The sequence below is a fragment of the Nonomuraea sp. NPDC001684 genome (assembly GCF_053596515.1).
The window spans coordinates 1-48323 of record NZ_JBSFGJ010000009.1 but is presented as its reverse complement, the minus strand read 5'-3'; the positions used below and the strand labels follow the sequence as shown (position 1 = coordinate 48323).

The window sequence follows — 48323 nt, the reverse complement described above, 5'->3', positions numbered from 1 at the left end:
TGGCCGGGGAGTACGCGCAGGCGGCCGACCTGAGCGAGCGGGCGCTGGCCCTGTACGAACAGCTCGGCAACCGGCTCGGGCAAGCCAACGCCCTCTGGGGCCTGGGGCGGGTCCGGCTCCTGGCCGGGGAGTACGCGCAGGCGGCCGACCTGAGCGAGCGGGCGCTGGCCCTGTACGAACAGCTCGGCAACCGGCTCGGGCAAGCCAACGCCCTCCAGGTCCTGGGGCAGGTCCGGCTCCTGGCCGGGGAGTACGCGCAGGCGGCCAACCTGGCCGAGCGGGCGCTGGCCCTGTACGAACAGCTCGGCAACCGACTCGGGCAAGCCAACGCAGTACAGCTGTTGGGCTGCGTGCACACGCGAACCGGAGAGCATCTGACGGCCGCCGATCTACTGGCGCGGGCGCTGAGCTTGTTCCGGCAGGTAGGCGACCGGCTAGGGGAGGCCGAAACGCTCAACTACACCGGCGACCTGCTGGCGGTCTCTGCTGGGCCGGAGCAGGCAGCCAGGGTGTACCGGCAGGCGCTGGACCTGGCCCAGCAGGTCAACAGCCCGTTGGATGAGGCGCACGCGTTGGAAGGCATCGCCCGCTGCGCGGCCGCAAACGGAAACCGGGACGCCGCAGTGGCCGGGCTGCGCCAGGCGGTGGCGCTCTACCAGCGGCTCGGCGTGCCCGAGGCCACCACGGCCGCCGAGTACCTGGCCGCCCTGGAATCCGGTGGCGACATGCCACCTGCCTTGTGAGCCCAGAACAGCCGCATGACGAGCGTGAGTCAGCCGATCAGTGGGTGGATGCTCAATTAGCTTGGCCGCGCACTGACCTGACCCGCTCGAACAACCCGGCCTGCTGACGGCGGCGCTTGTCACGCGGCGCAACGGCCTGCACGAGGTTGCGAACAACGAGCCCGGGTCGAACTGCCCATCAGGCCTGAGACGCCTTCCGCTCACATCTGGTGAAACTGCAGCCCCTCCACGCTTACCAGTGCAGGCACCCGACCGGGCATGGGCGCCTCTCATGCCCGGCCATCGGCGGGGCCCATCACGGGACAGTCCTGCCTTCGCCGCAGAGGAGCAGCCGCCGAGCGCGGCGGCACGCCAATCAGGCGGCGTCCCGTCGGCGCGAGGCCGCCGCGCACCGGCCGCACCGGACCAAGCCGTGCGGGGCACAAGAGCGACCCCTCCACCCCGGGAAACGATTACATTAATCTCGGTCGGGTGGGTGGCCATGGCCCGTCTTCTTGGCATGAGGACGGCAGCGGCAAGCGCTGGTCGTAGATGGACACCGAGGGCAGCGGTCGGGGATTGGGCGACAGCTGCGCCATGCGCCGCTCGCCAGGAAGGATACCTTCGCGTGATCGTCGCGTTCAAGCTCAACCGGAGTGGCCGGCTGGGTGGTGGTGTCCGCTTCTTCGGCCTGGGGGCCTCCAGCACGACGGTATCTGCAGTCAGCGCCCCGGTCGCTAGGACTGGGGCCAGACCAGCTACAACGTGCTCGTCGGCCAGGCGGCGCGACAGCAGCAGCGCCTCGATCAGTACACGGGTGCGTCATGGTAGCCACCGGCCTTGCAGGCGGCCCGTCTGAGATGAGCTGGCCCGGCCAGCACCTTGCGGTCGTTGCCCTCTTGCGCAGAGTTTGTCATATAAAAGTGTCTTTACTTTTATATGGAACTTATGCGAAGATCGCTCCGTTTTGCATCCTTCTGTTCGAAAGGTCGGAGTGAGCACATCACGACTAGCGTTCGGTTTAAGCCGCCGGACGCGCCGCCGGGCTGCCCTGATCAGTGCACCCGCGCTTTTCCTCTCCCTGCTTGGCGTGCCAGCCATGGCCGAGGAGTTCACCGCACCTACCACGCCCCCCACACCGACTCCCGCAGTGACAGACCCCATGGACGCTGCGCTCCTCCAAGCCCAAAAGGTCAATAACCGGGTCGAGATCGAATCACTGCGTTCGGAAAGCGCCACCTACTATGCCAATCCCGACGGTGCGACCGTCACTGCCGAGTTGTCCAGCACGGTGGTCCGGGTCAAGAAAGGGGGTGTCTGGCAACCGTTTGACCCCACCTTGGTCGAGGAAGGCGGCGTCCTGCGCCCGAAGGCTGTCAAGGGTGATCTGACGTTGTCGCTCGGCGGCGACACAGCGGCAGTGACCTATACCGCAGACACCGGTAAGGGAACCATCTCCGCCCCATCCCCCCTGCCTAAACCGGTGTTCAAAGGCAACATCGCCACCTACCCTCAGGCATACGGGCCCGGCATCGACCTAGTCATCACAGTCACGCCGAGCGGGTTCCGGCATGAAATCGTGCTTCGGCAGCGGCCTGCGAAGGGGCTGAAGCTGCGCATCCCCCTCAAGCTTCCCAAGGGGTTCGCCCTGGGCGAGGGCAGCGATAAGACCCTCGGCGTTCTGGACAGCAAGGGCAGAGAGATCGCCGACATGGCCGCCACTCCCATGCTGGACGCGACCGAGGTGCAAGCACCCGCCACCGGGCGGATGAGTACGGCCAAAGCCAGCGTGGACCGCGATGGCGCGCTGGTGCTCGCCCCCGACACCGCCTTTCTGGCTGATCCCTCCGTCACCTACCCAGTCACACTTGCGGCTCCACTGGAGGACTGGACGGGGACCGGCATCGCCGGGGACACCTTTGTCAGCCACAGCTATCCCAGCAGCCTCAACAACAAGGGGCTCAACCGCATCATCGTCGGCCGATCCAATAGCGGCACCGTGACCTGGAACGGCTACATCCGCTTCAACATCAAAGGAACGCCCCTGGAAGGGGGCACCGTCGACAACGCAGACCTGAGGCTCTACAACTACGACACCAATGACTGCAGCGACACCGCCACGGCTGGTATCACCGCCCGCCGCGTCACGAGTTCCTGGGACATCAACACGATGACCTGGTCCAACCAGCCCTCGGTGACTGTGAGCGGGCAGATCGGCAATAAGGGCGCCTACGGTGTCGACTGCCCTGAAGGCGAGGGCGAGCTCTACTACTCAATCGAGCAGATCACCCAGGCATGGATGGACGGCGCCGCCGACTACGGCGTTCAATTGTCCTCCTCAAGTGAGAGCGTCCCCACCAACTGGCGCTGGTACCGCTCGGATGAGTACGGAGGTTACGACACCTGGCCCTTTACTCCTCGCGGCCCCGTCCTCATCGTCAAATACCAACCGCTGAAGCTGTACACAGGCATGAAGACCCTTACACAAACCCGGGATCCTTCTGCTGCGGAATTTGCTGCGCTTCCTGACGCCTCGGGGAACGCGACTCCGTCGATTCCGAGCACGCCGACGACCGAGGAGGGCGAAGAAGCAGACCAGCAGTCTCCGTGGACCGTTCCGGTCGACCTTGCGGACATCTCCCCCCCGGCTGATGCGACTGCGGAAGAGATCGAGGCTGTTAAAAACAATAGAGGGTTGATGCCGGGGTTGCCCGACGGCTGGACTCCCCCCACCAAGTCGGACAACACGCCACCTGTCATCACAACGACCAGTCCAGCCAGCAACGCTAAAGACGTGCCATCTGACATCTCCGTCGCCATCTCTTTCAGTGAACCCGTGTCCGGCGCACAGGTAACACTCAAGGACTCCACAGGCCTGGAGATACCCGGCTCAACGGCGACGGCGAACAACAGCACATGGACATTCAAGCCAGGCAATGCGCTTTCCCGCGGACTTACCTACACCGTCGATGTGTCCAGCGCCGCCGACGCCGCCGGCAATATCATGGCGCCGTATTCCTGGTCGTTCGCAACTGAAGGTGACACGACGCCACCTTCAGTCGTGGAAACCACGCCGGCTGTCGATGCCACCGATGTGCCACTCGCGAGTACGATCATCGCCACGTTCAGCGAACCCACCTCCGATGTGCTGATCACACTCAAGGACTCGGGAGGTACTTCAGTACCGGGTGACGTCACCGTCGATGTTTCCGGCAAGATTTGGACCTTCGCGCCAGCTACGCGACTCATGCCCCAGACGGTCTACAACGTCGAGACACGCAACGGTAAAGACAGCTTGGGCAACGTTATGACCCCACATGTGTGGTCGTTCGTCACCAAGCAGTTGGACACCACGGTGCCGAGTGTCATCGACACCACGCCCGCTAAGGACGCGGTCGAGGCGGAACTCGGAGGTCCCATCAGGGCGACTTTTAGTGAACCAACTGTGGACGGGCAAGTGACCGTCAGGGACGCCGCTGGCACCATGCTTGAGGGCACGGTGGAACGCGAATCTGCGACGGTGATCAGCTTCCTGCCTACCTCCCCTCTTGAAGGCGAGAGCACGTACACGTCCGAGGTGAGCAACGCCCAGGACGAGGCCGGTAACGTCATGTCGCCATTCAGATGGTCCTTCACTACGAAGACCACCCCACCCGATCCCAACGGCCCGGTGGCACTCTACGAGTACGCGAAGCCAGCCAAGGATGACGAGGGATTGGTCACCTCTTCCCTTACACCGACATTCGGCGCGCGGGTGTATGCCCCCGACGGCTCATTAACGATGGCGCTGACAGTGCAGGTGGAGCATGACCCGCAGGCTTCCGACCAAGGCAACGGCCTGATCTGGTCCGGCACCAGCCCCATCGTCGCAAGCCAGGAGTACGCCTACGTCGACGTGCCTGGCGGCAAGCTCAACGATGGCTGGAAGCTACGCTGGCGAGTCCGCGCAACCTCCAACGGCGTCAACGGTGCCTGGAACGAATGGCACCAGCTTGTTGTAGATGCAGACAAGCCGGAAGTGCTCTACGAGCGGGTGAGCCCGACCAGTGACGAAGAGAATATGGTGACCTCGTCGCTCACGCCGACGTTCGGCGCGATGATGTACCACTCCGACGGTCAGCCATCGATCGCGATGACGGTGGAGGTGGAGCATGACCCGCAGGCTTCCGACCAAGGCAGCGGCCTGATCTGGTCCGGCACCAGCCCCATCGTCGCAAGCCAGGAGTACGCCTACATCGACGTGCCTGGCGGCAAGCTCAACGACGGCTGGAAGCTACGCTGGCGAGCCCGCGCAACCTCCAACGGCGTCAACGGCATGTGGACCGACTGGCATCAGCTCACCGTCGACGCTGCCAAGCCTGAAGTGCTCTATGAGTACGCCAGCCCGACCAGTGACGAAGATCGTGTAGTGGCCTCGTCGCTCACGCCGACGTTCGGCGCGATGATGTACCACCCCTACGGTCAGCCATCGATCGCGATGACGGTGGAGGTGGAGCACGACCCGCAGGCTTCCGACCAAGGCAACGGCCTGATCTGGTCCGGCACCAGCCCCATCGTCGCAAATCAGGAGTACGCCTACATCGACGTGCCTGACGGCAAGCTCAACGACGGCTGGAAGCTACGCTGGCGAGCCCGCGCAACCTCCAACGGCGTCAACGGCATGTGGACCGACTGGCATCAGCTCACCGTCGACGCTGCCAAGCCTGAAGTGCTCTATGAGTACGCCAGCCCGACCAGTGACGAAGATCGTGTAGTGGCCTCGTCGCTCACGCCGACGTTCGGCGCGATGATGTACCACCCCTACGGTCAGCCATCGATCGCGATGACGGTGGAGGTGGAGCACGACCCGCAGGCTTCCGACCAAGGCAACGGCCTGATCTGGTCCGGCACCAGCCCCATCGTCGCAAATCAGGAGTACGCCTACATCGACGTGCCTGACGGCAAGCTCAACGACGGCTGGAAGCTACGCTGGCGAGCCCGCGCAACCTCCAACGGCGTCAACGGTATGTGGACCGACTGGCACCCGCTGGAGGTGTCCCTACTTGTCGCTCGAACATCCACGAGCGTTACCACGAGCGCGGCTGCTGGTGCTGCATGGACTCCGGAACGCATCAGCGTGGATGAGTGCCAAGACGACAACAAGCCATGGCTGTGGATAGACCGAAGGAATGTCAGAAAGAACCGGCCAGGCGGCTGGCTGAAAAACCGCTTCTCATGGTGCTTCTGGGGATACACCTTCTCATACACTTATACCATCGATAAGAATACTGGCCAGAAGGTGTATAACGAGAAGAAGGGATACAGAGTCACTGTTATTGCTGAGACTTTGAATACCTCGCGCGACTTCGTCGTCAAGGTAGGACTGGACGATTTTCACACGCTTATGGCCCCTCGCGTAGGGCCGGAACGGATTACTCGCGACGACCTCTATGCCGTGGCGGTGACATCCTCCGGCAACGGCACTAGCTGTCAGCCGAACTCGCCCACCCCAGGCCTTGAAAAGTACTCGTCCGCCATGCACTGGTGGGAAGACGCCGGAGGGAATCAACACACCTTCCATCTCACTTCCCCCACCAGCTTCGCATCTGACAAGCAGGCCATACACAACTGTCGCGTGAGCATAAATGTTCAATGGGAGTTTTCGGCAGACAGATGGAACGATGATCTCGGGCCAGAAGTGCGCTGCGACACCTCTCCGGCGATCAGTCAATTCGGCGCTAAAAAGGGAGGGTGCGTTTTTCGGGGCATCACATCCTCGCTGATGGTAGGCAAGGGCGACGGCTGGGACGATGTCTATGAGCATCTCAAGCTAGCAAAGGATGATCCGGATTCCACGGTTCCCACTTGGCAGAACACCGACAAGGACATCCCGGGATTCTCTGAACGGACTGCTCTTAAGCGGGGCGGCTACCTGGGTATCGAGGACTACAACAGGGATGCAGCGGTCGCCGAATGCGAACGGAAATGGGGGAAAAAATATGGGGACCGATTTGACCTAGCCGCGCCTTGGGGTACCAGGCCGGGGCCAGGTGGGAGCTGTGACGAATACCCTTTCAACGATACCTACCAAGGGGTCCGCTACACCCGGGACAAGGGGTCAAAGGATTATTCAGTAGCCGTACTCAACCTGAGACAAAACACCAACTTCGGAAGCGCCCAGAGCGTCTGGTATAGCAAAGATCGCGTGATCGACGGAGACAGATTCTTCATCAGATTCAAGTAAACAGTGATGCTCTGGCGCTTTCCGTCTGCGGGGCGCCAGAGCATCCAGCCACGATTGAGGTTCACATGGTCGAGATTGCACCTAGCTGGACGGCGGCTCTCAAGTACTACGAGGAGCTCTTGGCGCGTCATCTCGGCGTGGCAAGGCAGCAGTCATGGACCATTGTCCTGCCGGCCAAAGTTACGTCGCAGCAAGCCGTCGCCGAAATCGTCAGCGATGGCCGCCCCTTCAGAGTCGAACGCGGACATATTGGCGAGTACATGGACTACCATGTGGCCGATATTGTCATTGAAAACTTCGGGAAAGCGCTAGTTCTTTACGAGACAGGGTCCCAGCTCGCCTATGAACGGGTGACAGAAAAGCTGAGTACCCTGGGTGATGTATACGCCATCTACTGGGACACGCACGCTAACAACAGCCTTCGCCTTGCCCGGGCGGGCGAGATCCTCTTGGATCTTGACATTCTTGAACGCCAAACGTGGCCTTCGGAGAGCGTCAATATCCTGAAAGAGCTACGAATCTTCGATGCGACGGATAATGTACGGGCAGCTGCCATGGCCGTGCTGGATACCCGGTCAGGCTTCCGGCTCACCGATGAATGGCTGGAAACAACTCACGATTCCGCCATCTTCCAATGGCACCCATAACCAGGGGCTCTGACGTGTGAAAGCGGGCCTGACCACTATTTGTGACCAGCCCTCCAAGTTCGGTCCTGATTGCCTTAACTGTAAAGAACAGCACGCGACCGACTGGAGGACCTGGTCGCCGGCAGCAGCTGGGCCGCCAGCGCCGGTTCACCAAGGTGGCCGCCACGACGTGGCCTGCGGTGCTCGACCACGTGGACAGCCCGCAGGAGCTGGTGCATGCCGCCGATAAGGCGATGTTCCTGCTGTTGTACGGCTGCGCGGAGAAGCTGCTGCGCCGCGCTCTGGCCGCCGACCCTCATGCCGCTGACGGTCGGGCATCACAGGTGCTGAGTGAGCTGCTGGCCCGACAAGGCCGGATCAAGGCCCTGCGTGCCCTGGCCGACAGCGGAGACATCGTCGCCGCCGACAGCCTGATGCTGCTGCTGGTCAACCGCGGCCGCGCCGACGAGGCCATGGCACTGTGCCTGCGCGCGGGCAGAGCCAGGCTTGCCCATCCCTGGGTCGTCGCCAATCTGCTGGTCGAGCAGGGTCGAGAGGAGGACGCGCTGTCCTTCTGGCGTGCCCTCGCCGACAATGGGGACCCCGAAGCCGCTAATTCGCTGGCTGCGCTGCTGGCCGATCTGGGCCGACTTGATGACCTGCGCGCCCTGGCCGATGACGGTAACGACCTAGCTGCCCACCGGCTCACCGAACTCCTGGTCGAGCAAGGCCGGATCGAGGCCCTGCGCGCCCTGGCCGACGACGGCTTCCCCTACGCCGCCGACCAGTTGGCCAGCCTGCTGGTCAAACGAGGGGCGCCAGACCAGGCGATCGCTGCCCTGCGCGCCATCCCCGCGGTGGGGCGCCATCCCATCGTCGCCACCAGGCTGGGCGAGCTGCTGCTCGAGCAGGGCGAAGTGGACCAGGCCATCGCCGCCTTGCGCGGCCTTGCGCACACGGGTGATCCTTCTGTCGTCCGCCGGCTTCTCGAACTACGGGTGAAGCACGCCCCGTTGCGGGAACTGAAGGCCCTCGCCGAAACCGGCCGCGGCATGATCGGTGAACTGATCAACCTGCTCGCTCGGTGTGGCCGCGTCGACGACCTGCGCGTCCTGGCCGAGAAGGGGCATCCTCATGCCGCGCAACGGCTGGCTGAATGGCTGGCCGAGCAGGGCCGAACGGAGGAAGCCATTGCCCTCTTGACTCCTGTGGCCACCGAGGACCGGCCGAACGCCGTGGCATGGCTGGCCCGGCTTCTTGCCGAGCAAGGCCGCATCGGCGAGCTGTGCGACCTGGTCGAATCCGGTCACTTCACCGCGGGCTACCAGCTGGCCGAGCTAGGCCGCATCAACGAGCTCCGCGACTTGGCCGCCAGAGGCAACCACGTCGCGGCCGCCCTCCCGACCGACCTGTTCGGTCGGGAAGGCCGCATCGACGAGCTGCGCGAGCTTGCCGAGCAGGGCTACTACCCTGCCGCCCGGTGCCTCACCGAGCTGCTGGCCGAGCAAGGCCGTATCGCCGAGGTGCGCGAGCTCGGCATGGCGGGCCACGCCGACGCCATCCTCTGGTTGGCCAAGGCGGGCCGGACAGAAGATCTGTACCTGCTCGCCGGGGCGGGCGAGGACGGCGCCATCGGGCCGCTCGCCGCCCTGCTGGCCGGGCAGGGCCGGACACAGGAATTGCGTACTCTGATCGAAGCTGGCCACTACGAGGCTGCTCAGGAGCTGGCCGCGCTGCTGGCTGAGCAGGAGCAGGCCGACGAGCTGCGCGCCCTGGTCGACATCGGCGCGCCCTCCGCTGCCACTCGTCTGCTGAACCTGCTCATCAGGCAGGGGCGAGAGGACCAAGCAGACATGATCGATCGTTTCGGACTGCCGCTCCCAGATGACGCGTAACGGGCTGGCCTTGTACGACGGCACGCGTGTGGTGCTGCGGCAGCGCGGACAGGTCACCCGTCAGCTGCCGACCGAGCAGGTGTTCCCACGGGAACCGTTGCCCGGTGGGAGGCAGCAAGCGTCCGAAGGGGGCCAGAGCACTGGCATGGAGCCTCGCTCAAGCCGCCGGAGCTGCAGGCGCCCCCGAACGCGCTTACCGCCGAACTGCTCGCCGCCCGTAGGCATGTCCCCGCCGAGGTTGACCGGACGGTGCTCGGCACCGCCAACACCCGTCTTCGCAGCGCGTGGACGCCCTGACCGATGCCACTACCTCGGCGACGTAGTGCGCGAGCGCCGCTGCGAGGCGACCGCGCCAAGACCGCGCCGACGACTGCAGGGCCGACCACCGGTGCTGTTCCGATTCGCTGGCTACAGCAAGGCGGGGGCGGGTAGATTGAACGACATGGAAGCCGAACGTGAGATCTGCGAGACCGAGGAGAACCAGGTCTACAGCGATGAGCAGCGCGCCGCCACGCTGGCCACGCTCCGCGACATCATGGGCAGCCCGCCCCCGGCCGACATGCTTGCACTTCACGAGCGGCGCGACGAGGAATTCGCCGCGCGCCGCGCCGCGCACGCCGCCTGACGTGCTCGGCCGCGTCCTGGACTCCAGCGCGCTCACGGCCTGGGGCCTGCGTTCCAGCGCGTACGTGGACGCCGTCGTCTGGTCCCGCGCAGAGCACCAGGGCTACGTGGTGCCGCTCATCACGACCTCCGCTGCGCTCACCGCGGCGATCGCCCAGCTTCCCGACAAAGCCGTCCCGGTGCTGGACGCGCTCGTCGGCATGGACATCACCATCGTGGAGTCCCTCACCGCCGGCAGCGCTCCAGCCGTGGCCGAGATTCTGCGCACCGTCGCACCGTACGCGGCCGCGCAGGCGGTGACGGCCGCGTCCGTGGCCTACGCGGCACGTCGGCGCGCACTGCCCATCGTGACAGCCGACCCGGTCCCGCTCCGAGCGCTGTGGCCGGCAGCGGAGATCGATCTGATTCCTTAGCCTGCGTGTAGAGCGAGCCTCTTCCAACGGCGACAGCACACAGGCAGACCAGCACGACCCGCGACCAGCTCGACGCCGACGGCCTGCCGAGCTGGTGCACCGAAGGATCATCTCGCGCGGCAGCCTGCCCCCAAAGACGCGAAGGCGCCGGCAAGGAGCCACGTCAGCGCCGAGCATGAGGGCATGATGGACGAGTACCGGCTGGTCCTCCTGGCGATCGAGTTCGGGGACGGCACTGCTACCGCGATCTCGGCGAGCCTCCCGGTGGTCCCCCGTGGCTGAGCGCCCGGTCCGGCTGATCATCGCCGACGACCACCCAATCGTCCGCGGCGGCATCCGCGGCATGCTCGCCACCGACCCCAGCTTCGAGGTGTGCTCGGCGAGGCAGGCGACGGCGCGCAGGCCGTCGAACTGGCCCGGGCTTTGGAACCTGATGTGATCTTCATGGATCTGCGCATGCCGAGAATGGACGGTGTCATCGCCATCAGGAAGCTGGTCGAGCTGGATCTGGCCGCTCGTGTGCTGGTCCTGACGACCTACGGCACCGACCGCGACGTCATCCCCGCCATCGGGGCTGGCACCACCGGCTACGTCCTTAAGGACACCGCCCCCGACGATCTCGTCCGTGCCGTCCGTACCGCGGGCGCGCGGTGGGGCCGTGCTGTCGCCCTCGGTGGCCACCCGCCTCCTCGGCCAGGTCCGTACCCCCCGCCGACCCGCTGAGCGCCCGCGAGCTGGAGACCCTCCGGTTTATCGCCGACGGTCACACCAACCCGGGAGGCCGCCGCCCACCTGTTCATCAGCCAGGCGACGGTCAAGAGCCACGTGCGGCACATCTTCGCCAAGCTCGGCGTCAACGACCGAGCCGCCGCCGTCGCCACCGCCTTCCGCTGCTGTCTGCTCACCACCGACGACAGCCGCTGATGACGATGACAGGCCTGGTCGCCGCGCTCACTTGAGCGCGTTCTCTGCTGCAAGGTGGAGGCCTTGCAGGTGACAGTGCCGAGCGCTGCCGTGCCGTGGGGGTCATTGCGGCACGGCAGCGGGGTCACACGAGCAGGCCTCCTCCACCACACCGGTTTGAAGGACGGAGAGTTCGAGTCGCAATTCCCGTCGCTCTGATGCGAATGGTGAAGGGCACTGGCACTCGTTGCGCTTTCTACGGCTGAATGTAGCCCGTGGCCGTGATCAGTGAACCATCGTTCCCGTTCCGAAGCTCGACGCGGCACGAGCCTTGGTTCCCGACTTGGAACACGTAGCTCTTGACCTCGTTCACCGCGGCGGTGAAGGCACCTTCGTCGCCGAACCAGCGGCCCGCCGAGCAGTACAGGTGGAAGTCGTAGCGGCCCGATCCGGGCGCGGTCCTGTAAAGCTGAGCCCGATAGTTGGGCGACCAGCCGCTCCAGACGATGCTGGCGCAGAGAGTGCCCTCCGAGAAGCTCACACACGAGTCAGTGGCGGCGTTCGCGGGAGACGCGCCCACGGTGATCCCTCCGGCGATGGCCAAGGCGGCAAAGCCGGCCGCGAGCGTGCGTCGGGTGATTCCCATCGTTGCTCCTTCTCCTGGGTTGACGATCGTGACGGGCTCGGACCCGTCCTTCCGGATTTCTGACAAGCTGTCTCTCGTTGGGGGCGCCTGAGGGCATCGTCAGCACCCGTAGCCCCGGATTCCAGGCTGCTGTGCCGGTGAACAAGCTCCCCGGCAGACATCGCCCTGCTCATCTCTGCCCGAGATCATTGTGAGCGCTGACCGGCCGCACCGCCTGTCCCGTATTCGCCGGGCAGACAGGGCCTGTCGCACCACGTACCTCGAGGTGTTTTGCACCACATACCTGGGCGGACGGTCCTGGCGGGCCAGTGCTTCCTTAGCCTGCCAGGAGAGCGAACCTTCCAATGGCGACAGCACCCAGGCGGACCAGCACAACCCACGACCAGCTCGACGCCGGCAGTCTGCCGAGCTGGTGCACCGAAGGATCGCCTCGCGCGGCAGCCAGCTCCCAAAGACGCGAAAGCGCTGGCAAGGAGCCACATCAGCGCCGAGCATGAGAGCATGATGGACGAGTATCGGGTGGTCCTCCTGGCTCCCGACTTCATCCCCGAGGAGTTCGGCAGCGACTTCGTCGACGCTTGTGAGGCACTGGGGTTGCCACCGCGCCCCGGCGGCTACACCCTCTACCTGCTGGATGAACTCAACGTCCGTACCACCCTCGTCGGAGCAGGCGCAAGCGTGGCGCTGCTCCGGGATACCTGGCCTGATCTGCGCCCCGATGATCCTGGCTGGATCGTGGCCGACCAGGCCGCGGTCGTGGGGCTGCTGGCAGGCCCGGACCTGGTCGCCGCGCGCGGTGGCTGGCCCGTGGAGCTGGGCGGCGACCCTCGCTGCCAGTTCTGCCGGAACCCCGAGGCGGCCTGGATCTACGAGGGCGCCGACGTTCGGGTCGCGCTGGAAGAATCGCCGCTGGGCATCGGCCCGCTGAACGTGGCCGGTGCCGAGGTCGTCGGCGTCATGGACTGGGCGACCTGCCGGGCATGCCACGAGCTCATCCAGACCGGTGGCCACCGCGCCTACGACCAGCTGCTGCACCGCTACGGCAGCGAACTGCCACCGATGCCGCTTCAGGTCGCATGGCGCGGGTTCTGGGTCAACCACCGGCGGCGAGCCCTGCCCTACCCTGGCCCGGAATGGAGCCCGGTCCGGCGGCGGATGATGGCCCACGCCATCCGCTCGCGGTGGTCGGCCTGGCGTGAGCGTTTCCCCCTCGACGGCGTCACCTTCAGCAGCGAGCCGCTGCCGGAACTGGCCGGCATGTCAGCCGCTCTGGACGCCGCACGCGCCTACCTGCAGGAGCCGCCGCCCTACGGCCGGATCCGCCTCTACCTCGACAGCGAGCAGCGGCCCGAAGTGGTGCGCGCTGAAGGCCAGGATTGGAGTCTCATCGGCGGGCTCGGCTGCGATCCGGCGGCCTTCGTCCTCCTGGACGCCGTCCCTGAGGCTCTGCATCCAGCACGCGGGGCCAGGACCACCGCCCTCCTGCATGCCTTGGCCGACCTCGCGCGGGCTCAGGATGAGGCAGTTCATCGTCGTTGAGAGCTCGCCATGCTCGGCATCGAGGTCGCGCCGTCTACTCCTGGCGGGGGTGGCGCAGATGTCCCATCTCTCGTTGCAGGACACGTCCACCCGTCATGACCGTACGAGGGCGCTCGCCCGCGGTCTCGAGAAGCAGCGGACGGGGATAGGACGTGTCCGAAGCCCGTGGACTTCTACGCCGGCCCGGAGGAAGAAGGATCTTCGCATGCTGCCGGGTTCCGCCACTTGCCGGCGCGCGCGGAATAGTCGGCCAGGGGCCGCTCGCGGCCAATAGGGCTTGGTCTGCCGGTTGGGTGTCGCTCAAAGAGAGAGGCGCCCAGATTCTCTGACACCGCCATACCTGTGCCACGATCGCTCACAGAGCGAGCTCAAAGTCAGTGCGTCCGGGGAATGCATGGGGGCTCACTGTCGCTTGCGTTTGAAATGTTTCGTCTCGACGTCAAGCAGGTAGACGTCACGATATTTGTTGATCCAGTCGTCGTCGAATGTACCGATTGTCTCAAAGAATGGACCGGTGGACGTGCCGTCAGCCCGGACCACCACGCTTTCGTCTCTTTCCTTGACTCGCGTGTGGATCACTAGTTCCCATAGACACCAGCAGTCGCCCACTGCAGTGATTCGCCATTCTTTCGGTTCTCCTTCTGCAAGAAACGTGGTTCGAGAAGAAAACAGTGCAGAGAGCGTCGAATCATCGTTGACCACCATGGGTTTGGGCTGATCGTTTCCGGACTTGAGACTGAAGACAACCGTCTCAATCGGCTCGCCACCCTGGGCAGGAACTTGCAACAATGCGCCACGGGGAAGATCTAGCCGCTTCTTGACCCGCAGTTCGATGCCGGTGATCAGTGCAGGCAAGCGCCGGTTCCCGGTGAGAGTAAGCAGGTAACTTCCCGCCCACCCCTGATACTCGGCTTTTATGCTGCCATTGAAGAATAGCCTTCGGCCATTCATTGCAGCGAGCATGGGCGTCCACTTCTCCGGGCTCGACCATCGCGTATTCTCGATTTGAGCCTTTTGTGTTGCTGTCAAGGGATTCGGGAAGACCCAAGTGAAGCCTGCGTCATCGGAGCTCGCCTCCTTTACTCTTGCGATAAGCGAAGGGCCTTCGCCAAGCTCACGATCCTTTGCGTTCTCAGCCCCCTTCTGGGCACGTCCCTCTTGAAACGGAGCTATGATCACCGCTACAGCCAGTAGCGCCAGCCCCACACCTACGCTCATCAAGACCTGGAATTTACGCTCACTGAACCAAGGCTTCGATTCTGACGATTGTCCAGCAGTCGAAGACGCTGATTTCTGTTGTGGCCTTGAGTCGCCACGGCCAGAACGGTTGCGCCTTTGGCGTTTCTTGGCTGTCACGCAATTCTCCTTCCAGTCGCCTACGTAGTTCTGCGACGGAAAGATCAACGAGGGCTGTGGGACGATGTTAGCCCGATCCTCGAAGCGAGCCAAGAGCGGCGCAGAAGCTTCGAGCCATTTCGGCCTCTTTGGGCGAGACAAACCCGAACGTGCGGGCGCCGACAGGGGCAGATTCACGCACTCATTCAGGGAAGGGCGAAACAGATGCCGTTTCCTGCCGTAATGCACCAAAAGTACCGGTTGAACAGGGCTTTGTGAGGCATACCCCTGGTCAGGGTCCTGCGCACCGCCCGTCTGGCAATGACGACGAGACGGGGCACGTTCGTAGGTCACTCAAGAGCGGCAGCCCGTCCTACCGATGGCCCAGACTGCCCGAGCACAGCGGGAGGCGGCGCACAGCGAAGCTGACCCTGGCTGGCGATGGCCGTACGAGATCGGCGGACCCTCCAGGGCGGCAAATCGGTTGCCCAGAAACGAACGGGCCATACAGAATCGCCACCGTGATCTCTCAATGTCGCGACCACCACCCTCCGGACATCGCCGGCCACATTGAGGATCTGCCTTGCACTACGCCATCGGTGACTACAACCCCGAACACGAGAGCGCCTGGCTGCGCTGCCGCGTTCTGTCCTTCCTGACAACCGCCTACTTCGACGACGTCGTTACGAGCAAACCCGCGATCCTAGCTCCCGGGTTCGAACTCATCGCACAGGACGGCGGCACTCTTGCCGGAATCCTCGACGTCGCCATTGACGGTGAACTGGCGACCGTTGAAACCATCGCGGTGCATCCTGACCATCAACGTCGGGGCATCGGCCGCGCTCTCCTCGGCCAGGCCCGTGCCCGAGCCCGCAAGCTCGGCGCACGCACGCTCGACGCCTGGACGAGGGACGATCCGGCAACATTGCGCTGGTATCGAGCCAACGGCTTCACCGAGAGTGAGCACTACCTCCACGTCTACGCCAACTACTACACCGAATCCGGAGAGCCGGACCGGGCCATTGGTGCGCGTCAACCGGGACTACGGCCCATGGCGATCTTCGCGCATGCCAGCTTGCAGGACGAGCACACGATACGCGCGCAGTTTGCCCGAGTTCACGTCTGTCGGCGCTTCGTCTCAACGCTCTGAAGCACCCCCCGACGTCGTCGGCGTTATGGACTGGACGACCTGCCGGCCCAGTAATCACATACGGCTTGAACCGCACGAATGGAGCCTTCGGCAGACGCAGGCGGAGCACAGCCACCTGATGCCGCAACACAAGCATCTCCGCGTCCTTGGACAGCCGCGCTCGGGCAAGCAGCGCGATCCAGCCGATTACCCCGTATGGCGATCAAGTACAGCAGCCGCAGAGCCCTCCTGCGATCCTGGCGGAACTGAGCCGCTGAGCGCGGCAAATCCCCGATCAAACCCTGTGACCCAGTTTTCGGCACCCACGCCCTTCTGGATCTACACCGGCCAAGTCAAGGAACAACCAGCCGCTCAGCCACGGCTGCTCCATCGGTCAGGTGCAGAATCTCACCGACGGCGTGCTCGGCGTGACGCGCGGCGGCTACGTCTGCTACTGACCGCGCCCTCGACCTGTCACGGGGGGCCGCTCCCCGCGGTAAGCCGATCGCGCACTGTGGCCGCCCGGCTCGCCGCAGCCCGGAACTCCTCCTCGCGTCCCAGGAGTTCGAGGACCTCGGCGAGGGTGTCCAGCATGGTCGCGAGGTCCGCGTCGTGCGTAGCGGGTTCGTCGTGGGCCAGCCGTTCCAGGATCTCGGTGGCCCATCGCGCCGGTGCCAGCGCCTGGGCCGGGCTGAACCACCGCAGGTTGGTCGCCAGGAGGTGCAGGGTCGCGGCGAGGGCGAGGTCGTTCGCGTGGTGGCCATCCCGTACGAGGTGCTGGTAGATGCGGGCGGCCTCGTCGGCCGTGGCGGCGGCCCCCTCATGGCGGCGCATGTCTCCGGCCTTGTGCGCCTGGCGTTTCAGCGCGGCCGCGAGGTAGTCCAGATGCTCGGGCGAGCCGCCGCACGCCAGCCGACGACGAACCGCGATGGCCTCCTCGCCGGCGGCCAGGGACTGCCACGGCCGGCCCATGATCCACAGCGCTTCCGCGATCGTCTTCAGCGTGACGGCCAGGCCGTGATCACGCTCGTGCGCGTCACCGCGGGAGCGCCGACGGTAGGCCGCCGCGATCTGCTCCAGCAGGGCGACGTTCTCCTCCCGCGCCTGGTTTTCGTAGGCGCCCACGGGGTGCTCATCGGAGGTCTGGCCCAGCACGTTGAAGGCCATCGTGGTCAGCGTGGCGTAAAGGCAGTACTCCAGCTGGTGGCTGCTGTCCCTCCGATGAAGTTCGGCGGCGAACTCGCCCATCATGTCGAGTGCTTCGTCCCACCTGCCCAGCATCCCCAGGATGCTGCCGCTGGCCATCAACTGGTCGATCCAGTCGTCGTTCTCGATGCGTCTGAGGAGGTCGGCGTGAACGCGCTGCACGGCCAGGACAAGATCCCATTGTTCCAGCCGGCGCAGATAGAAATTGAGCACGTAGAGGGTGCCGGACACCGCGATCGCCCGGGTGACGGGGACGTCCCGCGCCTCCTCGTGCAACACCGCCAAGGCTGTCTCCAAGCCGGTCTCGACGTCCTTCCCGGTGCCTTGGAACCAGATCAGGCCGAGAACCACCGCGGCCGTGTCCTCAAAGGCGGCGCTGCCGTCGGGGTCCTTGAGCCGGTCCAGCCGGTGACGGATCCGTACAGCCTCCTGGAACGCGGCGCGCGCCGGTTCGGCGCGGCCCAGCCGCATCAGCACCCCGGACTGAATGGTCAGCGTGCTGTGCAGGTTCTCCTCATGGACGGACTTGGCCGGGTGCTCATGGACGAGCTTGCGCAGCATCTCCACGGACTCGCGGGCCAGGGCTTCGGCCTGCTCCGGTTCCGAGGCCACCAGGTTCCCCGCCAGGCCCCCCAAGGCGATCGCGACGTGGTCGAGCGACTCCTCGTCGAGGCCGTCCCTCTCGTGCACCAGCCGGCCCATGATCTCGACGCCCTCTCGTGCGAGGGCCAGTGACTCCTGCCCCGCTCCGAGGTGCGGCCCGCACAGGGCGGCCACGAAGATCGCGACGGCTAGGTTCCACTGGTGTTCCGTAGGATCGTCGTCGGCGAGGCGGCGGTAGATCTCGATGGCCTCCCGGAACGTCGCCAGCACCTCGTCCGGCTGGGCCCGGTCGGATCGCAACGCGTCGCCGCCGGCTGTCAGCGTCGCCGTCGCCGGCCAGTCGTCCACGACGATGTTCCCGACGAGCAGGACCATCGCCAGTCCGAACGCCGACTCGGCGAGCCTGGGGTCGAACGTGCGCGGGTCGGCCGCGGCCAGCGGCCGGTACAGCGTGATCGCCTCGGTGAGCGCGGCAGCCGCCTTCTCCTTCTGGCCAACCTTGGAGAGCCGCTGGCCCAGGGCCTGATACATCCTGGCGCGGGCGGCAGGGTCACTGAGCGTCGGCAGGCGGTGACGGGCGAGGTGCTCGGTGAGGGCGGCGGCGGCGACGGCGAGGCCATCGGGCGCGTCGTCCGGTTCCTGGGGGAGGAGCCGTTCGAGCGCTTCCAAGGTGGGGTTCAGGTGGGGCCAGCGTTCGGCGGCCGCGGTGAGAAACGTGATCGTCCGGGCGGCGTACGGCGCCAGCGCCCCGTCACCGGGTGCGCTGAGCAGCGCCTCGGGGACGTCGGCCGCCCATGCCTCCGGCAGCTGCTCGGGCAGGTCGTGGCCGGGTAGGCACAGGGCCAGGAAGTCCTCGGCGAGCCGGTCGGGATACAGGGGCTCCAGCACGGTCCGGGGGTCAGCGGGCGGGTAGCAGAAGGTGTGGTCGGCCAGCACCCGGTCGGCGTCGCCGCCGACGCCCACGGTGTCCAGGACCGCTTTCGCGTCCTGGTAGCCGAGGGGGCCGGTGAGCACCGCGGTGAACACGGCCCGGCGCATCCGCTCCGGGGGCGTGCCGAACGCCGTGCGCGCACCCGCCAGAGGATCGGCGGTGCCGTGCAGGGCGTGCCAGTGGTGGCTCTCACGCTCCAGCAGGTAGACGGTCAGCGCCGGCATGTCCTCGTGCGGCCCGGCGGGCTGGGGCGCACGGCGCGCATGGCGGTCGACGGCGACCAGCGCCGCGGTGTGGACGGCGAGGGTGAGGCCGAACTCCGCCCGTCCCAGCCAGTCGGGCACGCCGATTACCGAGGCGTCGGGCAACCCGTAGCAGCGGGCGAAGCAGTCACGGGCGGCCACGAACATGCCGGCGCGGGCGTCCTCGGCGCTTGGCAGCGCGCCAAGCTCACGGGCGGTGCAATTCCCGGCCGGCCAGCCGGCCTGGACCAAGGCGTGGCGCAGGGCGGGCCAGACATGCTCGTTGCGGGCGAGGAGCAGCACCCGTACCGGCACGTCCTGGTCGAGGACCTTGTTGCTGACCAGCCACGTCAGGTGGGCGAGGGGCCAGCGGTCGGCGTAGTCGACCAGCATCAGCAGCCCGCGGGCGGCTCCGAGGCGCAGGTCGTGGCTCGTCTGGTCCTCGGCATCGACCACCAGGGACGCGGCGTGCTCGGCGACGATCACCTTCCACCCCTGCCGGGCGGCCGACGCGGCGACGTGACCGGCCAGGCGCGTCTTGCCCTGGCCGCCGGGGGCGTGCAGCCAGCGAACCGCGCGGCCGTCACCGCTGTCGCGCCACGCGGTCAGCTCGCCGACCTCGTCGGCGCAGCCGGTGAAGTCCACGATCGCGTGGCGGGCGTTGAGCAGGTGGCTCGGCTGGGCGGGCAGCCCGTGGCGGTCGCGCGCGACATTCGAGGCCGTGCGTCCACCGGCCTCCCTGAGCAGGTAGACCGGCCTGCCGTCGCCGAAGACGTGCAGGTCGGCGCCCATCACGCCGTAGCCGAAGCCGGCCTCCACCTGTACGTCCTGGCGGGCGTTGAGCCCCCTTTGACCGAACAGCCCGTCCGTCACCGTGCGGGGTCCGCGCCGCCGTCCGCCCTGTCCTGCTGCCGGGCGGGGGCGTGGTCGTGGTAGATGAGGTCGCCTCCCTGGACGGCGAAGCTGCGAGCGTTGTCGCGGGTGATGTTGTACTGGTTCTGCTGCACCTGCCGGTGCTCGGGCAGGGTGTCCCGGATGTGGGAGATGAGCTGCCGAAGCTCGGTCTCGGCGCCGGGATGTTCCTTCAGCAGCCGCACCAGCTCCATCTGCCAGAGCGGCAGCAGCCGTCGCCGGGCCTCATCGGGGTCGCCGTCCTGCTCCACCAGGCCGACGTTGCCGTCCAGCTGGGCCTCGATGGCCGCCTGACGCTGGGGCCCCTGCCGGCCGAACAGCCTGGCCATGCCGTTGCGGGCCCCCTGCCAGGCATCGGTCGCCATCGCCTCCACCAGGGCCGCACCGCCACTGGCGGCCAATGCCGTGAGCGCTTCGGTCAACATCGGCTGCTCCTTTGTCTCATGCCCCTACGGCGGTGCGGACGGAAACCCCGAATCCAGCTCAATACTGACCGGGCACGGATGGACGCGTCAGGGAAACGACCAAGAACGCGCCGCCGTCGGAAAGCGCCTACCAGAACGCGCTCACTGTCCTCCACGCCCGTGCCCGTCCACGACGATGACGGCCACCGGCCGGCAGGGACTCGACACCGCGGCCCCGACCAGACCGCGGCGGTAACGTCTGCTCCCGACGCCCACGGAACGTGATCGAGAACTTCCGCCCAAGGAGAGCGAGCCGCACATGACGGTCGGCAGGTGCACCCACGACATCGAACTGCACGATCACACCGTGACGAAACGCTATGCCTCGTGGGAACGCGGAGAACCGCGCCGGGAGTGGACCGCCCTTTGCCTGCTCGCCGAACATGCACCGGGCCTGGCTCCCGAACCGGTCGAAGCCGCCCTCGAGTCCGACCCTCCGCTGATCGTGATGAGCCGGCTTCCCGGCCAGGTCGTGCGCGGCATGAACGCCACCGGTGAGCAGATCGCGGCCATCGCCGCCGCGCTGAACCGGCTGCACCAGATCCCTCGCGCTGTCGTGGACGGCGTCGCGTCCGCCCCTTGGGGGCCAGCGACGGCGGTGCGCAAGATCCGCGCCTTGGCCGATGCACACCCCGATCTCGGCCATGATGGGCTCGTTCGGGAAGCCTTCCGCGTCGGGGCCGCGTGGGTGAACTCCAACGCTCCCGACCAGCTCCTGGCCAATCCGTTCCCGCCGGTCCTCGGCCTGGCCGACGGCAACCACGCCAACATGCTGTGGGACGACCTCGATCGAACGGTGCGACTGATCGACTGGGAAGACTCAGGTCGCAACGACCGGGCCTTCGAGCTCGGGGAGCTCACCGAGCACATCTCCCGGCTCGACGGGACGCTCGATATCGGCCTGCTGCTGGACAGCCTCGACCTGACCTGGCAAGAAGCCGAGCGCGTGCACAGCTTCCGCCGCCTGATCGCCCTCGGCTGGTTTCTCCAGCTCGGGCCCGACGGACCGGCCACACCCCACAACCCGCCCGGCACCCTCCAACGCCAAGCTGAGCGCATCCTCCGCCTCTTCACCTGACCAGGACCCCCATACGAGAGACGGCCCAGCAAGGCGGGCACAGCAGACTCTGAGCAGGGGACGGGGGTCAGGTGCGCAGCACGGTGGCCACGGCGTAGGCCAGATGATCGGCAGCTCCACGGGCGGCTGCCGGCTGCCGGGTGAGTGCACCGCCATCATGCATAAGACTCGCCAAAGCGATGGAGTGGGGCATCACCCGAACGTCAGCGACACCGTCCTCCCGAAGAACCTCACGAACCTCGGCCAACTGGTGAGGGCTGATGTGGTTGGGGGTGCGGGAGATGAGGATGACATCGGCCGGAACGGGCAGTAGGCGGAGCTGGCGGGTGATCTCGTGGGCCACCACGGCGGGCGCGAGCGGATGATGCCGCGTCAGCAGCAGGTGGTCATACGACTGGGTGAGGTCGTCGCTGGCTTCCAGCGCGGCCGCCCAGACCGGGTGGTAGTCCTGCCACAGCTTCTCGCCCCACCGCGCAACGGCTTCCCCGTCGATGTGACCGAGGAACTCCTCCACATAGTGGGCGTCGGCGACCGTTGCTCGCCGGTCATCGACCGGTCCATCTGGCTCGTCATGAGCTTCCATCCAGTGGCGGGTCGCGCGCTGCCACAGGCCGGGGTGGCGTCGCTGCCCTTCCTTCTGGAGGAAGGCCAGGAAGTCCTGCCGCCAGGCGCGAGGGTCGGTCTCGCCGTCCTCCAGGCGCTCGTCGGCGCTCCACACCAGCTCGGCTACGTCGTCGGCGTCGATGGACGCTGCGGGCAGCGAGTCACGCCACCATTCGTCGACCTCGTCCGGATCGTGGATGTCATAGACAGCCGGGTCGCCGTCCTCGTCGCGGTCCAGCACGTAGCACGCGAAGGCTAGGTCCAAGAAGTCCAGCAGGTGCCGCATCGGGGTGGTGCGGGTGAAGCCGGCGAACCGTTCATCCAGCCAGGCCATCAGCTGCACCCAGTCCGGCCGAAGGTCCACCACTTCCGTGCTGGTCCACGGCATCGAGCCCGGGACCAGCGCAATGACTGCGTCTGCGGCGTCGAGCACGGCCTGGTGCTCTAGCCGGAATCCGGCGTCGACGACCACGACGTCGGCCCGGCCGCGCGCGTCGTCCAGCGCGACATCCAGCGCGACATCCAGCGCGACATCTTGGGCGTCGGCCAGCAGCCCGACGGTGATGGGCAACTCAGCCGTCAGATCCTGCCACTGCCCAGGTGCGGAAGGCGGCACGAGCCCGAACCGGTGCAGACCACTGTGGTCGTCGGCGAATCCGAGCAGCGCGACGCTGGTGCCGCCACGGGCGAGCGCGGCCGCCAGCGCCAGAGCGCTGGTGGTACAACCCAGTCCGCCGCGGCCGTTGCCGGAGACCACCGCCACCACCCCGCGCACCCGCTCACGTCCGCCGATCGGACGCGCCCGGATCTGCTCTGGACGAGGCCCTTCCACCTCACACCGAGAACCGCCGGCTCACTGCGCCAGAGATCCGTAAGCTCTTCCACGGGGCGGATCCAGACCTGGTCGTCGACCGTCAGACCGGCCGGGCCCGGCCCCTGTGGCGAGCAGCCAAGATCGTGCATACCCTCACCGACGCCGACGTGCACACCGAGGCCAAGCGGTTCATCCGCGGGGATCAGGGCATCGCCAACGTGCAGCCTCACCGCTACGCCGGCCTCATCGGCATCCTGGTCGACCTACCGTGGCGGTGGACCAAGCCGGAGACTACCGACACCGCCCGCAACGCCTGGCGTAACGGCGGCGTCCTATCGGAGGAAATTTTCGACGCCTGGGACAGCCCCGTCTACGAACGCGTCGACGAGCTCATCAAGCTGGCGGAGGCCGACGACATCTCCGCCAGAATCACCCTGCAGGTCCTGGCTGGCACTGCCCTGCTGGCTGACGGCATCCTCACTCGCGACCGTGGCAGCAAGCTCGGCTCGGACGGAGTGACCTACCGCGCCACCCCACCGGTCCTGCTGTCTTCCTGGGCCGCCACCCGACATGGCCGCCTGCAGGCTGGTCAGATCATCCGCACATTCGACCACACCCGCGCCGGCGGTTCTGGGACCGGCCGCATGACTGGCGCCTCCTACACCTACTACCTCGTTGACCAGAGGGGGCGTCCGATCCGGTCCGGTCAGGGCGTCACGGATCTCCTCGAAGGGCACCTGTTCGAGCAGGCCGACCCCGAACGGGCCGCTGAAGGGCGCAAGAAGATCCGTGAGGATAAGCAGGCCGCCAAGCTGTCGCGTGAGGAGAACAACGAGAACCGCCGCTCCACGATCAACGACCTCATCGGGCGCGCCGCAGCCGCCGTCGAACAGCTGACGGGCGAGGTGTCCGACTACCCGGCCAAACTGACCGAACACCCCTTCGGCCGTCGGGCTGACTGGAAGCTCATGGTCGACAAAGCCCGTGAACTCGGCGACGCCCTGCTGCTGCTGCAGGCTCCCCCCCGCTGACCCCGAGCCCCGGCTGTTCGACGACGAGGATGACGAATGAGCACCCGTCCACGGCGTCTGGCTGCCAGCCACCCCACCGCGGTCATGTGGCACCGGCTTCTCGCCTCCACCCCCGTCAGCCGCGCCCTCACTGCCCCCGGCACAGCCCATCTGCAGCCTCTGGCCTGGCCGCTACCAGTGCGATTGCCAGCTGACCTGCCGCATGGCCCGCTGCTTTACCTCACCCTCGATGCCCAGGGCGGCTTCCGCTACGTCGGGCGCACCATCCAGCCTCTGGCCATCCGCATAGGCCGACACCGAAACGACAGACCTGAGATCGCCAGTAACTGGTGCTGGGCACTCGTCGCCGACATCACCCTTGGTGCCGCGGCCGCTGCCGAGGAATGGATCCGCGCTACCCTCCAGCCCCCCCGACAACCGCATCCGCGCCTCAGGCTGGAGCTCCCCCCGGCGGACCTGAGCTTCCCTCATGTCTGCCTGGGCCGCGTGCCGTGAACAAGGTGCAGGTAGGATGCGCGCGTTGAGGGCGGCGCACCAGTGCGCCGCCCTCAACGATCACCATCGTGATCGGTGCCTGCACGCTGCTCGCGGCGGCGATCACCTGGGCGGTCACCCGCCGCCGACCCAACTCATCCACCCGAGGCTGACCACGCCCCAGCCCGCCGCCCGGCCGCCGCCGGTCTCTGCGCGCACACCGGCCGCGCCCGCCTGGGCTACGACCGGGCCCGCGTCCTGCCGGAGAAACACGCCGGCCTCGATCTGCACCAGCTGTGCCACAGTGCCGCCACCCACCTCGGGGACGCGGGGATCCCGCTGCAGCTCATCATGGGCAGGACCCGGCACAAGAACCCCCGCGCTGCCATGCGCTACGTCAAGCCTGGGCCTGAGGCAATCGCCAAGGCCACCGAGGTCCTGGCGCCCCGCCGCCGCACCCATTGATCAACTGGGTGGCGGCTCCGATACCGATGGTATCTTGGGTTCTTGGTGCCTTCCCGCAGGTCAGAGGCCGATGATCTTGTCAGGCCCGTAAGGCGCGTTAAGTCGAAGTCGGGCCTGGGTGTTCGGCAGAGCTCACGAGGCCGGTTAGGGCAATATCAGAGGCTGGCTGTCTGGTCAGATGCTGCGCCGGCGGTACTGAGCGAGTCGATGTATCCGACGCACGGCTGTACTGGTCACGGTCGATAGGCGGTGGAGGTGTCGGCTCATCTGGCGGCGGGCCATGTGTCGGCTGTCAAACTGGATGGTCGGGTGGTGTGGCTTGCGGGGCATCCAGGGAAGATCGAACCGAATTTTGGCGCTAGCGCCGACCGGCTCGCCAGTCACTCAGAATGCTGAGGGCAGCGCGGGGAACGAGGGCGGACTGCCATAGGCGGTGGAGGGTGCTTCGCCGATTGGTCGGTCAGCCCGTGGACGTAAGTCGCCGATGGCGGCATGCCCGATCAGCCGAGCGTGACAACTCTTCGAAGGCCTGTGGCGTCTCACTCTTGTCACGATCCATCCCCCGAGGAGTCTTTGTGCTCAGACGCCTGCTCGTGTCCACTCTCCTGGCCGGTTCCGCCCTGGTCGCTCCTGCCGTGGCCGCCGTGCCCGCTTCCGCGGCCGTCCACGTGAACGCCGTTGCCGCCTCCTGCTACCGACAGGTCGGCTCCCACTGGGAGTGCATCACACCGGGCGCCTTCTGCCCGAAGGCGGCGCACGGGAGGTACGGGTACGCGAAGGTGACGAAGGTCCGCTACAAGTGCACCTACAAGAGCTATGACCCGTACTGGCGGTGGCGGCGCGCCTGAGGCAAGTCGTACGCCACGAAGCCCTCGCCCGAACCCTGGTATGAGCCTGGGGCGGGCGGGGGCTTTCTCTTGCTGGCGGCCCGAGGCACCGTTCCAGGCGCGAGCCGGATGGTGGTCTTGCCACGGAAGCCTGGGGCTCGTGGCGATGACGGGATCGGGAGCTTGGAGGACCAGCTGCCGGAGGGCGGCGGAATCGCAAGGAAAGCGTCACAGCGTGACCAGCCGCGAAGGCGGGGTCTGCGGTCAGGGGTCGGCGAGGTTGCCTTCCCCCGGTGCGAGGCTCGATCAGGCCGAGAAGACACTGATCACCTGGCTCCCCTGGCAACGGCCGGAGTGACTGTGGCCAGGAGTGAATTCCAAGGCGCCCCCTTGTGCCGTCAGCGCCTACGCCACTGATGACCCGTGCTGCGCCGGAAGCTTCCTGGCCGCTCGGCTGGTCGGGCGTCCGACTCTTCGGCCGGTCCCGGCCGGCCGAGCAGCCAGTCAGCGTCAGTTCGTGGGCTTCGTGGTCGCAGCTAGGGCTGGGCTGGCGGGACGGGCAATGGCGCGTTGGGGCAAGCGGCGGCGATGGACGTCAGCGTGTCCTTCTCTCGCTGGTCGGCCGACAGGCCCCAGTGCCGTTTGATCGCGGTCCACTCGCTGATGTAGCGGCAGCGGACGGCGTCGATGGGGAGCCAGTCGGCCGGGTCCTTGTCGGCTTTGCTCCTGTTGGAGCGGGCGGTGACCGCGACCAGGTGCTCGGGAGCGTCCAGGTAGTTGGCGTACGCTTCGCGCCGGGCGGCGCCCCAGCTGGAGGCGCCCGAGTCCCACGCCTCGGCCAAGGGCACGAGGTGGTCGACGTCGAGTTTGCCGGCGTCGTCGACGACGGTGTCGTCGTAGTAGCTGTACCAGGCGCCGCCGGATAGCTTGCACTGCGCGCCCACCGTGGGGGCGTCGATCGCCTCGGAGATGAGCACCTCGTATCGGGCTGAGCAGCCGTTACCGTCGGCGTCGACCCAGTGCTTGAAGCTTGTGCGCTTGTAGCCGTCACGGCTCTCGGTCGCGACGGGCAGGTCGGCGACGGCCTGGTGCAGCAGTGGGGGCGGCGCGGCCAGTGCCTGGGACGCCGTGGCGATGCCACTGGGGGGTGCCGCTACGGCGGTAGCGGGGGCCGCGGTGGTGATGGCGGCGGTGATGAGAAGTGTGCCAGCAAGGAATGCCGCACGGCGTAGGGGGAGATGCACGTGTACCCACCTCTGTTCACTGATCACTTAGCGTAGCTATTGTGTACGCTAAGCAATCACTCGGTGGGTGCGACGTCTCTAGCGCTGCAGAAACACTCACGTGTCACTGGCGCCACCTTGTGTCCTCTTCTGCTTTAGGGTCTCGTTCGTCATCGCCCCTGCCTTGATGATCGGCAAGGCACTGAGGAACGCGGCCGGGTGACGCTCTCAATTCTCATGGGTGGCCTGGAGGGAAACACTGCTACCTCTCAGGGGCCCGAATTTTCACCTTATGAGCGCTGTAGGGGAGGATGGGGCCAGACACATCCAGTCGCGCCTGGCCCTTTCCCGCCCGTGACGGCTAACCTATTGTCATCCGGTGCACCCACAGCACGAGCGAGACCGCTCCCGCCGTGGCGAATACCAGGATGCCGAGGCGGACGGTGCGGCGTGTGCTTGCGAGGCTGCTACGCACCGTCCGCCCAACTTCGCTGATCATGAACGTTCTCCAGTCGGGATCTTCATCCGGCATGCCTTCCTCCTTTCGCATGGATCAGCTTGCACGTACGGGCAATAACGTAGACGGTGAACACGATTTCCACCACCTTCACCGAACGCTATTCTGGTGAACTCAGCGACATCCTCGAGGGAAGCTTCTATACCGCTGGGGGATAAATGATATCCGTATGTGGAATTATGTCGAGATCTTGACATGTCAAATGCTAGGCACTTCCTATATGCTCCGTTGCACTCTAGGAGGTGGATGATGGCCGGACATGAGGACGAGGTGGAGCTGTCACAGGCGCGGATCCTGGGTGCTCGCAATAGTTCTACGCTGCCTGCGCGGGCACTGACTGCAGTCAGAGAGGCAACACGCATTTCGACGATCCACATCGCGGTCTACCGCAACGGCACCCCTGTGACGTTTCGGTACTACGCCGTAACGTGCACCTACAAGATGCAGGAAGAAATCAAGATCACTAATCGGGATGGCAGTGAAGGGAAGATCACTAGACCGATAGAACGACAGGAAGAGACTCACTTATGGGAGATTCAGGGCATCCGTCGCACTCGCCCTGAAACGTCAGGTTCATGGGTCTATGCTGACCCTCGTTCCGCCGCGTCCGCTTTTGCCTATCTTCTTATGACACCCGCGGGGATGTGGGAGGAGGACGAAGCAGGAGAAATTGTGGATCTCCGTGACATGCTCGGCAAAGTACTTCAGCTGGCAGGAGTCCGCACCACCGGAGCTGTTCCTAGTGTCCCATTGGACGATTCCGATACAAAGGCTACCAGGCTAGCAGAGCTTGCCACAACAGCCGTAGAGGCAAAGAAAGGCGACGTTTCACCCCGCATCCGGAAAAGGATTGCAGTAGCTCTGCACGAAGCCGGGGAGAGGAATATACGCCGCATAAGCAGCCTCACAGGCCTGTCGCGCGAAACTGTCTACAAGGCGTTACAGGACGAAGGTGTCGAGCGCTAATTTCTCACGTCTTGCAACTCAGTGCGCGAGAGAGACCCGGTAAAAAGATTTGGCGTTGCGGCGCCAGCAGTCCGACTAGTACTACAGCGAGCTTTTGAGATCTGTAGCGTTGGGGCATGCTGGAGGACTTAACCGCTGCTGATCTGCAGGAGTGGGTTGCTGGGCTGGATGTGCTGTTCGGGCGGGTGGCCGGCCGGTTCGCGCGAGTGGAGCCGCGTCGGCAGGCGCGGGCCTACCTGCTGGGATTGCTGGCACCGATCGAGCGGAAGAACAGCTGGCAACTGGCCGAGGCGGCCGGGGACCCAGCTCCGGATCGCATGCAGCGCCTGCTCAACAGCGCCCACTGGGACCCCCATCAGATGCGTGTGGACCTGCGCGAGTACGTGATGGAACACCTCGGCCACCGCGACGGCGTGCTGATCGTGGACGAGACCGGGTTCCTCAAGAAGGGCGACAAATCGGCCGGGGTGCAGCGCCAGTACTCCGGTACCGCAGGCCGGGTGGAGAACTGCCAGGTGGGCGTCTTCCTGGCCTACGCCTCCCCGCTCGGGCGGGCACTGATCGACGCCGAGCTGTATCTGCCCAGGTCCTGGACCGACGATCGTGACCGCTGCGCCCGGGCCGGCATCCCGGCCGGCGTGTCCTTCGCCACCAAGCCGGCGCTGGCGCGCACGATGCTGGCCCGCGTGCTGCAGGCCGGCTTGCCGGTGTCGTGGGTCACCGCAGATGAGGCCTACGGCCTGGACTTCAAGTTCCGGCGTTTCCTGGAAGAACACCGCCTCAGCTATGTGGTGGCGGTGCCCAAGAGCCAATGGGTCGGCACCGACTGGGGTGGGGATCGCGCCGACACCGCCACCGCCCAGGCCCCCGCCGAGGCGTGGAAGCGCCGCTCCTGCGGCCGCGGCGCCAAAGGCGAGCGGTTATATGACTGGGCACTGGGATCGGTGCGTTTCGAGGTCGAGCCCGGCTATCAGCGTTGGTTGCTGGCCCGGCGCAGCCTGACCCCCAACACCAAAGGCGAACGGGAACTGGCCTACTACCTGTGCTACGCCCCGGCCGGCACCAGCCTGGAGGAGCTCATCGCCGTCGCCGGCAGCAGGTGGGCCATCGAGGAATGCTTCCAGAGCGCCAAGAACGAGACCGGCCTGGACCACTACCAGGTCCGCCGCTACGACGCCTGGCACCGCCACATCACCCTGGCGATGCTCGCCCACGCCTACCTGGCCGTCACCGCCGCGCACTGCCCAAAAGCCCGCGCGGGCTGGTCCGCCTCACACCAGCCGAGATCCGCCGTCTCCTGGCACACCTGACCAGCACCCTCGTCCCACCTCTCGCCAAGGTCCTGGCCTGGTCCCACTACCGACGCCTCCATCAGACCCGCGCCAGGGCCAGTCACTACAGAAGACACCGGCTGAAACATTTCGAAAGCCCGCTGTAGTACTAGGGGCTGTTTCTTAGATCTGCTGACCGATCGTGCCCGGGCAGTCACGATGGGCCCATGGGTCGAGGAGACTTAACCAACGCGGAGTGGGAGCGACTGGAGCCGCTGCTGCCCGAAGGTGGCCGGCAGGGCGGCCGGTGGAACGACCACCGAAGGACGATCAACGGCGTGTTGTACCGGGCTCGCACCGGGCTGCCCTGGCGGGACCTGCCCGAACGATTCGGCCCGTGGATCACGGTCTACAAGCGGCACCGACGCTGGTCGGCCGATGGCACCTGGCAGCGATTGCTGACCGCGATCCAGGCCGAGCAGGACGCCCAGGGCCAGGTGGACTGGGACATCTCCGTGGACTCCACCACCGTCCGGGCGCACCAGCACGCCGCCGGTGCGCCTCGCACCCCGCCGCCCGTCCCCGCGCCGCCCGGCAGGCAGGCAAAAGGGGGAGCCTGCCGGGACAAACCGGGGCGATCCGGTGCTGGCCGCACTGGCCACCCGGCTGGCGGAGGTGGTCAGACTGGGGAATGCCTAGGCCGTTCCCGCGGCGGGTTCACCACCAAGATCCACCTGTCGGCGGACGGCAGATGCCGGGCGCTGTCACTGGTCCTGACACCGGGCCAGTACGGCGACAGCCCGCAGCTGGAGCGGGTATTGCAGGCCGTACGGGTTCCTCGGCCGGGGCAGGGACGCCCACGCACCCGACCTGACAGCGTGGCCGCGGACAAGACATACCCCTCCCGCGCCAACCGCCTCTACCTGCGCCGCCGCAAGATCCGCCACACCATCCCCGAACCGCGCGACCAGCGTGCCAACCGTCGCAGGCGCGGCTCTGCCGGGGGACGGCCCACCGGCTTCGACGCCGACCGCTAGAAGGCGCGCAACGTCGTCGAACGGGCCATCAACCGGCTGAAGAACACCCGGGCCGTGGCCACGCGCTACGACAAGCGCGCCTACATCTTCCTCAGCACCGTCACCCTGGCCACCTTGGCCATCTGGCTCCGAACTTGATCTAAGAGACAGTCCCTAGCCCCGAGTTGCGTGGCCTAGCTGCACGCTGCGGCATGTCTTGATAGGCGTCGTGCTGGATAGTGCCCGCACAACGCCCTCCCAAGGTTGGCTGACATAACCTTTTTGCGGCGGACGGCATTGGAACGGGACATCATTTGTGCCGTTGGGGCGTAAGCGACGCTCGTGACACGTCATGATGAGAAGCGGAGTTGTCCCAGGGGCAGCCGTCTGTGGGCGCGGACGGTGATGCAGGGCGCTGCTTGAATTAGTCGTGCTTTCGTGGCTGCCCCCGCATGCGGGCGCTGGGAGGTGTGGGAAGTGGTATGGATACCCCCGATCGAACTGGTCGGCGACGCCTCAGACCTGCGTGTCTCCGCCACGATCTTGTCGGGTGGCAGTGCGTGCGGCCGCTATCTGGCCATCAAGGCGCGGCCCAGAGTCAACGCGGTGGGCTGGAAGCCGTTGTACGGCAAATCCAGCCTTTTCCTGCCGGGGGACCTCGTCCGCCTGGTCGAGGCTGCGCATGATGCACCCCCAGAGGCTCTGGCCCCTTCTGCTATAGCAGGATGGCTGCAGCAGCAATTCGATGCCCTGGGCATTCACCGGTTGACCCGCCCCTTCCTGACGCAGGCGGTGGAGAACATCCTGGAGGCCCACGAGGCCATCGAAAGTGAGCTGGGCCCGCTGCGGCTGGTAGCGCAGGGCCACACGGTGGGACAACGTGGTCAGCATCTGACGGTGTGGGGGCCAGTGTATTCGGGCGAACAGGGAATTCGAGAGGTTCGTCGCTATCGGCTGGGGCGTGCCCACTCAGCCCCCACAAAAGGCGACCGGCGGTGGGGGCTGACCGCCGCGCGCGTGATCGCCCATATGGGCAGCCCAGCCGCCCGGGTACGGGCGGTGGAGATCGGCGCCGTGGACGGCAGCATCAGCGTGCTGTTCGACGACACCCCCGAAGCGGCTCAGGATGCCTTCCAGTCCCTCGGCATGCCTCACCTGCTGCAGGTGATCGAGCAGACCCAGGCCAGCCCGGGCTGGGACTGCGCTAGCTGCAAGATCGCCGGAGCATGCGACAGTCTGCTGCCGCTGACCGGCATGCTCGGCCAGCGCGGCCCTGGCATCGCCTTCCGATCCGTCGCACCCTATGAGTTGCAGGAGTACCGCGAGTGCCCAGCGCGCTGGCTGCTGAGCCGCGACCTGAAGCTGCCCAAGGAGCAGGACGTCATTGAGCCGCAGATACGTGGCCGGGCCGTGCACCAATGGCTGCGGGCAGCCCACGGACGAGGCGTTGCCTGTCGGCGCGAGGACCTACCGGAGCCTGGGGGCGATCTGGGCCTGGAGGATGCGGGCCTGTTTCCGGAGGAGTACGCGGCTGCTTATCCCTACCTGCTCCAGCATCTGGACAATTGCCCGCTGGGCATCTCGGACACCGTGGTGGTCGGCGTGAAGCAGGCCGTCCATGGCATGGATCACGACGCTCAGGTGGTGGTCGCGGTGACACCGGACCTCACGCTTCTGCGGGACGGGAGGCTGATCCTGCGCGAAGTCAGGACCGCGGCAGCCCTGCCTGCGAACGGCGGCGAAGAAGCCTACAGCCGCTATTTGCAGATCCCCTTTTTGCTGAGGATGCTGGCGAGCGGGCTGGCCGCCCGACACGGGGTCGCCGCAGGCCGCGTTGAGCTGGAGATGCTCACACCTGACGGCTCCGAAGTCTGGGCCTGGAACAGCGACCACCAGATGACAGCCGACGTCGCCGCCGGCGACGTCCGCCGGGCGGTCGAGCCGTGGCACACCGACGCCGCCTGGGCGCCGCGCCCCGGCCCGCATTGCGCTTGGTGTCCTGTGCGCCAATGGTGTCCCGACTCCGACGACGAGCATGCCCCGGGCACGTCCCCGAGCCCAGGAATGGACTTGGAAAGTCTCGCCGGCAAGGCGATCTACGAGTTGCCCCCGTTCTGAGCACGCACCCCTGCGGCCCTGACAAGCTAGAGCACGTGACTACGCCCCCCAGTCCGACGCCAGCGTCGATGCCGCAGCGTCGACGGCCCGTCATCCCGCCGCGGCCCTCTCCGCCGAGCAGAAGCACGTTCAGGGCCGCCGACGGCTATCCCCGGCGGGGCTGGACCGACGCGGCGGTGTGGCCCGACACCGGCATTTGGCTGACCTTGGGCATCGTCCAGCATTTGGCGGGCCGCTTCGTGCGCCAGTACGGGGGTCGTGTGCGGGTGTCCCGTAGCATCGAGCGCGAGGTCCGGAATCATGCCAGACCGGGCGGTGCGACCGAGCATGAACAGCGCAAAACGGCGGCGGCCACCGCCATTGTGGCCGCGTTCTTCCTGGGCAAAAGCCGCTTCCCGCAGCCGGAGTTGAGTATCGAGGATCTCCCCACCGTGCAAACGATCATGGAGGCGCTCAAGAACCTGCCCGGTGGCATGAACAAGACCCACGGCGGCGAAGCCGAGCTCATCGCCTTGGCCGCACGGGAGCAGAAGGCGACCGGGACGCGTCAGGTCCTGCTGTCGAACGACGGGGGCGCGAGCGTCGTTGCGGCGCGTTACCAGATTCCCACCCGTCACGCGGCCGACGTTCTAGCCGAGTTCGCTTGCGCCGACCCCGAGCTTGCTCCCACCGAGTGTCTGGCACTGTTCAAGTCCGCCTGCGAGATCTCCGCCCCGCCTGTGGTATCGCGGCCCACGGACGACTCCGCTTTCACGTGCAGCCACGCGAACGACCTGTGCGGCCCGTGCGACAACGCGGTGTCGTGAGCGCGGAACAAACACCTACCAGCCGGCGTCCGCCAGCATCCGGCGCACCTCCGGCTCGTCTTCGCCCATGAGCTCGGCCACCACGGCGATGTCGACCAGGCCCTCCCCGTAGGCATGAAGTGCCCGTTCGACCAGCCACGGTGAGCCTGACGGCTCGTTCTGCCCCTCGCACAGTTCTTGCCAGCTCTGTGCGTGGCCGGCGCTGCCCATCAAGTTGCGCACCGGCTCCGCCTTCAGCATCGCCAGGCGGCCGTCGTCCGGAGGGACGAACCCGTCGTCGACCAGGGCCTTGAGAACAACTGACCGGCTGACGCCATAGGTGAGCATTAGCCGGACGAGCAACGTGTGTGCAGGTTCTCCCGCGGCCTGGGTCGCCTCCCTTTCGGCCCGCAGCGCACCCATGGGTAGCAGCAGGTGCCGGGCGAACGCTTCGGCGCGTAGTTCGGGCAGTGTCTGGGGGAGCTCGACCTCGTCCACGATGACCTGGCCCTCGTCGTCATACAGGCCGTGGCACAACTCGTGCGCCAGGGTGAATCGCTGGCGGCTCCAGTAGTCGGCGCTACTCACCACAATGGCTCGTCGTACACGGCCGTTGCTGTCATCCCGGACGTTGATGCCGTGCAGGTTGTGGGGAAGGGGCTGAAAGGCGACAGGAATACCACAACGCTCGACCAGGCTGACCAGGTCGGGGATCGGCTCGTCGCCCAAGCCGAGGGCGTCACGTACCTTACCTGCGGTCTGCCGGCCGGCTTCCACATACAGTGAGCTGTAGTCGACTCCCAACTCGTCCAGCGCACCCTGTCTCGTATCCTGCCAGGAATCCAGCAGCGTCAGCCGGCGGATCAGCATGTGGGCGTACTGCAGCGCCCGCTCGGGCACCCCGGATTCTTGCGCTTGGCCCAGGCGCAATGACACTGCCAGGCTGTGTGAGCCATCGGTTTGCCCGGCTAGATAGGTGACGGGGACATCGAGCACGTCGGCCGCCGTCACTAGATCGCTCAGTGATAGTCCCGCCGGCTGACGCAGCAGTTCGGCAAGCGATTCCAGGTCGAGGGACAATGCCTCGGCAAGCGGATTGGCAACTTGCGGCGTACGCTCCAGCAATTGCGTGATTCGGCCTCCAGGAGTACTGGGGACTTCCTGCCTCGTCACACGTTCCTCCTCGCCTTGCCCGACCGTAGAAGGCTCTGACGTTACCCGCCGCCACAGCCCTCGACCCGAGTATCGGCTACCAAGTACGACACTAGACGTCGCCACCGACAAACAACCAGGCGCATCCGCGTGAAGCGGACGCTCGCCCTATAACCGGTAGATATCGTTTGCCTTGCGGACACTGGCCACACATCACGCCCAGCGGCGCCTTCCGCTGCTCCCCGAGGTCGGAGGATAGCTTCCGTGCGATACCCTCAATGTTCCCGCACGGGTGTTCGCTTAATCGTTCGTTGCAGTCCCGCAGCCGATTCGCCACTGCAGCCGAGGGCGGATGATGTCGGTACCCGCGCTCCGAGCGTGCCAGATGTCCATCGTCAAGGCTTGAGCCGCTCCGACCTCGGTGGAGTCTGAGGCCGGGGCGATCACTGGGACACGCCGCCCAGCTCGAACAAGTCCCTGACTGGGACCCGCAAGGCGTCAGCGATCTGGAAGACCTTGTCGAGATGTGGGCTGTACATGCCGTTCTCGATCCGGTTGATGGTCTTGCGGTCCACCTCGGCCAGCTCGCCCAACTGCTCCTGTGTCAGACCATGAGCCTCGCGCAGATCACGCAGCCTGAGCCCGAACTGTCTGCGCAGTTCAGAGAGGCGAGGCGTGATCGGGCTGGGCACTCACCCACGGTGGCGTCCATGATCCCCAAAGATCTGTACCAGCGTTGGTACAAATGGCGGAAGGTGGCCGGGAGCAAACGCGCCGTCATTGCAGCATGGGGCTTGTTTCACGCCCGCCATGTCCCGCGCCGGACAAGCATCCGCGGATGGATCTTGCCGTCGGGCATCTCGTCACCAAGGAGTCACTGCGTGAGCATGAAGACCTACACACCAGAGTTCAAGGCGAACGGCGTCGCCACGTACATGGCCGACACGTCACGAACGTTCACCGACGTCGCCAGGGACCTGGGAGTGAATCGCGAAACGCTGCGGCTGTGGGTACGGGCCGCGCAGGCCGAACAAGGCGGCAACCCCGGCAAGAACCGCCGCAAGATCAGCGCGCCCGAGGCAGGCGACCGGGATGCGCAGGAAGAGAACAAGCAGTTGCGCAACCGGGTCCGGCAGCTTGAGCATGAACGTGACATGTTGCGGCGCACGGTCAGGTATTTTGCCGCTGAATCCACTTGGTGAGGCTTGCCCCGAGCGAGGCCTTCATTATGAACGGCGCTTGCGAGGGTGTGAGCCGGGACCGGCTCATCACACGCCGGTCGGGGACTCGCGCCGGATCGCCGGGATCGCTTTAGAGTCGCTCAGGGATCGGAGCCGGGTTTCGGCCTCCCACTGCCTCCGGAGCAGAATGGCCAGCACCTCGTCGAGCGTGCGCGTCTCGGCGCGCAAGCCCACAGCGACGCCGGAGGGAGCAGACTGCTTCGCCCAGGCCACCACCACGGCGAGCGCGACCGAGGCCGCGTCGGCCAGGCTGATCTCGGTGCCGGGCTAAACCACGCGCCACCATGGCGGCAAGAGCGAGGCCGGCCAGCGTAGCGGCCATGATCCGCCACGGCTTCAGACCTCGCCTCACCCGTCACTATCGCCGAGCAAAAAACCGGCGATGACCCCCACACGAAATCGCGACCGATCAGTCAGCTCGTCATTGGCCCGGCGAGCCGAGCTTCGAGCTCGGCTGGCCTTAGACCAGAAGTCCCAGGGTCTCGGGCGCTTCCCAGGCCGTCAGATGCCGCTCAAGGTCAGTCTCCTGGTGCGCGAACTGGTTGATCAGGTCGGCGAGGGCTTGCCGGTCCTGCTCCGGCAGGCCCTGCAGAAGGGTGACACCGGCTCCAGCATCTTGATCGTGGCCTCGGGCGCGATGCCGATTCCGTCGCTGTGATCCAACCTGATGACGACCTCGGTGAGGGCTTTGGCGAGGGTGTGTTCGAGCGGGGTCATGATGCAACTCCTGATCGGGTCGTCGGGGTATGCGGTGGGGTCCAGTTAGCCTGCCGCCGGTTCGGTGAGCCGGGCTTCCATCTCGGCGATCATCTGGGCGAGCAGACCCGTGTTCTCCTGCTTGACCACCTGGGGGCCGACCGTGTCGAGGCCAGAGACCTTGGTGATGCACTCGTCGACGGCCATGGCCATCGTGCCGAACTCCGTGCGGGCGATCGACTTGTCGTTGCCGGCCTCGAAGGTGGTGGCGCGGTGCATGTCCTTCATCGCGGTCATCGCGGTGCGAGCGGCGGACATGGCGTCGCGGGCGCCGAACTCATCGCCCAGGCCCTGGCGCATGTAGCGGGTGACGAAGACCCGGCGCCGGGTGGGGATTTGCGATGGCAGGAATTTTTCCAGGCGATCGCCCCGGTTGGCCGCGACCACGCGGGCGATCTTGACGGCCCGCCGCAGGCGGGGGCCGTCCTTGATGCCGACGCCGGCAGCGATGTCGGCGTAGCTGACCTCGCGGCCGTGGTTGCTGCGCAGCCAGATCATCACTTCGGCGACGTCGGTCTCGGCGCGGGTCCAGCCCCTCTCATCGCGGCGGCGGCTCACAGGAATTTCCCGTTCTCGTCCATGAAAGCCGCGAGCGCGGCGTCGTCCAAAGCAGCGCCGGTGGCCATGTCACGAACGGCGGCGATCGCGGCCTCGGCGCCGTCACACAACTCCGCGATGGCCTCGGCGCGGTCCGTTGTGAAGTTGATCTGTCGCTTGCTCAGCAACGCCAGCGCCCGCGAGGCGGCCATGCGGATCTCGGCCATGGCGTTGAAGACGTCCATGGACGCCTCGGCCTGCGATCCCTCTCCGGCTACGCGGGCTTGCGCGGCATAGACGTCCCGCTCGGCGCGGATGACCCCGTCATGTTCGCTGTCGTATTCGCGCTGCCGCTCGCCGGCGACCTCGGCGGCCGCGGCGCGGTCTTCAGCGTCCGCGGCGGCTTGGCGGGCTTCGAACTCCTCCAGGGCCTCCCGCGCCGTCCTCCGGGTCGCCTCATCGGCCAGCAGAGCAGTCTTCACTGCTGTCTGATGTGTCATGACATAGGTGATCGCCGACGGCCGGGTCCCGCTCTTTTCCGCTTCCTTCTCAACCGCATCACGCCGCTCGCTCGACAGACCCGTGGCCTCCCAACTGCGGTAGTAGCCGTTCTTTCCGTAAAAGGGATACTCCCCGGTATCAGGAGATTCGATGTTCGCGTCCGGGCACAGGGCATCGGCGGGCGGGACGACACCGTCGGCGGCGAGCCGATTCCACGCATCCAATAGGGCGATGACGCGCCTGGGCGCCGTTCGGGTCCGGCGGGCGAACTCTCCGGCGCTGATGCGCCGGAAGGCGTTCAGGCCGCTGCGGGGCTGGTAGTCGATTCTCACGCCGTGGCCCTCGCCGGGCGTGACGCGTCTGGCGACCAGAAGGGCGAGCTTCCACGGGCCCCTGCGATCCAGGGTGACGAACTCGTCGATGTCCGCCTGCAGGGCTTCCTCGCCGTCGTCGAGAGTCTCCTCGGGGGGGCCGGGGTTCATGCTGTCGCCTTCTCGCGCCGCGGCCGTCGCTGTGCCGGGACGCTGACCGTGCGGATCGCCGCGACCTGACGAACTCTCTTGGTGAAGACGTCCAGGTCGTCCAGGGCGACGGAGGCGTTGGCCTTCTGGGCGAGGTCCAGCTGCACTGTCTTGGGAAGGCGTTTTATGATCCGTGCGGACTGCGCGGCCAGGGCGAGCAGATCGGCGACCAGCGCAGCGTCGGGGTCGGGCTTGGCGGCGGGGGGCTGCCTCGGTGGCTGCTGGCCGTTCTGTTCTTCACGCTCGGCCCGCTGCTTGTCGAACTCGGCTTCCAGCTCGGCGCGGGTCACGGCGTCGTCGGCGAGCAGCGCCGAGATGAGCAGGTCGCGGTTGGGGCTGTGGTTCATGTCGCTGACGTAGTCGGCGACCTCCTCAGCCTCTCGTGCCTGCGGGTCCATGACGATGGCCAGCGGGGGGGCGGTGCCCAGGACCGTCTGGTAGGTGGCGTGGTTGACCCGGTCGGCGCCCGCCGTCTTCGCGTCGTCGATCAAGCGCCGGAGCTTGGCGTAGCCGGGGTCGACGGGCCGGCCGCCCACCATGCGTGTCCCTTCGCGCAAGACGCTGTAGGAGACGAAAACGCCGCAGGTCTCCAGCAGCGTGCGCAGGTCCGGGGCGACCGCTTTCGCCGTGACTCGCCACTGCTTGGCGGCGGTCACCGACAGGCCGACCTGCTCGCAGAACTGTCCGAGGGCGTCGCCGTCGGCCCACGCGGCCGTCAGCATGTCGCCGATCGCCAGCTGGCTGACGCGGCAGGTCCTCATCAGGCGGCGGCACTGGTGAACGTCGTGTTCTGTGAAGCTCATGCGGACCCCTCAGCGAACCGAGCAAGTTGATGAGCACGCAGTGTAATCAGGAAGATACACTTGTGTTTGCCGAATCCCTGTTCCGGTGGCGGGGCCGGGAACGGCGCGGGGTCAGCGATCACGGTTGACCTCCTTCATCAGGTCTTTCAGCGCCGTCCGGGCGGCGGTCAGGTTGTCTTCGGTCTCGGTCAGCAGGGGCTTCAGCCGCGCATTCTCCGCCAATGCGGCGTCGCGCTCGCCCGCCAGGCGTTCGACCTGGGCCAGCAGCTCGTCGATCCGCTCCGTCAGTTCCCGGCTGCCGGCACTCGCCAGCGCCGTCCCCAGGCCGCGCTGGACGGCGGCCTTGAGCTTGTCTCGCTCCGCACGCAGCTGCTTGATGTGCGCACGGGCCAGCTCCAGGTCGCAGGTCAGAGAGGCGGCCGAGGCGCTGGTCCCGCTCGCGGTGGCGCGCCGAGCTGCCTTGGCCTGCCCAACGATCGCGGTCTCGATGTGCTCGCGGACGCCCGGGGAGTAGACCAGCGAGACCGACACCCCAGCCGCCGCGGCGACAGCCCGGAACGTGATCGGCTCCCCGCCGGCCTTCAGCTCCTCCAGCGTGGCCAGCACCTTGCCGCGTTTGACCTGGCTGTCCTTGCGGCGAACCTCGCGCAGCACGTCGCCGGGGGTGCGCCCCGTGCCCAGCGACCTCCGGCTCACGCGCTTTCCCTCCCGCGCCGCCCGGGCATGCCGAGATCGGTGACGCGGCCGGCCTGCTGGGCCCGGACGATGCGCAACGCGTCGGCGGCCGCGAGCAGCTCGGCCTGTTCCTCCTCGGGCAGCGCCTCCAGCTTGTCCCGGGCGATGCCGACGATCCTGGCCATCGCCTCGATGTTGGCGTCGAGGTTTGCGATCACATACTCGTCGACGTCCATCGCCCGCGCCCGCTCGCGATCGGCCCGCAACTGCATGACATGCTGCTCCATCTCCGGCAGGTAGGTCGGGTCGGCGCGGAAGAACTTACAGGCGGCGCACTGGAAGCGGATCGCGCAGGCGCCTCCTCCGGCTCTGATGTTGGCGGGCTCGGTGCAGCGTCCGTAGGGCACCGCCACCGACTGCGCCTCGTAGGCGGTGCCCGATCGGACCGGCCGAGCCCGGCCGGCGCGGTCGAAACCGTGACGACCGGCGATCTCCACCGCCTCCCGCTTCCTTTTGAGGGAGACGGTGTAGTACCCGGCCGTGGTCTGCGTCGATCGATGATCCATAAGGTCTCGAAGCACGTCGATCGGCACCCCGGCGTCAGCATGCCGCTGGGCGTAGGAATGACGGAATGCGTAGGGAAAGATGAGTGAACTGTCGAACAGCAGCGGACGCCCATCGGGGCCGAACTCCTCGGCCAGCAGTTGTGGAACCGCATCGGCGAAGGCCCGGATGATCGGTGAGATCTGCTCGGAGGTCAGATGCCGAACCTCCCCGAACTCTCCGGCCGGCGGGAACAGAAACTCCTCTGAACCGGACGGCAACGCGATCGTGGCGCGGACGGCCAGCCAGGTGTGGATGGTGGTCACCGTCTCGAAGGGGATCGGCAACCGGCGACGGTTGCGCAGTCCTTTGCTGTTGTCCCAGCGCAGCTGCCAGTCGTCCCCGTCCCGCTCCAGGCAGTCGACCTCCAATTGCGCGATCTCGGCGGGGCGGCGGCCAGTGTCGCGCAGCAGCTCATAGATCGCCACCGCCATCGCGTGGACCTGCTCGGGCGAGAGCCGCCCGTGGGCGATGTCCGCGCCCAGCAGGTTGGTGTGCGCGTCCATCTGGGCGATCACCGACTCCGGGATCGCTCTGCCGATCTCGTCCTCGTTGACCTGGACCTGCTTAATGACGTGGCTGGAGTGCCGGGCGAACCCGGCGGCCATGCCGTCCAGCCGCTCGGTGAGCCGGCCCCAGTCCAGCACCTTGAACCACATCGACAGCAGGCCGGCTTTGTTCTTCTGGCTCATCTCCTGTCCATCGGCGCGCAGGAGGTTCGCAAAGCCCGCGACGACCGCAGTCATGTCGGCGAATCTCAGCGTCGCGGGGTCTAGCCCGCCGCCGGTGCGCGCGTCCAGCGCCCGGGCGGCGGTCTGCACCGCCTTGTGTGCCCGGCGGACCTCGCTGGTCGTGGGCTTGGCCTCGCTGATCCAGGCCACCAGGATGTCCCGCAGCCAGACCTGCCGGATCATCGAGATGTCCAGATCGCCGGGCCGAGCGGTGGGCCTGCCGTGCCTGCCCCGGGCCCCGAGTTCGACCAAGTCCAAACTCGGCCGCGTGGCCGGATCCACGCCGCAGAACCGGTCGAAGGCCGCGGCCACCACCCGGAACGTCTCCCGCAACAGCGCATCGACGTTCGCCGTGGCCCGCCTCGGCAGCGCGCCCAACTGGACCGCCGCGATCGCGGCGATGCGATGGCCAGCCAGCACCGCGACCGACTGGCGAACCGCGGTCGGGTCCAGCCGCTGCCTCCGCTCATCCCGGGCGGCCAGCGCGAACAGCAACTCTGCGCGCACCACCGGCTCCAGCGGCGCCAGAGAGAACTGGTTGACGATCAAGAACGGCGCCTGCCGATCCAGCCAGGCCGCGTCCGCCGCCTCCAGGCCGTCCGCCTTCAGCCGCCGGGCATGCAGGTCACAGATCCCCGAGCCCGGCCGCCAATCACGCCCACAACCGCCGACCAGACACGCCGGAAGGGGGTCGTAGGGGGCCGCGGCGGCGACCCACGCCTCCAGGTCCTCAGCGTCTGGCCGCCTGCGCATCATGTCCTTGTGCCGCAGCGACCCATGCGCGGCACACAACCCCCACACAGCCCCGGCTCGCGGGCAGCCCGCCACGATGCAGAGCTCGGTCCGGCCGTCGATCACCCGGTTGCGGTCCGGGACGAAACCGGCCCGGAACTCCTGCAGCGCCAGCTCCGACTTCCGGAACGCCTTCTCACACAGGTCACACAGGGTTTTCGTGCGTGAGATCCGGTCGCAGGCCGCCACCGTGCAGCAGTAGGCGACCGTGGAGCGGTTGTCGACATCGCCGGTGAACAGCCACGTGGCCGCATCCCACTCCCCAGCCCGCCACGGGGCGGGCGTGTTCGCCGACAACCACGCGGTCCAGCTCTCGGCCTGCGCGAGTGCCAGCGCTCCCCGGACCGGCCCGCACCCATTCGGCTCGTCATCTGGTCCGGGGAAGACGAGCACGTTGCCCGGGCCGCTCACGAACGAGCCTGCCTTCTCTTGGCCGCCACCATCTCCACGGCCTCGCGCTTGTCAGAGTCGGTGACATGGGAGTACGGATCCTGCGAGGTCACCGAGACGTGACCGGCAATCTCCTGCACGACCCGGCGATCCACCCCGGCCCTCCGGAGCCTGGTAATCGCCGAATGGCGAAGCATGTGCGGCCGGGCCCGGAATCCGGCCCGCTTGGCCAGGCGGCAGAACAACTCATAGGCCGTCCCGTACGACATGGCCTTGCCCAACGGCGCGTGGAACAGGTTCACGAACACCATGTCCCCGCCGTCCCCTATCTCCCCGCCGATCTCGGCCCGCTCGAACTGGTAGTGCGCATAAAGCTCGATCGTGACCTCGTCCACCGGGATCGCCCGCGGCTGCCGGGCCTTGGCGAACGCGCCGTTGGCGTTGACCCGCCGCCGGACATGAACATGCGGCCCTTCCTCCCGGCAGCCCAGCACCCGGGAATCCGGCAGCAGGTGCATGTCCTCCCGGCGCAGCCCGAGCCCTTCACCAATCCGCATGCCGGTCTGCGAAAGGAGTTGGACGAGGAATCTGTCGCGGTCGTGCCGAGCCAGCCCGAGCAGCACGTCGATCTCATCATCCGTCAGCCACTCATAGCCCGGAATCGCGACCCTGTACTTGATGGCGCGGGCCATGATCTTGCGGTGCTGACCGTCCTCGCCCGGGTCGAACCCTGCTGGCAGGTAACGCAGGAACTTCGGCTGAGTGAGCGTGTTGACCACCGTCGGCGGCACCCAACCCTGCAGGCTGCACCACGACAGGAACTCCCCGACAGTCCCCATGATTGCGTTCGCGGTGCCCTCGCTGCGATGCCGCACCGCGGCGCCCGGTTTGCTTGATCGCGCCGGCATCGGCTCGTCCACCAGCCAGCGCATCATCGCCATCAGCTGGGGAAGGCTCGGGCCGGCCCAGTCCAGCCCATGGCCTCGGCAGTACGACAAGTACAAGGCGATCCGGCCCGCGTACGTCTTCTCGGTGTTGAACGCCCGGCCGGCCGCACGCAGCCCCGCCAGGTACGCGCATGCCTCGACGTGCAATTCGATGTCCTCGTCCACCACCACCCACGACACCGACTCATCGGCGGCCACCGCTCGTTCAGCCTGATAGTGCCGCTCCGCCGTACCCGACCTGCCCAACATGCCGTACGGACCCCCAGATACTGTGCGTCAAGTAGCCGCTCACACTACTCGAAGTACTTGCTGCACGACGGAGAGTCACCAAAGATAACGATGGTGCCGACTGCGTATTCGGCTGTGGACATGCCGCGCTCTCTGTTCGCGACAGCGCAGGTGATCCACTTGCCCGGGTACCAGCGTGAGCTCTGCCCAGTGGGCCCACCGGGAGGACCGGAGGTGGTCGAGGAAGCGTGGGCGGCTTCCGTCTCGACGTTGGAGGAGTCGTCGGCTTCGAGGGGCGGCGCGGCGGTGGCCGGCTCGGTGCAGGCGGTGGGCCGGGGTGAAGTGGCGTACGCGTGAGCTGGAGTGGGGCTGAGGGTGCCTGGCATGGTGGCGGGACCTTGCATCGTGCCTCCAGGTGGTCGGAGCCGGGTCTTGTCCGGCGGGAGTCCAAGATTCGCCGAGAAGGCGCAGCCGCCGTCAGGCCGAATGGCGTTCTGGGGATTGTCCAGCGGGGTCGGCCCTCAGGCTGTGGACAACGCCGCCGTCGGGACGTCACGGCAGGACGATCGTGGAGGCGAGGCCAGCGATCACCGGGATGATGCCCAGCAGGACGAAGGCCGGCAGGAAGCACAGGCCCAGCGGGGCGACCGCCTTCACGCCCACGGTCCGGGCGGCGGCGAGTGAGGCGGCTCTGGCTGTGTCCCTCGCGTCGTCGGCCAGGCGGGTCAGGACGTCCGCCAGCGGGGCGCCGGTCTGCGCGGCCCGGCTCATCGCTCTCGACAGCTGGCTCAGGGCCGGGTCCTTCGCCAGGGTTGCCCAGGTCGGCTCGGGGTCGGCGCCCAGGCGGAGTTGGCTGCCCACCCATGCCAGACGCTGACCGAGAGGGCCGCCGATCGTGGTCGCTGCCAGGTCGGTGGCGGCGGTCACCGGCTGTCCGGCGAGAAGGCAGGCGGTCATCAGGTCGGCGGCGAAGGGGAGATCGGCGGTGATCTGCTCGCGTTCCTGGCGGGACGGCGGGGGTTCCTTCCTGTGCAGGATCAGGGCGGTGACCGGGGTCAGCAGCAGGGCCACCGTGATTCCTGGGAGGCCGCCGACCAGGAGGGCGGTGATCACGCCGGTGATGGCGGCGGCGGTGACGGTTCTGCGGGTCGGGCGGCGGTGGCGGGGGTCCTTCTTGTCGAGCCAGTCGGGCTGGGCGGGGGTGTCCGTCGGAGAGATGGCGGGGCTCGACGGCGGGTCGGGTGAGGGCAGGAGGCGGGTGAGGCGGTCTACGGGGGTGCGTGGGGCCGACCACAAGAAGGCGGCGAGGGCTGCGCAGAAGGCGGACAGCAAAGGGAGCATCGGGCGGATCCAGTGGTTCGGGCGGACGTGGATGAAGACGACTCGGCAACGGGGATGAGCACGACTCCGACGGGCGGGGATGAGCACGACTCGGACGGGCGAGGATGAGCACGACTCGGACGGGCGAGGATGAGCACGACTCAGGGGGACGACTCGCCGGAATAGGGGCCTACAGGCTTCTCTGGAGTGCTGGCCTACAGGACTCGCATGAGTGCAGAGTCACAGGACCCGCATGAGTGCAGAGCCACAGGACTCGCCGGAGCCCTGGTCTACAGGTGTTCGGGGACGTGGCGGGTCAAGGTTGGGCCTTGGTGGCCATGCGGTGGGTCCACCACAGGCCGCAGACGTCGAGGGCGATGCCGGACAGGAGGCAGAGCAGGCCCGGCAAGGTGCCGAACAGGAAGCTCATCGGGTGCATGTTGAGCGCTCCCGCCATGACCAGGCCGAGAACCGGCAGGGCCGCGAGCATCCGGGCTGTGGTGCGGGGGCCGGCCAGTTGGGCGGCGACGTCCTGGCGGTGGGTCTGGGCGGCGCGGAGCGTGCCGCCGACTCGTTCGACCAGCGCGGACATGCCGGCGCCCACGGTGAGGCTGACGTCCCAGCAGGCCGCGAGCCGGCGGAGGCCCTCGCCGCCCTGAGCCGGCGCCGCCGCCGTGAGGGCCGCGGAGACGTCGCCGCCGTCTCGTGCGGCGGCCAGGGCGGGGCGCAGGGCTTCCGGGTCGGGGAAGTCGACTGCCGTGATGGCTCGGGTCAGGGCTTCGCCTGGGGTGCGGCCCGCGGCGAGCTCGGCCGAGAGCGACTGGCACAGCTCTATGGAGGCCCGGCGCCAGGAGTCGGCGCGGCGGGCGGGGCCGGGGCGAGTGAGGGTGGCCCGCAGCAGGTGCTGCCATGGGAGACGGCGATGGCGAGCGGTCAGGAGCGCGTGCAGGCGGAGGGCGGGCGTGGCGGGGCCGGTCCACAGCCAGATGGCACAGGCTGTGGACAGGGCCGAGACGATCGCGGCGGTCATCGTCCGGGGGCCTTCATGATGTCCTGCGCAACAGGGATTCGTAGCCGGGGCCGGTGTGGGTGGAGCCGTTCGGGGCGAAGGTGAGGGCGGGGAGCGACTCGACGAGGCCGGCCGGGGCTCTGGAGAGCAGGCAGATCTCGGCGACGCGCCTTCGGCCGTCGCTGCGGGTGCGGGTCAGGTGGACGACCACGTCGAGGGCCGCGGCCAGCTGGCTGTGCACGGCCTCCCTGGTCAGGCCCGCCGCGCAGCCGAGGGCTTCCAGGCGGGGTGGCACGTCGGCGGCGGCGTTGGCGTGCAGCGTGCCGCAGCCGCCCTCGTGGCCGGTGTTCAGGGCGGCGAGCAGGTCGACGACCTCCGCTCCCCTGACCTCGCCCACCACGAGCCGGTCGGGACGCATGCGCAGCGCCTGGCGCACCAGATCGCGCAGGCCCACTCCGCCCGCTCCTTCGAGGTTGGCCGGGCGGGTCTCCAGGCGGACCACGTGGGGGTGCAGAGGGCGTAGCTCGGCGGAGTCCTCCACCAGCAGAAGGCGTTCGGCCGGGTCGGCCTGGGACAGGAGGGCCGACAGGAGCGTGGTCTTGCCCGTGCCGGTGCCGCCCGTGACGAGGAAGGCCAGGCGGGCGTCGACCATCGCCGTCAGCACCGTGACGGCCGCCGGGGCGATCGTGCCGGCCGACACCAGGTCGGACAGGGTGAAGGTGCGGCGCGGCGGCAGGCGCAGCGACACGCAGGTGCCGCCGGACGCGATCGGCGGCAGGACGGCGTGCAACCGGACGCCGCCCGCCAGCCGCGCGTCCACATAAGGCGATGCGTCGTCGAGCCGGCGGCCGGCGGCGGCCGCGAGGCGCTGGGCCAGCCTGCGGACCGCTCCGTCGTCGGTGAAGGTGACGGCGGTGCGGCGCAGGCCGCCGCCGTCGTCGATCCAGACCTCGCGTGGGCCGTTGACCAGGACGTCGGTGACGTCGGGACGGGCCAGCAGCGGCTCCAGCGGACCGGCGCCGATCAGGTCGGCGCACAGGGCGCGGGCCACCGCCAGGATCTCGGCGTCTCCGTAGACCGAGCGTTCGGCCCGGAGCGCCACGGCCACCTGGGCCGCCGTCGGCTCCACACCGGCGCGCGCCAGCCGGACGCGGACGGCCTCCACGAGCTCCGGAGAGACCTCCTCGGCGGCGCTCATGCCGGAAGCAGGTCGCGGAGGAGGGCGGCGCAGAGGGTGCCGAGAACCGTGCGCGGGCCGAGCCTGGGCAGCTCGCCGCGGTTGAGGGTGGCGGTGAGCCTCGGATGGTCGGGCAGGTGGGCGGCGACGGGGATGCCGAGGGACGCCGCGGCCGTCTCCTCGTCGAGGACGCCGGGACGGAGCACGGCCCGCACGTCGGAGGTGTGTTTGCGCAGCTCGCCCAGGACCTGGACGGTGGACAGGATGCCGCGCAGGTCTGCCGTGGTGACCGTCAGGGTCGTGGTCGCCCTGGTGAGTGCTTCCACGGCGGCCGGGTCGAGATGGCGCGGCAGGTCGACGACGATCAGGTCGAAGCCGCGCCGGCCCGCTTCCAGGACCGAGCGCATGGCCTGCGGCGGGATGGCGGCCACCTCGCCGCGGTGGAAGGACAGGACGGCGAGGTCGCCGAACGACGGGAGCGCCGCCTGCAGGGCGCTGGAGCTGATCCTTCCCTCCCTCGCCACGAGGTCGCCCCAGCGGGCGCCCGCCGACTCCTCGTGGCCGAGCAACGCGTCGATGCCGCCGCCCAGCGGGTCGGCGTCGATCAGCAGCGTACGGAGGCGGTCGCCCGAGGCACGCAGGGCCAGGCAGGCGGCGACCACGCTCGCGCCCGCCCCGCCGTGGCCGCCGATCACGCAGGTCACCGCGCCGGACCGGGGCTCGGGCTCCATGGCGTCGGCGAAGCGTTCCACGAGGTGGCGTTCGTCGCCCGGGAGGCGTACGACGGCCTGGGCGCCCACCGCCACGCACTTTCGCCACGTGTCGGGGTCGTCGGGGGCGCGGGTCACCAGGAGCACCTGGTCGCGGGCGGGCGGCGAGGTGGCTGAGAGGGCGTCGGCCTGGTCGGGGCCGACGGCGACCATGGGGGCGAGGTTCCAGTAAGGGCGCGCGCCGGCGGGGGTGTGGGCCACGTCGAGCTGGGCGCCGGCGGCGGCCGCGATGCGGACCAGGTCGTCGAGGAGGTCGTGGTCCTCGGTGATGACCAGGGGGCGGTGCACGGGGTCCTCCTCTTGCGGGGGCGGGGGAGGCCAACCCTGCCGAGGAGGACGGACGTCGCGAGAGGGCGAACGGGATTCTGGGGACGGCGGCGCGGAGGCGCGGGCCGCCTGTGGACAACCGGTGAGCCCAGCACGACCTGGGGCGGAAAAAGGGCGACCCCCGCCGGGGGGGAGAGCGGGGGTCGCCTGATCGGTCCGGTCGCCGTGCACCGGTACACCCCCGGCGGGCGGCTCGACGCCGTGGTGGAGCTGCCGGTCGGCAAGGTCACCGCGGTCACGTT

General features: G+C 67.3%; 39 protein-coding genes and 2 pseudogenes. 21 read left to right on the top strand and 20 right to left on the bottom strand.

The window, feature by feature from the left end:
• The 7 genes and pseudogenes from ACWCSD_RS03675 to ACWCSD_RS03645 form a co-directional block, all read left to right on the top strand.
• The coding region (locus tag ACWCSD_RS03675) for a tetratricopeptide repeat protein (protein WP_449912856.1) at positions 1-743 on the top strand (743 nt) is incomplete at its 5' end.
• A 1078-nt stretch (positions 744-1821) separates the two neighbouring features.
• Positions 1822-6945: an Ig-like domain-containing protein gene (locus tag ACWCSD_RS03670; protein WP_449912853.1), complete on the top strand. Its 5124-nt coding sequence runs from the start codon at positions 1822-1824 to the stop codon at positions 6943-6945.
• A 65-nt stretch (positions 6946-7010) separates the two neighbouring features.
• Positions 7011-7592, top strand: a complete 582-nt coding sequence (locus ACWCSD_RS03665; protein ID WP_449912851.1) for a hypothetical protein — start codon at positions 7011-7013, stop codon at positions 7590-7592.
• 179 nt (positions 7593-7771) lie between these two features.
• Positions 7772-9466, top strand: a complete 1695-nt coding sequence (locus ACWCSD_RS03660) for a hypothetical protein (RefSeq protein WP_449912849.1) — start codon at positions 7772-7774, stop codon at positions 9464-9466.
• A 442-nt stretch (positions 9467-9908) separates the two neighbouring features.
• Positions 9909-10091 carry a hypothetical protein gene (locus ACWCSD_RS03655; RefSeq protein WP_449912846.1) on the top strand — a complete coding sequence of 61 codons (183 nt, stop codon included), beginning with the start codon at positions 9909-9911 and terminating at the stop codon, positions 10089-10091.
• A 1-nt stretch (position 10092) separates the two neighbouring features.
• Positions 10093-10503, top strand: coding sequence for a hypothetical protein (locus tag ACWCSD_RS03650; protein WP_449912843.1), 411 nt, complete (start codon positions 10093-10095; stop codon positions 10501-10503).
• A 274-nt stretch (positions 10504-10777) separates the two neighbouring features.
• Positions 10778-11427: pseudogene (locus ACWCSD_RS03645) on the top strand (response regulator).
• 235 nt (positions 11428-11662) lie between these two features.
• Here ACWCSD_RS03645 and ACWCSD_RS03640 read toward each other — a convergent pair.
• A complete protein-coding gene (locus ACWCSD_RS03640; protein ID WP_449912841.1) occupies positions 11663-12052 on the bottom strand; it encodes a hypothetical protein in 390 nt (129 codons plus the stop codon).
• 501 nt (positions 12053-12553) lie between these two features.
• Here ACWCSD_RS03640 and ACWCSD_RS03635 point away from each other — a divergent pair.
• Complete coding sequence (locus tag ACWCSD_RS03635; RefSeq protein ID WP_449912839.1) at positions 12554-13591, top strand: hypothetical protein; 1038 nt, start codon at positions 12554-12556, stop codon at positions 13589-13591.
• Between the two features lie 402 nt (positions 13592-13993).
• Here ACWCSD_RS03635 and ACWCSD_RS03630 read toward each other — a convergent pair whose 3' ends face one another.
• Positions 13994-14947, bottom strand: coding sequence for a hypothetical protein (locus tag ACWCSD_RS03630; protein WP_449912837.1), 954 nt, complete (start codon positions 14945-14947; stop codon positions 13994-13996).
• A 562-nt stretch (positions 14948-15509) separates the two neighbouring features.
• Between ACWCSD_RS03630 and ACWCSD_RS03625 the strand changes: the two genes are divergently transcribed.
• Positions 15510-16076: a GNAT family N-acetyltransferase gene (locus ACWCSD_RS03625; protein WP_449912835.1), complete on the top strand. Its 567-nt coding sequence runs from the start codon at positions 15510-15512 to the stop codon at positions 16074-16076.
• Positions 16077-16529: 453 nt separating this feature from the next.
• Here the strand turns inward: ACWCSD_RS03625 and ACWCSD_RS03620 are convergent, their stop codons facing one another.
• Complete coding sequence (locus ACWCSD_RS03620) at positions 16530-19910, bottom strand: hypothetical protein (protein ID WP_449912833.1); 3381 nt, start codon at positions 19908-19910, stop codon at positions 16530-16532.
• The gene (locus ACWCSD_RS03615; RefSeq protein ID WP_449912831.1) at positions 19907-20374 is read right to left on the bottom strand and encodes a hypothetical protein; all 468 of its coding nucleotides are present in this window, start codon (positions 20372-20374) and stop codon (positions 19907-19909) included. Before ACWCSD_RS03615 ends, ACWCSD_RS03620 begins: the two co-directional genes overlap by 4 nt.
• A 298-nt stretch (positions 20375-20672) precedes the next feature.
• On the opposite strand from ACWCSD_RS03615, the gene ACWCSD_RS03610 reads away from it, so the two are divergent.
• Entirely contained in the window at positions 20673-21491 is an 819-nt protein-coding gene (locus ACWCSD_RS03610; RefSeq protein ID WP_449912829.1) for an aminoglycoside phosphotransferase family protein, read from the top strand.
• 67 nt (positions 21492-21558) lie between these two features.
• On the opposite strand, the gene ACWCSD_RS03605 is transcribed toward ACWCSD_RS03610, so the two are convergent.
• Complete coding sequence (locus ACWCSD_RS03605; protein ID WP_449912827.1) at positions 21559-22860, bottom strand: division plane positioning ATPase MipZ; 1302 nt, start codon at positions 22858-22860, stop codon at positions 21559-21561.
• A 191-nt stretch (positions 22861-23051) separates the two neighbouring features.
• Between ACWCSD_RS03605 and ACWCSD_RS03600 the strand changes: the two genes are divergently transcribed.
• The 3 genes from ACWCSD_RS03600 to ACWCSD_RS03590 all read left to right on the top strand — a co-directional run bounded on the left by ACWCSD_RS03600 (position 23052) and on the right by ACWCSD_RS03590 (position 25726).
• The gene (locus ACWCSD_RS03600; RefSeq protein ID WP_449912825.1) at positions 23052-23939 is read left to right on the top strand and encodes a hypothetical protein; all 888 of its coding nucleotides are present in this window, start codon (positions 23052-23054) and stop codon (positions 23937-23939) included.
• Positions 23940-24509: 570 nt separating this feature from the next.
• Positions 24510-24878, top strand: a complete 369-nt coding sequence (locus tag ACWCSD_RS03595) for a hypothetical protein (RefSeq protein ID WP_449912823.1) — start codon at positions 24510-24512, stop codon at positions 24876-24878.
• Positions 24879-25453: 575 nt separating this feature from the next.
• Positions 25454-25726, top strand: a complete 273-nt coding sequence (locus ACWCSD_RS03590; protein WP_449912821.1) for a hypothetical protein — start codon at positions 25454-25456, stop codon at positions 25724-25726.
• A gap of 515 nt (positions 25727-26241) precedes the next feature.
• On the opposite strand, the gene ACWCSD_RS03585 is transcribed toward ACWCSD_RS03590, so the two are convergent.
• Both ACWCSD_RS03585 and ACWCSD_RS03580 read right to left on the bottom strand, forming a co-directional pair.
• Positions 26242-26949 (bottom strand): HNH endonuclease family protein, encoded by a 708-nt coding sequence (locus ACWCSD_RS03585; RefSeq protein ID WP_449912819.1) that lies wholly within the window; start codon positions 26947-26949, stop codon positions 26242-26244.
• Positions 26950-27289: 340 nt separating this feature from the next.
• Positions 27290-27460, bottom strand: coding sequence for a hypothetical protein (locus ACWCSD_RS03580; RefSeq protein ID WP_449912817.1), 171 nt, complete (start codon positions 27458-27460; stop codon positions 27290-27292).
• A 231-nt stretch (positions 27461-27691) separates the two neighbouring features.
• On the opposite strand from ACWCSD_RS03580, the gene ACWCSD_RS03575 reads away from it, so the two are divergent.
• From ACWCSD_RS03575 to ACWCSD_RS03555, 5 genes and pseudogenes are all read left to right on the top strand, one after another.
• Positions 27692-28411 (top strand): hypothetical protein, encoded by a 720-nt coding sequence (locus tag ACWCSD_RS03575; protein WP_449912815.1) that lies wholly within the window; start codon positions 27692-27694, stop codon positions 28409-28411.
• Positions 28412-28527: 116 nt separating this feature from the next.
• The gene (locus ACWCSD_RS03570; protein ID WP_449912813.1) at positions 28528-29721 is read left to right on the top strand and encodes an IS701 family transposase; all 1194 of its coding nucleotides are present in this window, start codon (positions 28528-28530) and stop codon (positions 29719-29721) included.
• 188 nt (positions 29722-29909) lie between these two features.
• Positions 29910-30857: pseudogene (locus ACWCSD_RS03565) on the top strand (IS5 family transposase).
• A 318-nt stretch (positions 30858-31175) separates the two neighbouring features.
• A complete protein-coding gene (locus tag ACWCSD_RS03560; RefSeq protein WP_449912811.1) occupies positions 31176-32816 on the top strand; it encodes a PD-(D/E)XK nuclease family protein in 1641 nt (546 codons plus the stop codon).
• Between the two features lie 176 nt (positions 32817-32992).
• Positions 32993-33622 (top strand): hypothetical protein, encoded by a 630-nt coding sequence (locus ACWCSD_RS03555; protein WP_449912809.1) that lies wholly within the window; start codon positions 32993-32995, stop codon positions 33620-33622.
• Between the two features lie 15 nt (positions 33623-33637).
• Here the strand turns inward: ACWCSD_RS03555 and ACWCSD_RS03550 are convergent, their stop codons facing one another.
• Together ACWCSD_RS03550 and ACWCSD_RS03545 are read right to left on the bottom strand one after the other, a co-directional pair.
• Positions 33638-34774, bottom strand: a complete 1137-nt coding sequence (locus ACWCSD_RS03550; RefSeq protein ID WP_449912807.1) for an ImmA/IrrE family metallo-endopeptidase — start codon at positions 34772-34774, stop codon at positions 33638-33640.
• Between the two features lie 422 nt (positions 34775-35196).
• On the bottom strand, positions 35197-35445 hold the full coding sequence (locus ACWCSD_RS03545) for a helix-turn-helix transcriptional regulator (RefSeq protein WP_449912805.1): 249 nt from the start codon (positions 35443-35445) through the stop codon (positions 35197-35199).
• A gap of 195 nt (positions 35446-35640) precedes the next feature.
• Between ACWCSD_RS03545 and ACWCSD_RS03540 the strand changes: the two genes are divergently transcribed.
• Positions 35641-35955: a transposase gene (locus ACWCSD_RS03540; protein ID WP_449912898.1), complete on the top strand. Its 315-nt coding sequence runs from the start codon at positions 35641-35643 to the stop codon at positions 35953-35955.
• Positions 35956-36121: 166 nt separating this feature from the next.
• Positions 36122-36265 carry a hypothetical protein gene (locus tag ACWCSD_RS03535; protein ID WP_449912803.1) on the top strand — a complete coding sequence of 48 codons (144 nt, stop codon included), beginning with the start codon at positions 36122-36124 and terminating at the stop codon, positions 36263-36265.
• Positions 36266-36540: 275 nt separating this feature from the next.
• Here the strand turns inward: ACWCSD_RS03535 and ACWCSD_RS03530 are convergent, their stop codons facing one another.
• The 7 genes from ACWCSD_RS03530 to ACWCSD_RS03500 all read right to left on the bottom strand — a co-directional run bounded on the left by ACWCSD_RS03530 (position 36541) and on the right by ACWCSD_RS03500 (position 43448).
• Positions 36541-36711, bottom strand: coding sequence for a hypothetical protein (locus tag ACWCSD_RS03530; protein ID WP_449912801.1), 171 nt, complete (start codon positions 36709-36711; stop codon positions 36541-36543).
• 45 nt (positions 36712-36756) lie between these two features.
• Entirely contained in the window at positions 36757-37308 is a 552-nt protein-coding gene (locus tag ACWCSD_RS03525; protein WP_449912799.1) for a hypothetical protein, read from the bottom strand.
• Positions 37305-38270: a hypothetical protein gene (locus ACWCSD_RS03520; RefSeq protein WP_449912797.1), complete on the bottom strand. Its 966-nt coding sequence runs from the start codon at positions 38268-38270 to the stop codon at positions 37305-37307. Before ACWCSD_RS03520 ends, ACWCSD_RS03525 begins: the two co-directional genes overlap by 4 nt.
• Positions 38267-39112 (bottom strand): hypothetical protein, encoded by an 846-nt coding sequence (locus tag ACWCSD_RS03515; protein ID WP_449912795.1) that lies wholly within the window; start codon positions 39110-39112, stop codon positions 38267-38269. The genes ACWCSD_RS03520 and ACWCSD_RS03515 overlap by 4 nt, the downstream gene beginning before the upstream one ends.
• A 111-nt stretch (positions 39113-39223) precedes the next feature.
• Positions 39224-39808: a DUF6262 family protein gene (locus tag ACWCSD_RS03510; RefSeq protein ID WP_449912793.1), complete on the bottom strand. Its 585-nt coding sequence runs from the start codon at positions 39806-39808 to the stop codon at positions 39224-39226.
• Entirely contained in the window at positions 39805-42324 is a 2520-nt protein-coding gene (locus tag ACWCSD_RS03505; protein WP_449912791.1) for a tyrosine-type recombinase/integrase, read from the bottom strand. Before ACWCSD_RS03505 ends, ACWCSD_RS03510 begins: the two co-directional genes overlap by 4 nt.
• Positions 42321-43448 (bottom strand): tyrosine-type recombinase/integrase, encoded by a 1128-nt coding sequence (locus tag ACWCSD_RS03500; RefSeq protein ID WP_449912789.1) that lies wholly within the window; start codon positions 43446-43448, stop codon positions 42321-42323. The genes ACWCSD_RS03505 and ACWCSD_RS03500 overlap by 4 nt, the downstream gene beginning before the upstream one ends.
• A gap of 264 nt (positions 43449-43712) precedes the next feature.
• On the opposite strand from ACWCSD_RS03500, the gene ACWCSD_RS03495 reads away from it, so the two are divergent.
• On the top strand, positions 43713-43835 hold the full coding sequence (locus ACWCSD_RS03495; RefSeq protein WP_397154702.1) for a hypothetical protein: 123 nt from the start codon (positions 43713-43715) through the stop codon (positions 43833-43835).
• 195 nt (positions 43836-44030) lie between these two features.
• Here the strand turns inward: ACWCSD_RS03495 and ACWCSD_RS03490 are convergent, their stop codons facing one another.
• From ACWCSD_RS03490 to ssd, 4 genes are all read right to left on the bottom strand, one after another.
• Positions 44031-44819, bottom strand: coding sequence for a type II secretion system F family protein (locus ACWCSD_RS03490; RefSeq protein WP_397154704.1), 789 nt, complete (start codon positions 44817-44819; stop codon positions 44031-44033).
• A 295-nt stretch (positions 44820-45114) separates the two neighbouring features.
• Positions 45115-45828: a type II secretion system F family protein gene (locus ACWCSD_RS03485; protein ID WP_397154706.1), complete on the bottom strand. Its 714-nt coding sequence runs from the start codon at positions 45826-45828 to the stop codon at positions 45115-45117.
• Positions 45829-45841: 13 nt separating this feature from the next.
• Positions 45842-47005 carry a TadA family conjugal transfer-associated ATPase gene (locus tag ACWCSD_RS03480; RefSeq protein ID WP_449912786.1) on the bottom strand — a complete coding sequence of 388 codons (1164 nt, stop codon included), beginning with the start codon at positions 47003-47005 and terminating at the stop codon, positions 45842-45844.
• Positions 47002-48042, bottom strand: a complete 1041-nt coding sequence (gene ssd, locus ACWCSD_RS03475; protein WP_449912784.1) for a septum site-determining protein Ssd — start codon at positions 48040-48042, stop codon at positions 47002-47004. Before ssd ends, ACWCSD_RS03480 begins: the two co-directional genes overlap by 4 nt.
• Between the last annotated feature and the right edge of the window lie 281 nt (positions 48043-48323).

Excerpts from the sequence above, each read along its gene's own strand:
- ACWCSD_RS03670 (WP_449912853.1), top strand. The coding sequence starts at position 1,822 with ATGGCCGAGGAGTTCACCGCACCTACCACGCCCCCCACACCGACTCCC.
- ACWCSD_RS03665 (WP_449912851.1), top strand. The coding sequence starts at position 7,011 with ATGGTCGAGATTGCACCTAGCTGGACGGCGGCTCTCAAGTACTACGAG.
- ACWCSD_RS03655 (WP_449912846.1), top strand. The coding sequence starts at position 9,909 with ATGGAAGCCGAACGTGAGATCTGCGAGACCGAGGAGAACCAGGTCTAC.
- ACWCSD_RS03640 (WP_449912841.1), bottom strand. The coding sequence starts at position 12,052 with ATGGGAATCACCCGACGCACGCTCGCGGCCGGCTTTGCCGCCTTGGCC.
- ACWCSD_RS03635 (WP_449912839.1), top strand. The coding sequence starts at position 12,554 with ATGATGGACGAGTATCGGGTGGTCCTCCTGGCTCCCGACTTCATCCCC.
- ACWCSD_RS03615 (WP_449912831.1), bottom strand. The coding sequence starts at position 20,374 with ATGTTGACCGAAGCGCTCACGGCATTGGCCGCCAGTGGCGGTGCGGCC.
- ACWCSD_RS03610 (WP_449912829.1), top strand. The coding sequence starts at position 20,673 with ATGACGGTCGGCAGGTGCACCCACGACATCGAACTGCACGATCACACC.
- ACWCSD_RS03580 (WP_449912817.1), bottom strand. The coding sequence starts at position 27,460 with ATGCCGGATGAAGATCCCGACTGGAGAACGTTCATGATCAGCGAAGTT.
- ACWCSD_RS03575 (WP_449912815.1), top strand. The coding sequence starts at position 27,692 with ATGATGGCCGGACATGAGGACGAGGTGGAGCTGTCACAGGCGCGGATC.
- ACWCSD_RS03570 (WP_449912813.1), top strand. The coding sequence starts at position 28,528 with ATGCTGGAGGACTTAACCGCTGCTGATCTGCAGGAGTGGGTTGCTGGG.
- ACWCSD_RS03540 (WP_449912898.1), top strand. The coding sequence starts at position 35,641 with ATGAAGACCTACACACCAGAGTTCAAGGCGAACGGCGTCGCCACGTAC.
- ACWCSD_RS03535 (WP_449912803.1), top strand. The coding sequence starts at position 36,122 with ATGGCCAGCACCTCGTCGAGCGTGCGCGTCTCGGCGCGCAAGCCCACA.
- ACWCSD_RS03530 (WP_449912801.1), bottom strand. The coding sequence starts at position 36,711 with ATGACCCCGCTCGAACACACCCTCGCCAAAGCCCTCACCGAGGTCGTC.
- ACWCSD_RS03520 (WP_449912797.1), bottom strand. The coding sequence starts at position 38,270 with ATGAACCCCGGCCCCCCCGAGGAGACTCTCGACGACGGCGAGGAAGCC.
- ACWCSD_RS03515 (WP_449912795.1), bottom strand. The coding sequence starts at position 39,112 with ATGAGCTTCACAGAACACGACGTTCACCAGTGCCGCCGCCTGATGAGG.
- ACWCSD_RS03490 (WP_397154704.1), bottom strand. The coding sequence starts at position 44,819 with ATGCTCCCTTTGCTGTCCGCCTTCTGCGCAGCCCTCGCCGCCTTCTTG.
- ACWCSD_RS03485 (WP_397154706.1), bottom strand. The coding sequence starts at position 45,828 with ATGACCGCCGCGATCGTCTCGGCCCTGTCCACAGCCTGTGCCATCTGG.
- ACWCSD_RS03480 (WP_449912786.1), bottom strand. The coding sequence starts at position 47,005 with ATGAGCGCCGCCGAGGAGGTCTCTCCGGAGCTCGTGGAGGCCGTCCGC.